Below are 57,505 nucleotides of genomic sequence, written 5' to 3' on the forward strand. Positions count from 1 at the left end.
CGCTCACCATGACCAGGACCTTGGCTGGCGGCAGACTCATGATGGGATGGCTGTGGGCTCGGGGCTCGGCACGGGTCGGCTCCCGGCCATGATGCGGACCAGCAGTCGCTGGAGCAGCAGGTCGGGATCGAGCCGACTGCCGACCAGGGCCCGATTGCATTCCTCCAGGTATTTCATCGCCCGCACCAGCTCGACGCTTGAGTAGTTTTGCGCGTCTTGGAGGGCCTTGTGCAGGACGAACGGGTGGATGGCGAGGGGGTTGAGGCGGCGGTCGGTGGGCAGGACTTCGGCGGGGAGTTTTTGGAGGCGGGCTTTGAAGGCGGCGTATTCGAGGCGCGGATGTATCCAACCGCGTTCGGCGAGGTCACGGGCCAGCAGCATGGCGCGGATCTTGGTGATGAGGCCGTACAGGAGGCCGATGCCGCTGCGGTCGGACTCGCCGGCGGCTGAGCGGCGTTCTTCTTCGAGGCATCGGAGGGCACGCGGCAGGTCACGGGCGCCGACGGCGTCGGCCAGTGCGAACGCCTGGGCGGTCGGGTTTCGGACGGTGATGGTTTCGACGTCGGCCGCGGTGATGCGGTTGCGCGGGGCGACGTAGAGGCAGAGTTTTTCGAGTTCGCTCTGCAGCAAGGGCAGGGAGGGCCCGACCTTGCTGACGAACGCGGCGAGGGCTTCCTCCTCGATCTCGTATCCGGCGCTGCCCAGACGGTTCCGGATCCAGAGGGCGGCCCGCTCTGGCCAGTCCCGGTCTTCCGGTGTCCAACCGGTGTGGATTTCGACCTGTCCGATCTGATCGAGCACCTTGAAGAAGCTGCGGCGGCGGTCCACCTTGCCGGCGCTGATGAGCAGGCGCACGCCGCGCCAGTCGAACTGTTGGAGTTCGCGTGCCCAGGCGTTGAGGACCTCGGTGACGGCCACGGTGTCCCCCGGGCGTTCGGTGCCCAGGAAGGAGCAGTTGCGCAGCCAGACGACCTTGGTGGAGCCGGGCAGGGGGAGGGTTTGAAGGGCCTCCCGGGTTCGCTCGATCACCGAGACTGCCTCGGCCGCGGTTGCCACCGCGCCGTCCAGGATTTCGTCGCCCAGCTGGCGGCCTCCGCCCCAGGCCTCGAAGATTTGACGGGCCCGTTCCTTCACGGTGACGGAATCGTCGCCGCAGACGAGAACGACGGGCGAGGTCGGCGTGGCGGAGGCACGCATGGGGAGCGGTCCGGAACCGGTGAGGTTATTCCAGTTCCTCCTGGTCGTTGATGCGCTGGAGGTGCTCGCTCATGTCCTCCATTTCATCGAAGAGCTCGCGCGTGACGTACATCGGGGCTTTCAAGGCGACGGCCAGGGCCAGGCAATCGCTCGGGCGGGCGTCCAGCTCCACGAGTTTGCGGCCCAGCTCGTTTTCCTGCTGGAGGATCAGGCGTGCGTAGAAGGTCTGGTTCTTGAGTTCGGTGATGACGATGCGCTCGACGGTGATGCCGAACCCCTTGAAGATGCTGAGCATGAGGTGATGCGTGAGGGGTCGTTCGGGCACGCGTTGGTGGATGAAGTCACTGATGGTCTTTCCCATCCACGGGTCCACATTGATGATAAAGACCTTGTCTTCGTTCCCGATGAACAGGGCGCAACCACTCTGATTGGGCCAAAGCCCGCGGATCTGCACTGGCACGACCCCGTGCTTCATGGGGTCAACCTAGGCCCTTTGCGCTGAAAAAACAAGCCCGCCAGCCCGCTGGTTGGGCGGCTGATCGCCCGGCGTGGGGACCTTGCGCGGAGGTGGCCCGATGCGCCGGTGGGACGGGGTGAGGGAAGGTGGGAGGCCCGGGCAGAGGGGGCGCAAGGGTCGCGGTTCGAGCCTGCACGGGGGGGGTGTGCCGGTTGCATGCAGCCGGGGGAAGATTCTCTCCTTGTCCGCTTTCGCAGGGTGCGATTGAATACCGGGCCGGCGGTGCGAATCCGGAATGGCCTGTGGGCCTGCCGCCGGAATTGTTTCATGTGACGGATGAGTGACCCGGGCACAGTCGAAGCCGATTTGAAGTCGCGCCGGCGTCGCCGGCCTTCTGCGCCGTCGGTGACGGGCACGGACCGGCTGCCTCCGCACTCGCTGGAGGCCGAGCGGGGCGTGCTGGGGTGCATCTTGTTGTCGCCCAATCCGTGCATGGGTGAGAGCCTCGAGCTGCTGAAGGCGCAGCCGGAGGTGTTTTACGATCCGCGGCATCAGATCATTTACCGGACGCTGATCGAGATGTTCGAGCAGCGTGAGCCGATCGACGTCATCACGCTGCAGCAGCGGTTGAAGGATGCCCCGCCGTGGGACGACGGCCGGCAGGGTGGACCGGTCAACCGGCTGGAGATGGCCGGCGGGCTGGCCTATCTGGCGTCGCTGCCGGATGCCGTTCCCTCGGCCGCCAACCTGGCCTATTACGCGAACATTGTTTACGAGAAGTACCTGCTGCGCCGGCTGATCCAGACCTGCACGGGTGTGATTGGTCGCGTCTTCGAGTACGAGGGGAACGTCGAGGAGCTGCTGGACGAGGTGGAGCGCGACATCCTGCGGATCAGCGAGGAGCGGGTGGAAGGTGGCACGGTGCCGATCCGCGAGCTGGTGCGGGATGCGATCGGCAAGATCGAGAAGCTCTACACCCAGAAGGGCATGCTCAGCGGGTTGCCCACCGGGTTTCCCGATCTGGACCGGCTGACGACGGGTTTGCACGGCGGGGAGATGATCGTGATTGCGGCCCGGCCGAGCGTGGGCAAGACCTCGCTGGCCATGAACATTGCCGAGCACGTGGCCATTGACCTGCGGCTGCCGGTGGCGGTGTTCAGCCTGGAGATGACGGCCGAGTCGCTGGTGATGCGGTTGCTTTGTTCGCGGGCGCGGGTCAATTTGCGGAATCTGCGCGAGGGGTTCCTGGCCGAACGGGATTTTCCCAGGCTGACCACCGCGGCGGGCAAGCTGGCGGGTGCACCCCTTTACATTGACGACACCTCGGGGCTTTCGATCCTGCAGTTGCGGGCCAAGGCGCGGCGCCTGGCGCAGCAGCATGGAATCCGGTTGTTCGTCATTGATTACCTTCAGCTGCTGCATTCCACCTCGCGGCGGGCCGAGAACCGGCAGCAGGAGATCGCCGACATCTCCAACGGCGTGAAGGCGTTGGCCAAGGAGCTGAACGTGCCGGTGATCGTGCTGAGCCAGCTGAACCGGGACGTGGAGAAGCGCGGCGCCGGCGAGGCCCCGCGATTGTCCGACCTGCGCGAGTCCGGCGCCATCGAACAGGATGCCGACGTGGTGGGTCTTTTGTACCGGGACACCAAGGGTCGTGAGGAGGACGATCCGGCCCGCGATTTCGATCAGGAATCCATCCCTGTCAAACTGTACATCGCCAAACAGCGGAACGGTCCCACCGGGGAGATTGACCTGGTGTTTCTGCGTCCCTACACGCGGTTCGAGAGCGTGGCCAAGGTGGAGGCCGAGGATCTGCCGCCCGCGCCCTGACCATGCACGCCCTGCTGCGCATTCTTCTGCTGGCCTGTCTGATCGGTTGGACCGTTCCGGTGCACGGGCAACTGGCCCCGTTCGGCCAGCAGGAGCTCCAGGTGGTGCGGGTGGATGTGCGTCATGTGGGTCCGCCGGCCGTCAGCGATGCCATGCTCCGGGCTCACATCCGGGTCAAACCCGGCGACGTCTACCGGCCGGCGGCCGTGGACGAGGACATCCGGAGCCTCTACGCCACCGGCCAGTTCTACAACATCCGCGTGCTGGCGGATCGCACCGAGGAGGGGCTGGTGCTGACCTACGTGGTGCAGGGGAATCCGCGCCTGACGGAGATCCGGTTTCGGGGCAACACCAAGTTCAGCGATGCGCGGTTGCGCAAACGGATCAGCTCGCAGGCGGGCCAGCCCTTGATCGAGCGCAAGCTCTTCACCGACAGCCAGGAGATTCAGAAGCTTTATCAGAGCAAGGGTTATCCCAACACGCGGGTGCAGTACGTGGTCAACATTGACGAGGCGGCGGGACGCGCCTCCGTCACCTTCGAGATCCAGGAAAGTCCGAAGATCAAAATCGAGCAGGTCGAGTTTGTCGGTGCCCGTGCCTTTCCGGAGCGGGTGAGTTTCTGGGGCCGGCTGTTCCGGCCGACGCGGAAGGGCCTGGCCCAGGTGATCAAGACGCGACGGCACTGGATGTTCTCCTGGCTGACCGGCAGCGGCTATTACAAGGACGAGGAACTCGACGAGGACCGGGAACGGCTGGCCGAGTTTTACCGGCAGCACGGCTACATTGATTTCGAGATCCGGGACGTGAAGCTGGAATACCCCCGGCCGGACCGCATGATCGTGCGGTTCGAGATCTTCGAGGGACAGCCGTACAAGGTGGGCAGCGTGCGGTTCGTGGGCACGACGTTGCTGCCGACCAACGCGGTGGCGCCGGACTTCAAACCGGATCCGAAGCCGCCCTCGGACACGGAGGCGCGCCGGCTCTGGTATGATACGCGCGCCCTGCACCGGGCCTTCACCATGAAACCCGGTGAGGTTTTCACCCCGGCCGGGATGTCCAACAACCTGGTGGCGATCGAGAACTTCTACGGTGCGCAGGGCTACATTGACGTCAACGCCAGCTCGCCCAACCTGCGGGTCCGCCGGATCCCCAACACCGAGAGCAACACCATGGACCTCGAGTACATCATCAACGAGGGCCAGAAGGTGTTCATCGAGAAGATTGACATCCGCGGCAACACCAAGACCAAGGACCGCGTGATCCGGCGCGAACTGGCGGTGGCACCGGGCGAACCGTTCGACATGGTGGCGGTGAAACTCAGCGAGGCGCGCCTGAAGGGTTTGCAATACTTCGAGAAGGTGGAATTGAAGCCCGAACCCACCGACATTCCCACCCGCCGGAACCTCCTGGTGGCGGTGGAGGAGAAAAACACCGGCAACATCACCCTGGGCGCCGGATTCAGTTCCGTGGACGCGCTGGTGGGCTTTGTGGAGTTTACGCAGGGGAACTTCGACCTGTTTCATCCGCCCACCTTTTCGGGAGGCGGCCAGAAGTTTCGCCTGCGCCTCCAGGTGGGCACCGAGCGCCAGGATTACATCATGAGTTTCGTCGAACCGTGGTTGTTCGGGCGGAAACTCAGTTTCAGCGTGGACCTGTACCACCGGGACCTGGCCTACCAGAGCTTCGGCGGTCTGTACGATGAAACCCGCACGGGCATCAGCCTCGGGCTGCGCCGAACCCTCTGGAGCGACTTTTTCATCGGCGGGATCAACTACACGTTGGAAAACGTGGGGATCGATCTGGATCCCGGGCTTCACCCGACACGCTGGGTGCGGGAGCCGTTGCCGGGGCGGGGCGACCTGATCCGGTTGGATCCGGCCAACGCGCCTTCGGCCCTCTTTGCCGAGGAGGGCAACGCCCTGGTGTCGCGCATCGGGTTGTCACTGGCCTATGACACGCGCAACAACACGCTGCTGCCGAGTCGCGGCCAGCGCATCGAATTGTACGCGGACGCGGCCGGGCCCTGGCCCGGTGAAAAGGAGTACTGGCGGACCGAACTGCGCACCGCCTGGTATTACCCCGGCTTTTTTGAAGGGCACATCATCGAAATCCTGGGCCGGGTGGGCGTGGCCGACGCCTGGGGGGACACCGAGGTGGTTCCGTTCTACGACCGGTTCTACCTGGGCGGACTCTATTCGTTGCGCGGGTTCAAGTATCGCGAGGTGGCGCCGCGCGAGCCCGGCTTCTCGGAGCCCATTGGCGGCAACACCTACTGGTTCGGCTCCATCGAGTACAGCATTCCGGTGATTCAGCGGCTGCGGTTCGCGATGTTTTACGACGTGGGCAACGTGATGGCCGACGCGTTCGATTTCAACTTTTCGAACCGGAGCGACAACTGGGGCTTCGGCATCCGGCTGGACCTGCCCATTGGTCCCTTGCGCCTCGATTACGGCATCCCCATCAACTACGACAAGCGGTACAGCAGCGGCCGGCCCCGCTTCCAGTTTGGCGTCGGTTACACCCGCGAGTTTTAACCCTGGCGCGCTTGTGCAATGAAAGTTTCCGATCGTTTCTCCGCTCGGTTCCTTCTGACCGGTCAACCGGGCCGTTGGCGGGTTTGTCCCGGGTCGTGGGCCCTGGCGGGGCTGCTGGCATGGGTCGGGCTGGGCTCCGCAGCGGTGAGGGAGGCGGCCGGGCCGGTACAGGGTCAGGGGCTGCCGGCGTGGTTCGAGCCAAACGTCGGACAGGCCGATTCCCGCTACCGGTATGTGTCGCAGACGCGCGGCGCGGTGCACGGACTGGCTCCCGACTGTGTGACGGTGTGGCTGGCTTCTCCGGGTGCGGTTGCGGTTCGGCAGCCGACTCGGGGTGAGGTTCCGGCGGCCGGGGACCTGTCCGGCCGGACCCATGGAAGAGCTTTGCATTTCCGGTGGCTGGACGCTGACCCGCATGCGCGGGCCGTGTCGGTGGAACCCCTGGCTGGGCGGGTGCACTATTTGCTGGGATCGGATCCGGGGCGGTGGCGCCGGCGGGTGCCGATCAGCCGGGCCATCCGGTTCGAGCAGGTTTATCCCGGTGTGGATGTGGTGCACCGGGCCACGGATCGGTTGTTGGAGATGGAGTATCACCTGGCACCCGGCGCCGACCCGGGGCGGATCCGGTTCATCGTCGAGGGGGCCGACGGGGTGCGTCTGGGTGGGGACGGCGATTTGGTGATGGTGGTGGGTGCGACCGAGTTTCGGCTCAGTCGGCCACGGGCGTATCAGGAGAGCGGATCCGGGAGGATGGAGGTTCCTTGCGCGTTCGAGCTGGCGGAGGGCGGGGTCCCGCTGGTGCGGTTTCGGCTCGGACCGTATGACACGGGCCGGTCGTTGGTGATTGATCCGGTGTTCCGGCATTCGGGTTACTGGGGTGGCGGCGGCGACGAGATCATCTGGGCCGTGGGGACGGATGCCGAGGGAAACGGTTATTTGGCGGGAGAAACGACGTCCTCGACCTGGTGGGTGAGCGCCGGAGGCTTCCAAACCCAATACGGCGGAGGCACCGCGGTGGGCGGAGACGTGTTCGTGGCCAAGGTCAGTGCGGACGGCTCGAGCCTGATCTGGTTGACCTATCTGGGCGGGGCTGCGCACGAGGCGGCTCTGGCCATGGCGGTGGATGCGGCGGGGGCGGTGCATCTCACCGGTTTCACGGCCTCCACCAATTTCCCCACCCGCAACCCGCTGCAGGCGGCCCCTGCGGGAGAGCCGGACCCGACCCTGGGTGCGCCGCCGCTCGACGCGTTCGTGGCCAAGCTCACGCCGGACGGGGCCGACCTTGAGTACAGCACGTTCTTCGGGGGCAGCGGCACGGACGAGGGCATCGGCCTGGCGGTGGACGGTGCCGGAAGGGTGTTGGTAACAGGGCTGACCGATTCGACCAACCTGCCGCTGGCGCGGCCGCTGCAGAGTGTACCGGGAGGGGGGCGGGATGCGTTCGTGGCGCGCCTTTCGGCCGACGGCACGTCCTTGCTGTTCAGCTCCTATCTGGGCGGGACGAATGCGGATCACGGCACCGGCGTGGCGGTGGATGGGCTCGGTCGTTGGTGGGTGACCGGTGTGACGCAGTCCACGAATTTCCCCACGGTTCATCCCATCCAACCGCGGATCAACGATCCCAGCGGACTGGCCACGAACGTGAACACCCTGCCGGATGCATTCGTTTGCCGGTTTTCGGCCTCGGACGAGTTGACATTCGCCACGTTCCTGGGCGGCACGTTCACGGACGCGGCTGCGCGCATTGCCGCTGACGCAGAGGGCAACGCTTACGTGGTGGGAACCACTGAATCCCCCGATTTCCCCGCAACCACCACCAACCTGTGGGGCGCGGTCTGGACAAACCGGGGACTGGCCGACTGGTTTGTGACGAAGATCCCGGCCGAAGGCTCCGCCGGCTGGGTGTACTCGGTGGCATTCGGGGGGACGGCGCGTGACGAGGCTTGGGACGTGGCCGTGGACCGCGAGGGCCGCGTGCACATCGTGGGTGTGGTCGGTTCCACCAATTTCCCGGTCCGGAACGTCCCCGAGGGCGGCCGCGACACCGTGGCCGGCGGTTGGGACGCCGCGTTGGTGGGGTTGGACCCCGCCGGGCAGGGGCTCGAGTACGCCTTTTATCATGGCGGGGCCGGCAACGATTACGGTTACGCCGTTGCAGCCGACCCGGCGGGCCACCTGTGGGTGGGCGGGCGCACGCTTTCCACGAACTTGTGGGTGTCCGGGGCTTTGCAACCGGCCTTTGCCGGGGGTGGCGGTGACGGCTTTTACGCGCGGCTTCTGCAGCCGCCGCGGCTGGGGGTCCGTCTGATGTCTGCCGACACGCTGGAACTGAGCTGGCCTGCCCCGTCGCCGGAGTGGGAGCTTCTGCGGCTGACGAACCTGGCGGGGGGAGGGTTCGAGCTTCTGGGAACCGCTCCCGCGCCGACGGGCGGGCTGCATCGGGTCCGGCTCCCGTTGACTTCGGCTCCTGCGTTTTATCGGCTTCGTCTCCGCTGAACCGCGTCGGGCCGGTGGGAACGATGAACCGCGGTGCGGCTGCTTCCGGCCCCGGCGGTGGAGGACGGGAGGTTGGCATTCGGATGGGAAGCGCGCTACGTTTCGGCGTGAGCTTGGGTCAAGGGTCGCGGTGCAGCCGCACGGATCGGACGGGCACGGGCGGCCGGGGGATGCCGACGACGGTCATGCATCCGGACGAGTTCAAGGCCCGGACCGTGCGCGGGCGGGCACGCAGGCGTTGGTGGACGTGTGTGATCCTGGGGATGCTTGCGGTGGCCTGGCCGGGGTTTTGCGATCCGGCGGGAACGGCCCGGGCCCAACGGCCGTTGCCCAAACTGCGGCTCGATCCCGAGCCGTTGCCGCGCGAGCTCAAGGAACGCACCAGCCTGGCGCCGGTGGTCAGGCGGGCCGCGCCCAGCGTGGTGACCGTGTACACCACGCGCACGCTTCGCGAGGAGGACTGGGTCCATCCCTTTCTGGACGATCCATGGTTCCGGCGCTTTTTCGGTGACCGCTTTCGACGCAACCGGGGACCGCGCGAATACCAGGCCCGTGGTCTGGGTTCGGGAGTGATCGTTTCCGAGGACGGGTACATCCTCACCAACTTTCACGTGGTGGAGAGGGCCGACGAGATCCGGGTGCGCCTGGCCGACGGGAGCACGGAGTATGAGGCCGAGGTGATCGGGGCGGATCCGCACACGGACGTGGCCGTGCTGAAGATCCCGGCACGCGATCTGCCCGCGATGGTGATTGCGGACAGCGACCAGTTGGAAGTGGGCGATCTGGTGCTGGCGCTGGGCAATCCGTTTGGCGTGGGCCAGACGGTGACCTTGGGGATTGTGAGCGCCGTGGGCCGTGGCGAGCTGGGTCTGGCGGATTACGAAGATTTCATCCAGACGGACGCGCCCATCAACGTGGGCAATTCCGGGGGTGCACTGGTGGATGTGCAGGGCCGGTTGGTGGGGATCAACACGGCGATCGTCACGGGCGGCGGCGGCAGTGTGGGTGTGGGCTTTGCCGTGCCCATCAACATGGCCCGGCTGGTGATGGAACGGCTGCTGACCGAGGGCCGGTTCCGCCGCGGGTACCTGGGGGTGTATCTGCGGCGCCTGACACCCGACCTGAGTCGGGAGCTCGACCTGCCGGAGTCGGGTGGAGCGCTGGTGGGCGGGGTCGAAACCGGCACGCCGGCCGAGTCGGCCGGCCTGCGGGAGGGCGATCTCATCCTGGAATTCAACGGCCGTGGCGTGCGGGATGCGCGGCATCTTCGCTTGATGGTTTCACAGTCGCGACCCGGTACCGAGGCAACCTTGAAAGTCTGGCGCAATGGTCAGACGCGGACCGTTCGGCTGACCCTGGGTGAAATGCCCGAACCGGAGTTGGCGGAGGAAGGTCCTGCGCCACCGGCCACCGACCCGTGGGAAGATTTCGAGTTTGCTACGTTGAGCGAGCAGGAGCGACGCGACCGTGGCATCCCCGACTACATCCGCGGCGTGATCGTGGAGCGGGTCCCGGTCGGGTCACCGGCCGCCCGGGCCGGGTTGCGTCCGGGTGACGTGCTGCTCCAGGTCAACGGCCGGCGGGTGGGCACACCGGACGACGCGCGGGAGGCGCTGCGGGGGGCGGCCGGTTCGGATGTGCGATTGCGAATCTGGCGCCGGGAAGCCGACCAAAGCGGGACGCGCGTGGTGGTCGTACCCCGGGAGGGGCCCGGGCGTTGAGTTTTCCCTTGCCACGGCGGGGATCCGATCGGGACGCTGACCGCATGAGTCAACGGGGTCTGGTTGTGATCACGGGCGCCACCCGCGGACTGGGTCGGGCGATGGTGGCGGAGTTTGTCGGGCGCGGCTGGACCGTGGCCGGGTGCGGCCGCAGCGCGGCTGCGGTAGAGGAGCTGGGCCGGAGATTCGGGTCGCCGCACCGGTTTGCCTGTGTGGACGTACGGGACGACGTGGCTGTGCGCCACTGGGCGCAAGGCACGCTGGATGCCCTGGGTGCGCCCGACCTGTTGCTCAACAACGCCGCGGTGATCAACCGGCTGGCGCCGTTGTGGGAGCTCTCCGCCGGGGAGTTCGACCTTGTGATTGACGTCAACATCAAGGGCGTCACCAACGTGATCCGTCACTTCGTTCCGGCCATGATCCGCCGGGGCCGGGGTGTGATCGTGAACTTCAGCTCCGGATGGGGTCGCAGTGTGGATGCCCAGGTCGCACCCTATTGTGCCACCAAATGGGCGATCGAAGGGCTCACGAAGGCGCTGGCGGAGGAACTGCCGCGTGGACTGGCCGCTGTGGCGTTGAATCCCGGGGTCATCCACACCGACATGCTCGCCTCCTGTTTCGGGGCCGCGGCGGCGGATTATCCGAGCCCGGAGCAGTGGGCCCGCAGCGCGGTGCCGTTCCTGTTGAAGCTGGGGCCGGGACACAATGGTCAATCCCTGACCGCACCGGGTGGCTGAGCCCGTGCGGCAGGGCGTTGCCTCGGCCGGCCATCCCTTGTTCCTCCGCCGGCCGGTTGGGTCGTGTTCTTGCCAACGGGTCAAACCTTGGCAAGTTGAGCGGGCACGATGAGTTCACTTTCGCCGGACGACATTCGGAACGCGTTGCGCAGCGTCAAATACCCGGGCTACAGCCGGGACATCGTCTCTTTCGGCCTGGTGCGGGACATCCGGGTCGAGGGCGATCGCGTGCACGTGGTGTTGCATCTTCAATCGCCCAATGTGGAGGCGGGCCGGAAGATCCGGGAAGACAGCCAGGCGTTGCTGGAGTCGTTACCCGGGGTGCGGGAGGCGGTGGTGGAACTGATCCAGCCCGGGGCGGGAACGGTTGCAGGGGGGCCGGATCCCTGGGCTCATCAGAGCCGGGTGCCCGGCATTCGCCGGGTGCTGGCGGTGGCCAGCGGCAAGGGAGGCGTGGGCAAGTCCACCGTGGCGGCCAACCTGGCCTGCGCGCTGCAGAAGCTCGGTGCGCGGGTGGGGCTGCTGGACTGCGACATTTACGGGCCCACGATTCCGCTGATGATGGGTGTGCACGAACGCCCCGCGGTGACCGAGCGGGAGACCCTCCTGCCTCCGGTGGGCCACGGCGTGAAACTGATGAGCATCGGATTCCTGCTGGACGACGACCAGCCGGTCATTTGGCGGGGGCCGATGATCCAGAAAGCGATCCAACAGTTCCTGACCCATGTGGAATGGGGCGAGCTGGACTACCTTTTGGTTGACCTGCCCCCCGGCACGGGTGACGCGCAATTGTCCCTTTGCCAGACGGTTCCGCTGGATGGGGGAGTGATCGTGACCACGCCGCAGGCGGCCTCGGTGGGCGTGGTGCGCAAGGGCATCGCCATGTTTCAGAAGGTGCACGTACCGATCGTGGGGATCATCGAGAACATGAGCTATTTCGTCGGGCCGGATGGCAGGAGGATCGAGATCTTCGGGCACGGGGGCGGTCGCGCGGAGGCCGAACGCCAACGGCTGCCTTTCCTCGGGGAGATCCCCCTGTATCCGGAGATTCGCGAGGGCGGCGACTGCGGTGTGCCGGTGGTGGTGGGGCAACCCGGGCATCCGGCGGCCCGCGCCTTTCTTCAGATTGCCGAGAGCGTGCGATCCTCGGTTCCTTGAACCGGCGCCATGGACAGCGGGGGCGACTGTCCCGGCACGGGCCGGGTTTCGCGTTGTGATCGTCTCCGGCGTGTCGCATGGTGAAGGGCATGCGGGTTCTCCTGCTGGGTGGTGGCGGCAATCTGTCTTCGGCCTGCGCAGTCGAACTGCAGCGGCGGGGTCACGAGGTCATGCTGCTGACCCGGGGTCGGTCGCCCTTGCCGCCCGGGTTCGTGACGCTGACGGCCGATCGCCGGGATGCCGGGGGGATGCGGCGTGAGTTGGCGGGTCGGTATCCGGAGGTGGTGATCAACTTCATCGGCTACGAGGTGCCGGAGATCGAACTGGACCACGGGCTGTTTGCGGGCCGGGTGCACCAGTACATCTTCATCAGCTCGGCCACGGTGTATGCCAAGCCGCCGCCGCGGCTGCCGATCCGCGAGGATGATCCGCTGGGCAATCCCCACTGGGACTATGCACGGAAGAAACTGGCCTGCGAGCGGTGGTTGATGGAACGTTGGCTTGGGGAGCGGTTTCCGGTCACCATCGTTCGGCCGTCCCACACATATTCCGAACGTTGGATTCCCAATCCCGTGTCCAGCGCGGGGTACGCCTTTGCGGCGCGGCTGGAGCGGGGTGCACCGGTCTGGGTGCCGGACAGCGGGGACCAACCCTGGACGCTGACCTGGGCCGGCGATTTTGCGAGCGGTCTGGCCGGTTTGGTCGGGCATGAGGCTGCGCTTGGCGAGGCGTTTCACATCACCAGTGACGAGGCGCTGAGCTGGAGAGAGATTTACCGCCGGATCGGAGAGGCTGTGGGAGTGGAGCCCGTGGTGGATCCGGTTCCCACCGAGTTCATCTGCCGGGTTTGTCCGGAAATGACCGGGCCGTTGAAGGGTGACAAGGCGCACCCGGCGGTGTTTGACAACTCGAAGCTCCGGCGGCTCGTGCCGGATTTCCGGTGTCGCGTTTCGTTTCGCGAGGGCATCCGGCGGTCGGTTGCGTGGTTGCGGGCGCATCCGGAGGCGCAACGGTTGGACACCTCGCCGGTGGACCGGGTGATGGAGGCGGTGCTGACGGCGTGGCGGGGCAGTGGCGGTCAGGCTGTTTGACCTGGCAAGGTCCGGGCAGCACGGGATGTCTGGAAACGGCCCCGGTGCCGGCCGCTCCGGTGGACTCCGCACTGGCTGGTCTTTGCCGGCCGGCGTAGTCTGGGAGACGATCCGGTCAGTTGAGGTGAACGGTGGGTTGATGGACGGAATCCGAGTCAGCGCCGGCGGGCCGAGTCACGAGGCTGCCGCGGCTGTGGGCAGGCTGCAGCGGTGGTGGCCGTTGCTGCGGCCCACGTGGCCGTACTTGATCGGCGGCCTGCTGGCCGGCATGGGCTTCGCCGCGTTGAGCGGGGTGGGCCTGCCGGTGATGCTCAAGACGGTCCTGCCCATCTTCTTCGGCCGGGAGCAGGAGGCCTCGCCGTGGGTGGTTCGAACCGCCCGCAGTCTGTTTGGCAGGGAGTATGAGGAACGTCTGTTGATGTTGGCGTGTCTGGGCATGCCGGTGGTGTTTTTGTTGCGCGGGCTCTGCGCGTTTTTGAACCGGTACTGGATCAATCGCGCCGGGTTCGTGTTTCTGGAGAATCTGCGCCGGGCCGTTTTTGAAAAACTGCAGACGCTGCCGCTGGCGTTTTATCAGCGGCACCGCACGGGGGATCTGACCAGTCGCCTGGTGCACGATGCCGAGCAGTTGCGGTCGCTCATCCTGCTGCTCAGCAACGATGCGATCAAGCAGCCGCTGGTGCTGGTGGCGGCGCTGGGGTACCTGGTCTGGATCTCCGCCACCGAGAGAAGCGCGCTGTTTACGCTGGTGGCGATGGTGACCATTCCGCTGTGCGTGATCCCGCTGCGGGTGGTGACCCGGCGGTTGCTGCGGCGGGCTCGAGCGGTGGCGCGTCAGAGCGGGGAACTGGCGGCGGTGGTGACCGAGGCCCTGCAATCGCCGCTGGAGATTCAGGCCTACAACCTGCAGGAACTGCAGTGCCGCCGGTTTGCCCGGCGACTGCGCGAGATCCTGCGATTGTCGCTCAAGACGGTGAAGTACGAGGCGATGTTGGGGCCGTCCATTGAATTCATAGCCACGTGCGGTTTGATGGTGGCCTTGTATCTGGGCGTGCGGAGCGGCATCGACTTTGCGACGTTCAGCTCGCTGGCGCTGGCGCTGTACCTTTCCTACGAGCCGGTGAAAAAGCTCAGCGGTTTGCATGCGGCGCTCAAGTCGCGCCAGGCGTCCTTGGAACGGTTGGAAGAGATCCTGGTGGCGGAGGACACCCTGCCCAATCCGTCCTGCCCGCGGCCGCTCCCGCCGGTGGAGACGCCGCTGCGGTTCGAACAGGTGAGGTTCCGGTATCCGAATCGCAGCGACGCGGACGCGGTGCCCGCGTTGAACGGCATCAGTGTGTGCATCGAGCCCGGAGAGACGGTCGCGTTGGTGGGCCCGAGCGGCGCCGGCAAGAGCACGTTTGCCCTCTTGATCCCGCGGTTTTTCGATCCCACCGAGGGCCGGGTCACCTGCGGGGGGGTGGATCTCCGGGAACTGGACAAGCATGCGTGGCGGTGCCGGATCGCCTTCGTGCCCCAGATGCCGATGCTGTTCAACACAACCATCGCTGAGAACATCCGTCTTGGCCGGCCCGACGCCGACGATGAGGCGGTCCGCGAAGCGGCCCGGCGGGCCGGTGCGGATGAATTCATCCGGGCGTTGCCGCAGGGGTACGCGACCCTGGTGGGCGAGCATGGCACGGCGCTGTCCGGCGGACAGCGTCAGCGGATCGCGATTGCCCGGGCGTTTTTGAAAGACGCGCCCATCCTCATCCTGGACGAGGCGACCAGTGCGCTGGATTCGGAGAGCGAAGCGCGTGTGCAGGAGGCATTGCGTGAGCTCGTTGAGGGCCGCACCACGATCCTGATTGCGCACCGGTTCAGTTCCATCAGCCTGGCGCGCCGGGTGCTGGTGTTCGAAGAGGGCCGCATCACGGGGGACGGTCCGCCTGCGGTGTTGGCCCGGACGCATCCGACCTACCGGCGATTGTGGGAGCTGCAACGGCCCGTGGGCACCGTGGGATGAGGGGCAGTCCGGACGTGACTTTCCGTCTCCTTGCGGGCCTCGACCGGGGGCCGGTCGGGCGCTGCGCGACCCTGTTCGGAGGCTGCCGGGGTCCCTGTTGACCGCCCTGCGGCCTCGCTTTTAGGGTGGGACACGTTGCTGCATGAACGAGACTGCACAGCAGCCGGACGATGCCGGTCTGATCCGGGTGAAGTTTCTGGCCAAGGCATCTCGCGAACACAATCGCGATTCGTGGCTGGGCCGGTTCCCGGGTGGCATTCCGCGCTGGGGGCGGTGCGAGTTCCTGTTCGATCCCGATGTCCGTTCGTACGACTGGCTGGTCGTGTACGATGATCTGCCGTCGGAGCGCGGTCGGGACGTGGAGCTGTTGGCCTGTCCGCGCTCCCAGACCCTGTTGATCACGGCCGAGCCGAGCTCGATCAAGGTGTACGGACCGCATTATGTCCGGCAGTTTGGCTGGGTGTTGACCAGTCAGGAACCGTGGGCCCTGCGGCATCCGCGGGCCATCCGGTGTCAGCCGGGGTTGGTTTGGTACTACGGGGCGACGGGTCACGGGGACGCCGTGATCAGCGAGCGGGGCCGATACGACTCCATCGTGCGGAACGTGCCGCTCACCAAGACCCGCCTGATCTCGGTCGTCTGCTCCACCAAACGCCAGCGCCACACGCATCATCATCAGCGGGTGCGGTTCGTTGAGCAGTTGAAGGCGGTGTTACCGGAACTCGACGTGTTCGGGCACGGGTGGAACTACCTGCCGGACAAGGCGGATGCGCTGGATCCGTACCGGTTTCATCTGGCCATCGAGAATCACGTGGCCCCTCATCACATCACCGAGAAGCTGGCCGACGCGTTTCTGGGGGTCTGCCTTCCGTTCTACCACGGGTGTCCCAACTACGCGGATTACTTTCCGGAGGAGAGCGTCATCCCGATTGACATTTTCGATTTCGAGGGTTCCCGGCAGACGATTGAGCGGGCGATTCGCGATCGCGAAGACGAGAAGCGGCGCGACGCGATCCTGGAGAGCCGGCGCCGGTACCTGGAGCGGTACTGGTTGTTTGCCCAGGTGGCGCGGATCATCGAGGAACGGCACCCCGCGTCCACGGACAGGACCGACACCCGGGAGGAGTACATCGCCGGTAGGCGTCGGGTTCGCAGCTCCTCCCTGGCCGCGATGATGTCCGAGCTTTATCGGAAAGGCGTGACCCGTGTGATGTCGTTGTTGGGACCTCGAAGGTGACGTTTTGGATGCTCGGCGGGACGGGAGCACGGCCTGTCCGCCACGCGCGGGGGCGGTTTCCCTGGCGGGCGTGCGGCATGGGTTTTTTGTTGGAAGCCTGGCCCTGCGATCCCGCGGCTGGATTGAGCATCGGGGTTGCCTCGGTGACCTGGTTGGCCGGGGGGTTGGCCCGGACGCATCAGGCAGATGGTCCAGCGTCATAGTGCGGGCCTGTCCGGCGGCGGGCAGGGCGCGGGCTGCTGGTGAGGCCGGTGCATGCATGCCGGGCCGATCCAATGGTTGCGGAGCCAGGCCCAGACTTCGTCGGCGGTGAGGTCGCGCAGGTGAGGGCGTTGGAGCCAGGCGACGGTGGGTCCGTGGGGAAGCATCCGCTGCGGATCGGAGTCGCGGCAGTAAAGGACGAGTGTGGGCGCGCCGACGGCGGCCGTGAGGTGGACGGGTCCGGTGTCGTTGCCGACGACGGCGAGGGCGCGCCGGGCGACCTCGGCCAGTTGACCGAAATCGGTTTGGCCGGTGAGGTCGCGGACCCGGGGCTCGTCGCGTCGGATGCGTTGGGTGGCGTCACGATCGGCTGCCGTGCCCACCAAGAGCACGTCGAGGCCTGTCTCGAGGAGCCGCCGGGCGAGGGCGGCGTAGTTTTCGGCCGGCCAGCGTTTTTGGGGCCGGTGCGGGCTGCAGCCCGGGACGAGGACCACGTAGCGCGGGGGCAGGTCGAGGTGGTCCACCGGACCGGTGAGCCAGTGGAGGGGGGCCCGACCGGCGCGCGGGACGCCGGCGGCTTCGAGCTGGCGCAGCAGCCGTTCGTGCGCCGGCAGTGGGGAGCCGCGGAAGTCGGGCCGGGGATGGGAACAGCCGCGGACCGGTCCGGACCATTCAGGTTTGGGCCGGCCGATGAGGCGGAAGTAGAAGGCGGTGCGGTCGTTGCCCTGCAGATCGTACACGCGACTGAAACGGCCCGCACGGAGCTGCCGCCGCCACCGAAGGATGTGTGCCCACTGCCACCAGCGTGGTACGGGGTCTTCCCAGACTACGTCGAACCACGGCATTTGCCGGGTCCAGGGGGCGTAGGGTTTACGGGTCAACAAGGTGATTCGGGCGTCCCGGTGATGGGTGCGGATGGCGTGAAACGCGTCGAACGCCAGCACCAGGTCGCCGAAGGCGCCGAGTTTGATGACCAGGATGTTCACCTTGCAAGCGGGCGCGTGCTTCATGGAATCGGATCGAGTGCCATCTTCGGTTCGCGGTCACCGAAGTCCGGGAGTACCGTACCAGACGCCCGTCGTTCTGCCAGCAAGAACGGGCTTTCGGGAAGCACCGAAGGCAGGACGGCGCGGGGGTTATCGTCGGCGCTTTCTTGAGACGAATCGAAACTTCGGAACTGTTACACCTTTACTGCCAGGGGGATCAAGCCACTGGAACCTCGGCCCATTCATGGGACCATGAGGCGGTATCTTTCCACGTGGCTTGACGTGGAAAGCCGTCGCAAATAATCGTGTTTGCCGATTGTTACATTTAGCGTGTCTAAACCGTCCTGCCTTTTACCACGCCTGCAGAAACGCGGGTGGAGGAGGCCATCATGGCGAGGCGATGTCGCGGGGCGCTGCTGACAGGGGGTTGGCGATAGTAGGGGGATGTGGATTGGCGGGCTGGAGTGCCATGCGCTCACTGGCCAGGAGTGCGGGCTTGCGCTGCCTGGCCCTGAGCGAGCGGCGGGACGCGATGGCGTGGGGATCGCGTTACGCGGTCGGGTACCACGAATGTCCCCACCCGAACACCCGGGAGCCGGAATTCGTTCGTTTCCTGTTGGCGCGTGCCAGGGAGTGGGAAGGAGCCATGCTGCTTCCTTCTGGCGATCTGTGGGTCAGGGCGCTCAGCCGACACAGAGACGAATTGGCCAAGGCTTACCATGTCGCGGTGGCGCCCTGGGAGGCTGTGAGGTTGTTTTTGGAGAAGGACCGTCTGCAACAAGTCGCGCAGGAAGCGGGCGTGCCCATGCCGGCGGCCGTTGCGGTCAAACCTGGTCAGAGCCGCTGCCCGACCGTGGACTGCCTGAAGTATCCGATTTGGATCAAGCCAGCTGATAGTGCGCGCTTCGTCCGCCGGTACGGACGGAAAGGTTTCTTGGCACCCGACCGGGCCACGTTGGAAGCCCTCTGGGAACGTGTGCGGGATGCCGGCCAAACGCTTCTTTTTCAGGAAGTCGTCCCGGGCGGAGATGACCGGTATGAGATCGTGAGCATGTACGTAACCCGCTCCGGGACCGCCTCGGCGATTACATACCAGCGAAAGGTGCGACAGCATCCCCCGGGATTCGGCGTGATGCGGGTAGGGTACGCGATGCAGGAGAACCCGGAGGCTGAGCAGTTGGCGCGGCGTCTGTTGCACGTTGTGAAGGACTATCGGGGACTGCTCTATTTCGAGTTCAAGCGGGATCCTCGGGACAATCGATTAAAGCTCATCGAGGTAAACGTGCGTGTGGCGCGTTTTGGGATGTTGCCGACGGCCAGTGGGGTGAATTATCCCGAGCTGTATTATCGCGAGCTGGTGGGTGGGGAAATGCCGGGCATGGTTTTGGTGCAGCCGGGGACGTGGTGGATCGAGATCCTACCGGATCTGCTCTACACATTCTTCCACAGGTCGGGCAGGCAGTATCCATGGAGGGAAAAGGTGCGGCCCTACCTCCAACGAAGGAAGGTGTACGGTGACTTTGACTGGCGTGACCCGCTGCCTTTTGTCAGGCAGATTCGGCGCGGCATTCTCCGGCTGCGGGAACGACCGTTGCCGTGTCCGCAGCCGATCCCAGCTTGAGTGTGCCCCGGACGGCTCGGTCACAGGGGGTGACGCTGGTCCAGCCGGGATTCCTGCCGGGCTTTTGTCCTTTGTCGGTTTTCAGTTCGTAGTCTCGCCGACCTCGCGGAGTGTTTCGTGGCAGGCCATTGCTGGGCCCGGGCTGTTTGGGGACCCGTGCGAGCGCCTGCCGCGGCATGTGCCCTGTGGTTCTCTTCCCTTCAGAGTTGCCGGACCGTCGAACGGCGACTCTTCGATGGGCCGCGTGATCGCCGGCGGGCCGAGGAGGGGAGTTGGTGGCTGGGAGCTTTCTGCTCAGGTTTTGACACGGTCATGGGGCGCGTTGTTGGAGCAACTGGGCATGATCAGGACCGCACGGATGCGGTCTCCGTGTTCGGCAAATAGATAACGTAGCCAAAGGCCCGCGAGTTCATTGGGCAGTTCGTCCGACCGTTTTGTGACGAGGCGGCAGAACAGTGTTGGGGTATTGTCATGCCACTCCAGCCTGAGTGTACCTCGGACGGCTTGGGCGGAGGGTGCAAGGAGAGACCACCCCGGATTCCTGCCCGGCTTTTGTTGCTTGCGGAGCTCCAGACCGTACCGCTCAGCGATCTGGCTGTTTTGTAGGTTCGTGGTGATCTGCTGTCTGAGGGAGGGTCCGGGCAGGCAGTGTACGAGGATCAGAGTTTGCATGGCATGACGGTGTTTTTTGGCTGTGGGGTTTGTGCTGCCGCAGTCGTGTGCGCGGGACTGTTGGCGCCGCCCGACCCGGCCATGTACGGGTTTCCGGCCCTCGGGTGGGCGTTGGGTTCCCAGCCATGGTCGGGCGAATCGCGACGGAGCGATCCGGGCGGGCCTGACGCGAGGCCGTGGCGCGGATGCCCCGTCGCGGGCGGCGCATCCCGCCGCGAAACGTGCCGCATTCCAGTTATCGGTCCGGTTGCAGCGGACTTTAGAAGTGGTTGGGATCGGGTTGCGGGCGAGGCTGCCGCGTACCATGCAGAGGATTTGGGGGAGGAGGGGGAGGCCGGGAGGTGGGCCCGATGCGTCAGGTGGCGGGCGGCCGGGCGGGTGTGGGTGCCAGCCAGGTGGCAAGTCCCTGGCGGAAGGTGGGTTGGGTGAGGTTGAACAGTTGCTGAATGGGTTCGGGGTCGCCGATGTTGTCTTCGCCAAGCATGAGGAGTTGGTCACGGTTCAGGGGTGGTGGGCGGCGCAGCACGGTGGGGCAGAAGAATTCCAACAGAGTTGCGGTCAACCTGGCCAGAGGCAGGGGGATGGGCAGGAGGAGACGCCTGCGGTTCAGCACGGCTAGCAGGGTGCGGAGGATGGCCTCGAGGGTGAGCCGTTCGGGGCCGCAGACGTCGAGGATGCGCCGGGGCGTGTTGGGATGGGTGAGTGCGCCGGCCACACAGCGGCCGACGATGCGGACGAAGACGGGTTGGAAGAGGGTGGTGCGACGACCGAGCAGCGGCAGGACGGGCGACCAGCGGCTGATGCGTGCGAACAGGTTGATGAACTGGTCGCCGGGTCCGTAGATGAGGGAGGGGCGCAGGATGACCCAGGGAAGGCCGCTGTGACGGACGAGTTCCTCAGCCTGCCATTTGGTGCGGTGGTAGCGGGCGGGTGCGTCGGGGCGGGTGCCGATGGCGCTGATGTGGACGAGGCGTTGGACACCGGCGGTGGTGGCGGCCTCGACCACGTGGCGGGTGGCCCGGATGTGCATGTTTTCGAAGGTCTGGTTGCCGAACTCACGGATGATGCCGACGAGGTGGACGACGGCCTGGGTGCCGGCCATGGCGGTGCGGACCGCTTCAGGGTCGAGGATGTCGCCGGGGGCCAGTTCGACGCCCGCGGTTTGGACGAGGGTTTCGGCCACGGCGGATCGGGGTCGGCGCACGAGGGCTCGGACGGTGTGTCCGTGTGCCCGGAGTTGTCGGACCACTTCGCGGCCGACGAATCCGGTGGCGCCCGTGACGAGGACTTTCCAGACGGGTGCCGTTGTCGGGTTCACCGGGTCCAGATTGACGGGTCAGGGGCCGGTTGCCAATCCCGGGATGAGGCGGCGGGGGCGGGGCTGTCGGCGGCCGGTTTTTTACGGGGTGGGCGTGCAGCCTTGAGGAGGGGCGCGATTGTGCGGTTCAGCGGAGGTAATCGAGCAGGGACAGGCGGAGGATGGTGGCGCCGCTCTGGAGGGCGGCCTGGTAGGCGGTCTGGACCTGATTGAGACGGACGAGGGTTTCGGCCAGGTCGGCGTCGGCCTCACGGGAGACGGCCTGGTCGAGCGAGAGGATTCGTTTGTCGGCGAGGTCGGAGACGGTCTGGATGCGGGCGATGAGGGCGGACTGGTTGCCGATGTGGGTGAGGAGGTGTTCCTCGTCGCGGAGGAGGGCGGGGCGGACGGTGTTGGCGATGCCCTGGGTGTCGCCGGTGAGGAGGCGGTTTTGGAGGTCGATGAGGTGGGCGAAGAAATCCGCGCCGGTGCGGCTGTCGGCGACGAGGCCGCGTGGGCCGGTGCCGGTGTTGTTGGCGCCGGGGATGTCAATGGCGAGGTTGACGCCGGTGTCGATGGGCGCGGCGGCGACTTCTGCGTTGCCCTGGTAGGTGACGGCGGTGACGCGGCCGTCTGGGTCGGTGGTGAGGGCGAAGGGTGGTTGATCGGTGCGGGTGCCGGCGAAGAGGTAGGCGCCGCGGTGTTTCTGGTTCAGGATCTGGACGGCCTGTTGGATGAGCTGGGTGACCTCGGTGGCGTAGGTTTGGAGTTCCTGGTCGGAGCGGGTGTCGTCGGCCAGGGTGGCGAGCTCGCCGGCGCGGTCGGAGATTTTTTTGAGTGCCTTGAGGGCGTTGAAGGCGACGTTGGCGCGTTCGTTGAGGTTGTCGAGGTTGGCACGGTACTGGCGGACGGCGGCGGTTTCGGTGTGGAGGCCGAGGATGCGCTGGATGGCGGCGGGGTCGTCCTCGGGGTTTTGGATGCGCTGGCCGGTGGCGGTTTGGGTTTGCAGCCGGTTCTGGCGGGTGCTCAGGAGCTGGAGCTGTTGGATGAGGGTTTCGGGGAAGGTGTTGGACGTGACACGCATGGCTCGGTGAAGGGAGTGGTCGGGTTCAACGTTTCAGGCTGAGCACGGTGTCGAGCAATTCGTCTATGGTGATGATGAAGCGGGCGGAGGCTTCGTAGGCCTTTTGGAAGCGGACCAGGTCGGTCATCTCCTCGTCGAGGGAGACGCCGCTGATGGATTCGCGCTGGCGCTGGAGGAGGTTGAGGACCTGTTGGTGGTCGGCGATCTGGCTGTTGGCTGTGCGGAGTGCGAGGCCGAGGTTGGCGACGGTCTGGCTGTAGCTTTGCGAGAAGGTGCGGTTGTTGAGGGCGGCGATGGGCTGGTCGGCCAGCTCTGCGAGGGCGAGGGCGATGGTGTTGTTGCCGGGGGCGCCCGGTTGGTTGGATGCCTGGACGCGTGCGGGGTCGGCAAGCAGGTCGGGGTGGACGGCGATGGTGCGCGCGTCGGTGCCGGTGAAGAAATCGGTGCCGGTTTGGCCGTCGGGGCTGTAGCCGGTGCGGTGAAGGTTGTTGACCTCGGTGATGAGGGCGGCGGCGAGGGTATCGAGGTCGGTGCGGAGTGCGGCCAGGGCGCCGTCGCGGACTTGTATGGTGCCGGCGAGGGTGCCGGAGCCGGGGTCGAGGGGTGTGGTCGAGCCGGAGGTGCGGAGCAGGAGGCGTCCGTTGCCGGGGTCGTAGGTTTCGATTTGTTCGAGGACGTTGCGGTCGCTGACCAGGGTGACGCCCTGGAGGGAGACCGTGACGGTGCCGTTGGGTGCGAGGGTGGTTTGGACGGGGAGGAGTTTGGCGAGTTCCTCGAGTTTTTGCTGGCGGGTGTCGCGGAGGTCGTTGGCGATCCCGCCGAGGGGCAGCTCGGCGTTGACGATTTGGTCGTTGAGCCGGGCGATGTCGGCGAGGAGCTGGTTGACGCTGGTGACGTCGGTCTGGAGGCTCTGGTTGAGCTGGCTGGTGAGGTCGTCGAGTCGGCCGGCGATCTGGTTGAAGCGGGTGGCCAGGGACTGGGCCTGGTGGACGAGGACCTGGCGTTCGGGCAGGGAGGCTGGCTGGGCGGCGACGGCGCGGAAGGCGTTGAAGAGGCCGGTGAGTTCGGCGGCCAAGCCGGTGACGGTTCCGGCCTGGTCAACGGCGGAGGATTCGTTGAGGCCCTGGGCCTGGCGATCCACCTGTTCGCCGAGGATGGCCTGTCCGGTTTGGAGTGCGGACTGTTGGGCGTTCCAGTAGCCGCCGACGCCGAGTTCGTTGAGGATCTGGCTGTCGAGGATGGCGTTGCGGATCTGGCGGATGGCGATGGCCTCCACGCCGGTGCCCTGGGGCCCGATGAGGGTGGGCAGGGTGGGCGCGGTCTGGAGGGCCACTTTTTGGCGGGCGTAGGCGGGGTTGTTGATGTTGGCCAGGTTTTGGCCCGCGACTTCGACGCCCAGTTGCTGGGTTTGCAGGGCCCGCGTGCCGAGGTTGAGGGATCCGAAGAGACCGAGCATTGTGTCAGCCCACGGCGTTGAAGAGGGTGGAAGGTGACCAGGGCCGGCCGGCGGATACCTGGCCGTTGTCGGCATAGGTCACGGGCGCGGATGGTGGCAGGAAGGCCGCCAGGAGTCGTTGCATGAGTTCCACGGCGCGGTGGAGGAGCAGATGGTTTTGGCGGGCGCGTTGCTGGACCCGGATGAGCAGGTCGTTGTTTTCCTGGACGAGCGCCTCGAGCAGGGGCCGGTAATCGGGCGGTATGCGGGCGAGGAGGTCGGAAAACGGCGCGGATTCGGGCAGGCCGAGTTCGCGTGCCAGTCGGCGCCGGCAGGCTTCGCGTTGATCGCGGGCGTGTTGAAGGGTCCGTGCCTGGGCCTGGATGGCGCCGACGGTTTGGAGGAGATCTTCGGAGCGCCGGTGGAGGACGCTGTCCTGCTGTTGCTCCAGCAGGGCGAGCATTTCGCCGTACTGTTGGAGTTCGTGGCGCAGGGCTTCGATGAGCTGTTGGAGCGGTTCGTTCATGTTTGCCAGAGCGCCTGGGCACCGCGCACCGGGGCTGGAGGTTGGGCCGGTCGCGGGCTGGGATCGCGGCCGGCGGGTGGCGTGGGAGGCAACACGTCGTCCATTCCCGGCGCGGCGGTGCCCGAAGGTGTGGTATGGGGACCCCGCGGTTGCGGGGTGAGTTGGGACTGCAGGGTTGCAGCCAGGCCGAGGGCGCCGCTGCGTGCGATGGCCTCGGCCAGGTGTTCGCAGAAAAGGTCGCGATAGATGGCGGAGGCGGCGGACTCCTCTTCGAGGGTGGAGGGGATGACGGGCTTCTGGGTTTCGCGGAGGATCTGACGCAGCAGCATGGCCTCGAACAGGCGGGCGGCCTCGGCCACCTTTTCTTCCTCGGACAGGCTCTTGCTGTGGGCGAGGTGTTCCAGCGGCGGCGGTGCGGTCGGACCCGTGATGGTGTGGATGGCTTCGAGGTTCATGGCTCAACGGATGACCAGTTCGGCCTGGAGTGCGCCGGCCTGTTTGAGGGCCTGGAAGATGGCCATCATGTCGCGCGGGGTGACGCCGAGGGAGTTGAGTGCGCTGGCGACCTGTTCGACGGTGGGCAGTTCGGGTAGCGGGACCATGCCGGCCTTGTTTTCGGTGACCTCGGTGGTGGTGCTGGGTGTGACGACGGTGGATCCTGTGCCGAGGGGGTTGGGCTGGGAGACCTGGAGGGTGGAGGCGACGTTGATGGTGATGTTGCCGTGCGAGATGGCGCACGGGGAGATGCGGATGCGTGAGGTGGCGACGATGGTGCCGGTGCGTTCGTTGATGATGATGCGGGCCGGGATGTCGGGCTGGACTTCGACGGTCTCGATGTGGGCGATGAAATCCACGGGCCGATCGCGCCAGGTGTCGGGGAGGGTGACCCGGACGGTGGTGGCATCCACCGCCTCGGCCAGGTTGGTGAAGAGGTTGTTGATGGCGGCGGCGATGCGGGAGGCGGTTGTGAAGTCGGGTTCACGGAGCAACAACTCGATGGCGTTGTCCCGGACGATTTCGGTGGGGATTTCCCGTTCGACGAGTGCACCGCCGATAATGGTGGCGACGGTGGGATGGTTTTTGGTGACGGTGGCGCCGCCGGGGCCGCCGGGGCCGCCGGTGAACCCGCCGACGGCGACCGGGCCCTGGGCGACGGCGTAGACCCGGTTGTCCGCGCCGAGCAAGGGGGTTTGGAGGAGGACACCGCCCTGAAGGGATTTGGCATCGCCCATGGAGGCCACCTGCACGTCCAGGCGGGTGCCGGGTTTGGCGAAGGCGGGGATGTCGGCCGTGACCATGACCACGGCGACGTTCTTGGCGGAGAGGGTGGTGGGCGGGACGTTGATCCCGTACCGCTGGAGCATGTTGGCGATGGTTTGTTTGGTGTAGACGGGATCCTTGTCGCCGTCGCCTGCCAGGCCGACGACGAGGCCGAAGCCGACGAGCTGATTGTCGCGGGCGCCGGCGATCATGGCCAGGTCGCGCACGCGCACGCCGGCTGCCGGGGCCGAGAGGGGCAGGAAACCCGGCAGGAGCAGCAGGAGGCTCATGAGGCTGGTGGCACACCAGCGGTTCCAGCGCCTGCGGGCCCAGCGGAGGCCGGGCAGGGACCGTTGGGGCTCGCCGGCCGGTGCCGGGGGCAGGGGATCAGGCTGCGGGATCAGTGTGCTCCAAAGATGTTGGCGCCCCGGGCCGGCGGCCGACCGGGTTGCCGGCGGGGTCGGTGTGGAGCGGGGATGGGAGCCCGGGAGGAGCATGAGGTTTCAGAAGGGGGTGATTTTGTCCCAGAGGCGGCTGAACCAGCCTTTGCGTTGGGTGTCTGTGAGTGTGCCCTTGCCGACGATTTCGATTTTGGCGTCGGCGATGTTGTAGCTGTAGACGGTGTTGTTGGGCAGGACGTCTTCGGGCCGGACGATGCCGCGCAGGACCATGGTCTGGAGCTCGCGGCCGACGACGGTTTCGCGGCGTCCTTCGATGATGAGGTTGCCGTTGGGGAGGACCTCGATGACCTGGACGGCGGCGCGGGCGGTGATTTGTTCGGAATTGGCCACGCTACCGCCGCCGGTGAACTGGTTTTTGCTGCCCCACTTCAGGGCGGGTAATTCGCCCCGCTTGGTGAGCAACGAACTGGCGTTGGGACTGTAGAAGAAGGCGCTCAGGCCGGCGTCCATGGACGACTCGCGGGCGGTGCTGGTTTTGTTGTCCTTGGCGGTGGTGGTGCTTTCCTGCACGAGGACGGTGAGGACGTCGCCGACGGCCAGGGCGCGTTTGTCGGCGAACATGGAGCGGGCGCGCTCGTCCTTCCAAAGGGACTGGGCGGGGAGCGCCGGCGCGGCCAGCGCGAGTGCCAGGGCCGCGGGGAGCAGCGAACGATGGACGGAGTGGGCGGAGAGGAAGGGTTTCATGGTCAGAGCGACACTTGAACGGTTTGGGCGTCCACGACGCGGGCGTGGAGGTCGCGTCGGCTGAGGGGGTTGCGGACGCGGATGATCTGGCCGGGCGCACCTTCTTCGAGGACCTCGACCCTGAGGGTGATGCGGAGGGCGCCGTCTTCCAGAACGGCTTCGGCGGTTTGACCGCGGCGGACGACGGGGCGGGGCCGGAGTGCGCGTGCCAGAACGGGTGCGCCCGCAGGGACGACGTCGCAGAATTCCAGTTCCACCGGGCCGGGATTGTCGAGGTTGGCTGGTTTTTCGCGCAGGGTGATGACGTCGCGGCGTTCGCGGGCCAGTTCCGCCTCGCCCAGCGGCGTGCCGCGTCGGATGGTGGAACGTGCCACCCAGACTTCTTTCCAGAGATGCATTTGAACGGCTGTCTGCCAGGCGCCGATGGGCTTGTCGCCGGCCCGAAGTTCGAAACGGAGGATAGACTGGGGCGCCAGGCCGGTGGCCGGAAAGTTCAACAGAACGAGCGAAAGCGGTTGATTGGGGGCCTTGACCGCGGTCCAGGGCCGCAGCAGTTGCACCTCCAGTTCTCCGGCTTCCGGACCGACCCGCTCCTGGAGGGCTTGAGTGAGCAACTCGGTGAGTTCTTCGCTGCCGATCGTGCGCCATTCCGGTGTGGCAGGGGACGGGGAAGCGGGCGCGGAAGCCTGGGCCTTCTCCGACGGGGGGATCTGCGCGGCGGCGATCGGCCGGGGATCGGGCTCGCCGGCTCGGAGGGAGCCGGCGAACCCGACATCCAGGCAGGCACAGCAAATGAGCGTAACGGTCCAACCGGCGAGGGACCGGGTCTGGCGGATGAGAGTCGGGCGCATCGGAGCAAGGGACATGGTCAACGGCGGATGTTGTTGGCCTGTTGCATCATTTCGTCGGCGGCCTGGACCGCGCGCGAATTCACCTCGTAGGCGCGCTGGGCCAGGATGAGGTTGACCATTTCCTCGACCACCTTGACGTTGGAGAGCTCGAGGTATCCCTGCTCGAGTTCGCCGAAGCCGTTTTCGCCCGGGTTTCCCAGCTCGGGCGGGCCGGAGGCGAGGGTTTCACGGAAGAGATTGCGCCCGAGGCTCTCGAGTCCGGCCGGGTTGTTGAAGCGAACCAACTGCACGCGGAAGGTGGTGTTGCCGTTGGGCCCGCTGTAGGTGACCTCCCCGTTGGGGGAGATGGTGATGTTGGTGGTGCCCGGTGGGACCGCTTGGAAGCCTCCGAGGAGGGTGAAACCCTCGCTGGTGACAATGCGGCCGTCCGAGGCCACCTTGAAGGCACCGGCGCGGGTGTAGGCCCGGGTGCCGTCCGGCAACTGGACCTCGAAGAAGCCATCCCCCTGGATGGCGACGTCGAGTCGTTCGCCGGTCTGGGTGAGTTCACCCGTGGTGAAGATACGGGCGGTGGCCACGGGCCGTGCGCCCTGGCCCACCTGCAGTCCGGTGGGCAAAAGGTTGCCCTGGCCGCTTTCGGAGCCCGGGGCGCGCAGGGTTTGATAGAGGAGTTCCTGGAACTCGACCTTGCTCTTCTTGAACCCCGTGGTGTTGACGTTGGCGAGGTTGTTGGCGATGACGTCGAGGTTCAACTGCTGGGCTTCCATCCCGGCGGCGGCTGAGTACAGGGCACGCAACATGGCGACCTCACGAGGATCGGCGGTTCAGGTTCAGGTTCAACCCGGGTTACCCAGTTCGGCGATGATTCGGCCCATGCGTTCGTCCTGCGTCTGAAGGACGCGTTGATTGGCTTCGAAGAGGCGCAGGCTGGTGAGCAGGCTGGCCATCTCGGTCAGGGGCGAGATGTTGGAGGATTCCCGCGCTCCCTGGATGATCCGGGATCGTGTGGCCGGCTGCGGAAGCAGCGCCGGATCTTCCGGTACGAACCATCCGCCCGGCAGGGCACGCAACCCCTGTGGGTTGGTGAACTCGACCAGGCGCAGTCGAGCGCGCACCTCGGCGCCCTGAAGGACCTGGCCGTCCGGGGTGATGGTGATGGCATCGGCCCGACGCGGGTCCAGTTGGACCGGGCCGTTTTCGCCCATGACGCGGAGTCCCTGGTAATTGACCAGGTACCCTTGGGCGTCGAGGCGGAACTGACCGCGACGTGTGTAGGCGAGGGTGCCGTCGGGCAGTTGCAGCTCAAAAAAACCGGGTCCTTCGATGGCCAGGTCGGTCGGTGACTGTGAAGGGGTGATCTCGCCCTGGGTAAAGTTGGTGGCGACGGAAAGGCGCGGGATGTGGAAAAGGTTGCCGGGGGCCTGCGGTGCGCCGGAGGCGAACCCTGCCGGCACGGAGGACAGGGAGGTCTCCAGGCGCCGCGCGGCCGGGACCGCGCTGAGGGCCAGGTTTTGTGAGATGACCTCCTGGGCCCGCGCCTGGGCATTCATGGCGGCTGCGGCCTGGTAAAGGCTCACATTCATTGCACCCCACGTGCGGAGCAACGCATGTGCCAGGCGTGGTTTCCCTCGGTTTCTGAAGGGTGACAGGGGGTTGTGACGGAAAAAGCTGCCAGGTGGCGGTGCAGAGTTTGCCGGAAAGCCCTGCCGCAGCTTCACCGTGGCCGGATGCGGGAAAATGCCCGCCGCGACGAGCTGCCCGGTGGAAGACCGCGCCTGACGCTGTCAGAGGGTTAGGAGGACTGGGGCTCAGTCGCAACCGAGCGGGTTGATGCTCACAGGGCGGAAGGTGTCAGGTGGGGCAAGGTCGGAGAGGCATCAAAGCCTCAGGACACGCACCGGCCCGCGCAGGCCCTCGGCAGCCAGCTGCTTGGCTTGGCGGGAATGGGGCGTGATCCAATCTTCCAGGTTGACTGCTTCGCCGTTCAGGACGACGCGGCTTTTTCCGTCGCGCCAGATGCCACCCATGCCGTGTCCGAGGTAGACGTCGAGGAAGGCGGGCACCCGGCGCGCCCAATCCATGCCGTGTTTGCGAAGCTGGTCGTGGATCGGCCCGGTGTCGAGCGCCAGCTTGAGAAACTGGAGAAAGATGCTTTTGCCGCTGGCTTGAGGGCCCACCAGGACGGTGAGATCCCCGAACTCAACCTCGGCGGTGCGAATCTGGCCGATGTGATGCAGTGCCAGGGATTTCAACGTGTTCATCACGCTGCGCCCAGCCTGATGCTTGAGCAGGAGGATCGTCAACCGTGTTGTGGAGGTTCCACCCTGGATGAACGTGGGCAGAGATCCTCCCTGGTTGCATCCTCGCGTGGGCTGTTTGCAGGGAAGGATCCCGGTGCGTTTGCAAGTGATTCAGGTGGAAGAACCGTTCGGCGCCGCCCCGGCGGGGTTCCGGGATCGGAGCATTTGAGCACACAAACGCTGATAATCCTCAGGAGTGTCGAGATCGAGGCAGGGAGAGGGGTCGGGCGCGGGCCATTCTAACAGTTCGTTCGCATGGGCTTGGAGCAGTCCGCGCAGCCCCACGCCGTCGTGAGAATTCAGGACCTCTGATTTCAATGCGGCATCGAAGACCAGCGGATGTCCGCGCCGGCCCTCCCAGACGGGCACGGTGATGCGGGCATGGCGCTTTTGATGCGCCTCGAGCAGGGCGCGGATCAGCGGGGCGTGCAGCCCGGGCAGATCGGCCGGACTGACGAGGAACGTCCGCACGTCGGGTGGTGCGGCGCGCAGGCCGGATCGAACCGACTGGAGCATCTCGCTTTCCGGGTCGGGGTTGACTGCCCAACAGACCGGCAACCCGTCCAGGGTGGCGCGCAGCGGTTGACTCTGGTCGCCGGTCACGACGATGAGGCTTTCGACACCGGCCTGGTGAAAGGCTTCCGTCACGGCGCGCAGGACGGTGGTCCGGCCCCAGGGGAGCATCAGCTTGGGCATGCCCATCCGGCGGGAACGCCCCGCAGCCAGGAGGATGGCGCATCTCATGAAGACTCAGCCGGTGGCGTCCCAGCGAATGGGCATCTGGCGGATGCGTCTGCCGGTGGCGCGGGCGACGGCGTTGGCGATGGCGGGCGCCACCGCGACGATGGGTGTCTCTCCTGCGCCGGCCGGGGGCAGGTCGGGCCGGTTCAGGAGATGGACCTCGATCTCGGGCAGGTCCGACAAACGCGGCACACGGTAACGGCTGAGCGCGGCGTTGGCGGGGCGTCCGTTGGCAAAACGGACCTCCTCCCACAGGGCGGGGCCCAGTCCCATGAGGATGCAACCCTCCACCTGTGCGCGCAGGTTGTCGGGGTTGACGACGGCACCGCATTCGAAGACCTGGCAGATGCGGCGCACTTCGATGCGGCCGGCCGCGGTGTCCACGGCGACCTCCACGCAGGCGGCGACGTAGGAACCTTTCTCGGTGCCGCAGGCCAGCCCCCGGCCCACACCGGGCGAGGTGGAGGGTCGGCGTTCGTTCCAGCCAAAGCGCCGGGCTGCTTCTTCGAGGACGGTGCGGAGCCGGCCCGGTGGCAGGTGGCGCAGCCGAAACTCGAGGGGATCGGCCCCGGCGAGGGCTGCCAATTCGTCCATGGCGGATTCGCGTGCGAAGTGATTGGCCGTGGCAGCCAGGGCCCGGTAGGAACCCTGCCGCAACGGGCTTCGCGCGGGGATGTAGCGGCAGTGGGTGTGCGGGATGTCGTAGGGTGTGTCCAGGGCGGCGCGGCCGGAATTGAGATTGAGAAAGTGCCAGCAAACGATCCGGCCCGAGGTGTCCAGGGCCGCCTCCACGTCAATGACGGCGGCCGGGCGGAAGTAGGCCCAGGTGAATTCTTCTTCGCGGGTCCAGTGGACGAGCACGGGACGGCCGGCGGCGCGGGCCAGGCGCGCGGCTTCCATCCCGGCTTCGGCGGTGTGTTTGCCGCCAAAGCCGCCGCCGAAATCGGGCACCACCACGCGGACGTTGGACTCCGGCAGGTCGAGTGCACGGGCCAGTTCACGGCGACAACCGAAGGGATTCTGGGTGCCCAATGCGACGGTCACGCGGTCACCTTCCCATTCGGCGAGTGCGGCCCGGGTTTCCATGGGCACGTGCTGGACGTAGGCGACGTGATAGGTGGTACGGAGGCGTTGGGCTGCGGTTTCCCAGATTTGCCGGAACGGATTGCCCGGCGGGGATTCTTCCAGCTGCCCGCGAAGGTGCCGGTCCAAGGTGCGGCTGGAGGGAGCGTTGGCGGGTTCGGTCCACCGTGCGGTTTCTGCCAGGGCGGCGAGTGCACGGCGGGCCTCGGCCGAGGTGGGGGCGGCGACTCCGACGAACTCGCCCTCCCGGACGGCAATCACACCGGGGACGGCGCGTTCGGCGGCCTGCAGGTCCACGGATTCAAGTTGGGCACCCCAGGCGGGCGGGCGCAGGACGGCGCCGTACAACATGCCGGGCCGGCGCAGGTCGGAGGGATACCGATGTGCGCCGGTGACGATGTCGGATGCGTTCGGCCGTGCCAGGCTGTGTCCCATGATCTGCCAGTGGGCGGGCTCGGTCAGGGTCACGTTCTCAGGGGCCGGGCTCGACCATGCGGGGTCCCGGGCTGTCAGCCGGGCGGCGTCGGCATAGGTGAAGCGGAGGTCTTGGTGCGGATGACGGACCTGCCCGTTTTCCACGGTCAGGACGGAGGGTTCGATCTCCCATTGCCGGGCCGCCACACGGCAAAGCCATTCGCGTGCGGCGGCGGCGGCGCGGCGCACCTGCGGCAGGGTGGAAGGTGTGGTCCGGCTTCCGGCGGTGATGCCGTCGTCCGGAGTCTCGTGCGTATCGGCCAGCAGGGCGCGCACGGTGTGGGGCGGCACGCGGAGTTCCTCGGCTGCGGCCTGGAGGATCTCGGCCCGTGCGCCCTGGCCGCACTCCACCTTGCCGCAAAACACCGTGATGGAACCGTCTTCGCCAAGGTGAAGTCGTGCACCGAGCGGGAGTTGATCACCCCGGGAGCCGCGGCTTCGGGCCTGGGCGTGCACACCGGATTCGGTGACCACCCAGAGGACTCCGGCACCCAACCATTGGAGGAACTGCCGCCGGGTGCATCCTGTGGGTGCAGAGTGGAGGCCATCCGCAGGAGCAGCGGTTGGACCGGACGCAGGGGTCGGAAATGAAGAGGGACGTTCCATGGTTGTCAACGTTGCCAGAGCCGGGCTGCGCGATGGACGGCACGAAGGATGCGGGGATAGCCGCAGCACCGACAGAGGTTGGCATTGAGCCATTGGCGAATTTCGGCGTCGGTGGGCCGGGGTCGCCGTTCCAGCAGGGCAACCGTGGAAAGGATCATGCCCGGGGTGCAATAACCGCACTGGAAGGCCTGTTCGTCCAGGAACGCTTGTTGGACGGGGTGGAGTTGCCCGTTGCGGGCCAGCCCCTCGATGGTGAGGATGGAACGGCCGGCGGCCTTTTCGATCGGGAAGGTGCATGCGTGTTCGCGGTTGCCATCCACGAGCACGGTGCAGGCGCCGCACTGGCCTTCGCCGCAGCCGTACTTGGTGCCGGTGAGTTCGAGGTCTTCGCGGAGGACCTCCAGGAGCGGTCGGTCTGGTTCGGAGCGGACCGTGTGGCGTTGGCCGTTGATGGTGAGTTCAAACTGGCGTTTCATGGAAGCATCCCGGCGAGCCGGGGACCGGTTGGCATCGGGCGATCGGACCGGGAACGCGATCCGGCCACGGGCGGTCCGAACCCTGCCCCGGCTGAAAGTTTAGGAGACCCGGCGCGCTGCGGCAAACGGATTCGCCGGGACCATTTCGTCCCGGGTCTGGCTCCGGGAAACAACCTCCGAGCTGGCGGGGACGGGTCGGGGGTCGAACGTGCCCCGGGCTTGCGGCTTGGCAAAGGGCGGTCGGACCGCCCCGGCAGCGGGCAAGGCTCCGACCTTGTCCGGGCCGGGCAAGCTCCGGGAGGCGCAGATCAGGACGGATTTCCGCGGCGAGAAAACGAGGCCACTTTATTTGACACGGGCAGGTTTCTGACCCAAGTACGGGTGGGCAAACGGGCGGTCCGGGCTTTTTCCGCGGTTTGTCCGGGAGGAGGCGGGGAGGGCCGGTGCGGGTGGAAGAACGCACCGGCCCTCTGTTTTGCGGCGGGAGCGGCCGAGCGCGGGTGTGGCGGCGTTCCTTGGCTGCGCCGCCGTTTCCGGGCGGGATGTTTGGCGTGTGTACCCAGCGGCTCGGCCGCCGATTGCGGCGCGCCACGAGCAGAGTGCCGCGGCGCGGTGTGAGGTGCGAGGGGCCGGAGGTCCGCGGAGGTCCGGTAGCCGGGTGGCGGGGCTGGGGACGCGTCATTGACCTGCGTGTGTGGTTTTGCGAGGCTGGGTGGGTCTGTTTTGGGGGTGCCGATGAACATCGGGTTGTTGACCCACGAGATGGCGGTATTGGGATTGGGCGTGTTGCTGCTGCTGGCGGATCTTTGGTTGCCGGCGCGGCACCGGCGTGCGTTGGGTTGGGCAGCGGCGGCGGGGTTGGGGGCCCTGCTGGTGCTGAGCTGTGCGGGGTTTTTCGGTCTGGACGCCACGGGGACGGCTTTTGGCGGGATGTTTGTGCAGGACGGGCTGGCCCTGTTTTTCAAACGGTTGTTTCTGCTGACGGGTGCGTTGGTCTTGTTGATGGCGGTGGAGTATGCGGACCGGTTCCGGGGCGGTGTGTCGGAGTACTTTGTATTGGTGCTGGTCGCGCTTGTGGGGATGATGTTGGCGGCCTCGGCGCGGGACCTGGTGTTGTTGTTTGTGTCCGTGGAGCTGATGACGGTGACGTTCTATGTGTTGACGGCGTACGAACGGACGCGGCGGGCATCGGTGGAGGCGGGGGTGAAGTATCTGATTCTGGGGGCGCTGTCGTCGGCTTTTTTGGTGTTGGGGATTGCCTTGTTGTGGGGCACCACCGGCCGGTTGCAGTTCCCGGAGCTGGCGATGGTGTCGGCCCGGTACAGCGAGCATCCGCTGTTTCTGGCGGGGGCGGCGCTGGTCTTCTCGGGTCTGGGTTTCAAGCTGGCGGCGGTGCCGTTCCAGGTATGGGCGCCCGACGTGTATGAGGGATCGCCCACGCCGACGACGGCCCTGTTGGCAGCGGGGTCGAAGGCCGCCGGGATGGTCCTGCTGTTGCGCCTTTTTTTCACGGGGCTGCCGGGTCTTTGGGAGCGGGCGGAGGTGATGACGCTTCTGATGGCTGTGGCGGGCGCCACGATTTTGTACGGTAACCTTTGTGCGCTGGCCCAGCGGAACGTGAAACGGTTGTTGGGTTATTCGAGCATTGCGCATGCGGGGTATTTGCTGCTGGGGGTGTGCGCGTTGAGCGGGGCCGGGCAATCGGCCGTGCTGTATTATCTGGTGGCGTATGCCCTGACAGTGGTGGGGGCTTTCACCGTGGTGGCACTGGTGCTGCGGCATACGGGTGGCGACGATGTCTCGGGCCTGGCCGGTCTGCACCAGCGTTCGCCGTTTCTGGCCGCGACGGTGGCCCTGGCCATGATCTCCCTGGCGGGCGTGCCGCCGTTGGCCGGATTCTTCGGGAAGTTTTTGTTGATCCGCTCGGTGCTCGAACAGACGGCGTTGCACCCTGGTTACGGTGTGCTGGCGGGGGTGGCGCTGGTGGGCGTGGTGATTTCGATTTACTACTATTTCCGCGTGGTGCGAACGATCTATTGGGAGGCCGCGCCGGAGACGGCCCAGCCGGTGGTCCTGCCCCAACCGCTGCGGTTCTCGGCGGCGCTGTGTCTGGTGGGCATGCTTTACCTGGGATTGTTCCCCGGGCGGGTGCTGACCTGGGCGGAACATGCGGCACGGGCCCTGGCGTTCTGAGGGGTGTCGGGCAGTCGGCCTCGCCGGTGCCGGACGTGTGCGGGGTGGTGCTCTGGCGGACTTCACTTGGCGGCGCCCCGGGGGGTTTTCCATGATTGGCGTGTGCTCGGGTTGAACCACGCGGGCCGGACATTCGGCGCGGTGCGGCGACTTCGTCACGAGCCGCCCCGGCGGCAGGAGTCGAGCTTGGGCAGCGTGCTCTTTCCGGGTCGGCGCGTTCCGGGTGCAACGAGGGGCGTGGGGTTCACGACGCTCAGGTTGTTGGCGCTGGCCGCGGCTTTTCCGCCAGCCCCGGCGGCGGATGATCCCGGGCCGAGTGGCTCCTCTGTGTTCGGACCTCCCGGGGGCGTGGAAGTTGTGGAGATCGGCGGGACGGTCTTGTGGGCGGATGCGGGGGCTCATCGGCTCATTGTGTGGGACGGAGGGCGGGTGCGGCTTTGGGAGACCGACTGGGGCGGAGCAAGATGGAAACCGGGGACAGGCGTTCGAGGTCGAGGGGTGGCACTGGTGGAGGGGCGGGGCGACTGGACGCGTGTGGGGCCCTTGGACTGGGTGGTGGACAATGACGGTGTACATGCGGCGACGGTGAAATCCGGCCGTGTGTTTCTGCCGGCGGGCCGGCATCCGTTCCGATTGGAATGGTTCAACGCGGCGGATGCCCTGGAGTTGGAGCTGGAATGGCAAGGTCCCGGGGGCCGGTCCGGGGCGATCCCTGCGGATCGCTTCTGGCATCGAGCTGCGGGTGTCTCGGGCTCGTGGCGTCCGGGTCTGCGATACGCGGTGTTTGCCGCGGCGGGGGAACGCCTTCCGATGTTTTCGGGCAACGCGACCCTGTTGGCCACCGGGGTCTGCGCGGGGGTTACGCTCGAGATGTTGCCCCACCGGGAGCAGGTGGCGGTGGTGTTCGAGGGATTCCTGGAGGTGCCGGCGGCGGGCGTGTGGGAGTTTCGGCTGCTCTCCGACGACGGGAGCCGGCTGCGGGTGGGCGAACGGGCGTTGGAGTGGGAGGTGGTGGGGCAGGGTTTGTTGCCGACGCCGCGGCGGGTCTGGCCGGGCGAACCACTGGAGGCCGGTGCGCAACCGTTTTGGGCGGTGGTGGAAGGTCGGGTGCGATGGGCGGCGCGGTCCGATGGTGTCCAAGTGATGGAGCTGGAGGCGGGTTCGGGCCGGATCCGGGTGGAGGTGGCGTCGGAGGGTGCTGAGGAACCGGAGGCTTGGAAGGGGCGATGGATGCAGGTGACCGGGGTGTGTCTGCCGGTCCGGGGTGCGGAGGGACCGCCGGTGGCGGGTCGGCTGCTGGTCGGGGACGCTGCGTCGTGTGAGGTGCGGGAAGAGGCCGGGGTTCAAGCGGAAGCGGGGCAGCCGTTGGTGTTGGAGACTGCGGCCGAGGTGCACGGGCTGAGGCGGGAAGAGGCGGCCCGGGGACATCGCGTGCGGTTGAGAGGCACGGTGACCTGTGTGTTGCCCGAGCACCAGGCGGTGGTCATTCAGGATCCGACGCGCGGGTTGTACGTGGTGGACCGCTCCGGGCGGGGGGAAGGGCTGCCGCGGCTGGGCGACTGGGTGGAGGTGGAGGGCAGGACCGATCCGGGTTTGTTTGCGCCGATGGTGTATGCGGATCGGGTGGAAGTGCGCGGGACGGGTCCGTGGCCGGAGCCGGTGGCGGCGGATTGGGAACCGTTGGCCAGCGGCAGCCTGGATGCGCAATGGGTGGAGTTGCGGGGATGGGTGACCGCGGTGCGGAGCAATGGTGTCTCCCTGCTGATGCGGGAAGGGCTGCTGGAGGTGGAGTTGCGGCTGCGGAACGGCGTGGTCCCGCCCCCGGTGGCGTGGGAAGACGCGCTGGTGCGGATGCGGGGATGTTTGTTTGCCTCCTGGGATTATCAGACCCACCAGGTGCGGGCGGGCACGGTCCGGTTGTACGCCGCGGAGGTGTGGGTGGAACAACCGCCGCCGCGGGATCCGTTCGATGTGCCGCTGAAGGGTGTCGCGGCCCTGCGGTTGTTCGATCCGGGTGCGGGCCTGTTCCAGAGGGTGCGGGTGCGCGGGCGACTGAGCCTGCAGGACGGGCGCGAGCTGTTCCTGAGCGACGGGGGATCCGGTGTGCGTGCGTGGCTGAGGGAAGACCCGGGTCCTTTGGCCCCGGGTCTGGAGGTGGAGTTGTCGGGCTTCCCGGATGTGGCAGGTCCCGGAGCGCCGGTGTTGCGGCATGCATCGGTGCGTGTGTTGGGGCGGGGCACGTTGCCCGAACCGGAGAGCCTGCCGGAAGGCGAGTGGGAACCGGCGGTTTGGGATGCGCGGCGGGTTCGACTGGAGGGTGTCTGGGTGGAGAGCCGCCGGTTGGAACGCGGCTGGCTGCTGGTGTTGCAGCGGGGATGGCGCACACTGCCGGTGCGGTGGGTTCGGGAGGATGCACCACCGGAAGTGGCACCGGGGAGTCGCGTGGCGGTGACGGGTGTGTTGGCGGTGACACCGGCCGGGGTTCCGGGTTGGGGCCGGCCGGGAGGGTTCGAACTTCGGATGGGAGCGGCCGACGGATGGCTCTTACTGGCGCGCCCGCCTTTTTGGACGCTGGAACGGTTGCTGGTGGCGGTGGGGGTTCTCGCCGGAGTGTTGCTGCTGGCCACGCTGTGGATCACGCAACTGCATCGCCAGGTGGAGCGCCGCGGTGCGGCGCTGGAACGCGAGATCCGTGCGCGCCAACGACTGGAGCAGCAGCAGGCATTGGAACAGGAGCGGGCCCGGGTGGCGCGTGATCTGCACGACGAGTTGGGCTCGGACCTGACGGAGATCTCGATGTTGCTGGCACGGGCGCAGTCGCCGCAGGCGACACCGGAGCGTGCCAGGGAGTATCTGACCCAGGCGGCGCAGAAGGCGCGGCAGATGGTCACGGCGCTGGACGAGATCGTCTGGGCGATGAACCCGCGACACGACTCCCTGGGGTCGCTGATCAGTTACCTGTGTGTGCATGCGGACCGGTTCCTGGGCTTGGCGGGGATTGCCTGGCGGTTGGAAGAGGGGCAGGCCCCGGCGGATCTGCCGGTGGACTCGCCGCGGCGGCATCATCTTTTTCTGGCTTTCAAGGAGGCGCTCACCAACGTGGTGCGACATGCGGGGGCGACCGAGGTACGCTTTCGGCTCGACGTGGAGGGGGACCGGCTCATTCTGACGGTTCGCGACAACGGGCGCGGGTTGCCGGCGGATCGGACGGCACCGGGAAGGGATGGGCTGGTCAATCTGCGCGCGCGTTGCGAAAAGTTGGGCGGCCGGTTGGAGGTGGAAAGTGCGGCCGGGGAAGGCACCACCTTGCGGTTCTGTCTGCCACTGGGCCAGCGGTCATGACCAAGGTAGCGATCGTGGAGGACAACCGGGTGATCCGGGAAAGCCTGGCGGAGTTCGTGGAAGCGGATCCCGAGTTCCGGGTGGTCTGTACCTGCGCCACCGCGGAGGAGGCCCTGCGGTTGCTTCCGCGGCACGGGCCGGACATCGTGCTGATGGACATTCAACTGCCCCAGCAGTCGGGCATCGAGTGCACGGCCCGGCTCAAGCAACTGCTGCCGGAGGTGCAGATCATCATGGTGACCGTGTACGAGGACACCGACCGGATTTTCAAGGCGCTGCGGGCGGGTGCGTGCGGGTATTTGTTGAAACGGTGCACGCCGGAGGAACTGCGGGCGGCGATCCGGGAGGTTTGCCAGGGCGGCGCCCCCATGTCGCGCGAGATCGCGCGCAAGGTGATCGCGTCCTTTCAGGAGCCGGTGACGGCGGCGGCGCAGGTGGCGGAATTGTCGCCGCGGGAGCGGGAGATTCTCGAACTGGTTGCGGCCGGCCATCCGAACAAGGAAATCGCGGCGCGCCTGGGGCTGACCGACGGGACGGTGCGGTGGCACCTGCGGCACGTGTATCACAAGCTGCACGTGCGTTCGCGGATGGAGGCGGCTTTGAAGTTTCGATCGGCCACGGGCGGCTGACCGGCAACCGCCCCGCCGGACGGGATGGCCCGATCCCCGCCCCTGCCGGGGGCGCGGGCGCCCGGCCCGGGGATGACCCCTGGAGCTTGCACCGGCGAAGACGGCGGGGGAGACTTCGTGCCCATGGAGTGGCCTGCGGACTACCACATGCACACGCCGTTGTGCCGGCATGCTCGGGGGGAACCGGTGGAGTATGCCCTGCGGGCCCGGGAGCTGGGCCTGCGCGAGATCGGATTCACCGACCATGCCCCGATGCCGCGCGACGATTTCGACGACTGGCGGATGCACGCCTCCGAGTTGGACGGGTACGTTGCCCGGGTGGAAACGGCGCGGCGCGCCGTGCCGGAGGTGAAGATCCGGCTCGGACTGGAGGTGGATTACCTGCCGGGCCTGGAGCCCTGGATCCGGGACCTCGCGGCGCGGCATGCATGGGATTATCTCATCGGCTCGGTGCATTATGTGGGCGAGGATTGGGCGATTGATCATCCCCAGCAGGTCTCGCGCTGGGATCGGAGTGAGCCGGGCGCGGTCTGGCGGGCCTACTTGGAACGGTTGCGCGCCGCGGCGGCCAGCGGGCTGTTCGACGTGCTCGGGCACGTGGATCTGCCGAAGAAATTCGGGCACCGTCCGCCGCCGGATCTGGTGCCGGCGTGGCGGGAGGTCTTCGAGGCGGCGCGATGCGCGGGCTGCGCCATCGAAATCAACACGGCGGGTCTGCGCAAACCGTGCGCTGAGATTTACCCCGCGCCGAACCTGCTCCGGTTGGCTTGCGAAACGGGCGTGGAACTGACGTTCGGATCGGACGCCCATGCGCCCGAGGAAGTGGGGGCGGGCTGGGACGAGGCGATCCGCTGGGCGCGGGCGGCGGGTTACCGGGAGTGGGTGCGGTTTGACCGGCGGCAAAAGAGCCGGGTGTCCCTGCCCGAGGTCAGCGCGCCCGCGACCGAGTGGCCATGGAAAGGGTGAAGCGTAAGAGCGGATCAGGCGGATGCGCCTGCCGGGGCGCCGCCGGTGTTCAAGGCCGATGCGATGGTGCCGAGCAGCTTGTCGTGGTCAATGGGTTTTTGGAAGAAGGCCACGGCACCGATCTGCCTGGCCTTGTCCTGATGTTTGGCGGGATCGTCGGCGGAAATGATGATCACCGGCTTGTGCCAGTCCTGATAAAGCCGCTCCAACCACTGGACCAGGGTGAACCCGCTCCATTCCGGTCCCTCGACCGGGGAGCTGGGGAGGTGGATGTCCACGATGAGCAGGTCGGGATTCTGCGTGCGGACGAGCCGCAGCGCGGTTTCGGCATCGGTGGCGCTGAGCGGTTCGAATCCGCCCGCCTCGAGTTTGATGCCCAGGGCCTTTACCACGACCGGGTCGTCGTCCAGGATGAGGATTTTTTTCCTGTTCATGCTGTGAACCTCAGTACGCCGTCCGCCCACCCGTCCTATAAACCAAGCCGGAGGGGTCTGCAACGGGCAATTCCCGGCGGGCCGGGGGATCCGGCGGGGTGCAGTGCGGCGGGGCCTGTGGGAAGGGGGAGCGCATGGCAGCGGTAGAAGCGGGACCGGAACCGGACCGGGCCACCCGTGTGCGTCGGTTGTTCGACGCCATTGCGAGGCGTTATGACCGGATCAACGACCTGCAGTCGGCGGGCCTGCACCGGTTGTGGAAACGGCGGGTGGTGAAGTTGGCCGGGGTGGGTCCGGGTGACCGTGTGCTGGATGTTTGTTGCGGGACCGGCGACGTGGCGATGCGACTGGCACGGGCCGGGGCGGAGGTGACGGCGGTGGATTTCAGCGAGGCCATGCTGGCGGTGGCCCGGCAACGGGCGCGCCGTTGGCGGGGTGTGGCCGGTCGGGTGCGGTTCCTGCAGGCCGATGCGATGCGATTGCCGTTTGCCGACGATGCATTCGACGCGGTGACCATTGCTTACGGACTGCGGAACCTGGCCGACTGGCGCGCCGGACTGCGGGAGTTGATCCGCGTGACGCGTCCGGGCGGGCGGGTCGTGATCCTGGATTTCGGGAAACCGGGGTGCGGATGGTGGCGTCGTCTGTACTTTGGTTACCTGCGATGGATCGTCCCGTTGTGGGGGAGCTGGGTGGCGGGCGACCGCTCCGCCTATGCCTACATTCTGGAGTCGTTGGAGGCTTATCCCGCCCAGCCTGGCGTGGCTCGGGCGTTGCACGAGCTGGGGTGCGAGCCGGTCGAGGTGATCAACCTGCTGGGCGGGGCGATGAGCCTGCACCGGGGCATCAAACGGCGTTGATCAGCTCCGGGGCGGGACGGCCTGGTCGGACGCCGGCACAGGCAGCACGTCGGCCAGCCCGCGGCGGGCCATCCGTTCGAGGGTCTCGATCCAGAGCGGGTGTTCGTTGAGACAGGGGATCTGCGCGTATTCGCGTCCGCCGGCCTCCAGAAAGGTTTCGCGCCCGCGCATCCCGATCTCCTCGAGTGTCTCCAAGCAATCCGAGACGAACGCGGGACAGATGACCAGCAGTCGTTGGATTCCGGACCGCGCCAGGCGGGCAATCTCCTCGTCCGTGTAGGGCCGCAGCCACGGGTCACGGCCCAGGCGGGATTGAAAGGCCACCGACCAACGCTGAGGCGGGATGCCGGCCTCCCGGGCGAAGGCTTCGGCGGTGCGGAAGCACTGGTGGCGGTAACAGGTGGCGTGGGCGGGGCTGGGGATCCGGCAACAATCCGGTACGGAGAGGCAATGCCGGCCGGTGGGATCGCTCTTGCGGATCTGGCGCTCGGGCACACCGTGGAAACTGAACAGCAGGTGGTCGTAACCCTTTTCCAGCCAGGGCCGCGCGCTCTCGACGAGTGCGCGGATGTAATCGGGGTCCTGGTAATACGGCGGTTCGACGGTCAGGCGGATCCGGGGCGCCTGCCGGGCAACGACCTCTTTCACCCGCTCCACCGCGGTTTCGTAGCTGGACATGGCGTAGTGCGGGAACAGCGGGATCAGGTGAAGGCGGTCCACGCCCTCACGTGCCAGCCGCCGGACAGTGTCCGGGATGGACGGGTTTTGATACCGCATGGCCAGTTCCACCGGCAGGCCGAGTCGTTCCTGCAGTTTCCGTTGAACGTTCCGGCTGATGACGATGAGCGGCGACCCTTCCGGGGTCCAGATGGACCGGTAGGCGTGCGCGGACTGTTTGGGCCGGTTGATCAGGATCATGCCCACGATCCAGCGCCGCAACAGCCACGGTACGTCCATGACGCGCGGGTCCATGAGGAATTCATCCAGGTAACGACGCACGTCGCGCACCGAGGGCGAGTCGGGCGAGCCGAGGTTGACGAGTAAAACGGCCGGTTTCATGCGCGCAAAGATGCCTGATGGAAACTGGCGATGCGTTCGGCTGCGCGGAGTCCCGAGAGGATCGAGTCGCCGAGGGAGATGCCGTCGCGGTAATGGCCGCCGAAGAAGAGTCCCGGGCAGGCCTGTTCCAGTTCGTCCATCCGCCGGCGATGATTGCCGTAGCCGAGGTTGTACTGCGGGATGGCGCGCGGCCAGTGGTAATGGTGGCGGAACACCGGCTCGCCGCGCACGCCCAGCAGCACGCGGAGGTCCTCGCATGTGATGCGGTAGAGTTCGTCGGCCGGCAGACCGGCCAGCTCCGGCTGGCGCTCCCCGCCGATGTAACTGGTCAGGGTGACGTGCCCGGCCGGCGCCCGGTTGGGAAAGAGCGACGATGAGAAGATGGTGCCCAGGATGCGGAACCCCTCGATCCGCGGGATGAGCATGCCGAACCCCTCGCACGGATGGGCGACGTCCTGGCGGCGGAAACCCAGCACGACGCTGGCCACCGGCGGATAACGGATCTCCCCCAGAAACCGCAGGGAGTGCCCTCCGTCGGTCTCCAGGCTGATCTCCGCCAGTTTGAACGCCGGGGCGGCCAGCAGGACGGCCGAATGTTCCCGAATCTGTTCGCCGTGGGGCGTGCGCACGGTCAGCTGCCATCCGGAACCGGACCGGCGGATGCGGGTGACCGCGGCGCGCAATTGCACGGCCGTGCCCAGCCGGTCTCGAAGCGTGTCCGGGAGGACCTGGAGCCCCTCGTCGAAGGAGAACTTGGGCGCACGATCCTTGGCCACTTCACCGCGCCGTTTGCGGGCCCGGGCGCCGAAGATCTGGCCGCGGATGAGCGAGCCGTATTCGCGCTCCAGGGCGGCCAGTTTGGGAAAGGCCTGCTGCACGGACAGTCGTTCCGGATCACCCGCGTAGATGCCGGCCACCAACGCGTCAATGGCGCGCTCCAAAAATTCCTGGTTCAGCCGCCGCCGGACGAAATCGGCGATGCTTTCCTCCTGATCATCCCGTTTGGCGGGGACGAAGGGCTCGCGCAACACGGCCCACTTGGCCCGCCAGCTGAACAAGGACGTGGTGAAGAACCCCAGTGGCGAAGCGGGCATGGGCACCGGCCGCCCGTCCCGCACCAGGTAACGGGCCTGCGCGCGGGGATCCGGATCCAACCGGCGCGAACTCAAGCCCGCATCGCGCACCAGCTGGGTGATGCGCGGTGAGGTCTCGAGGATCGTGTTGGGGCCGAACTCGGCCAGAAAACCATTGACGCGCACGGAGCGGATGGCCCCGCCGACACGGTCGGTGGCCTCATAGACCACGACCGGCACGCCGCAGCGGTGCAGGGCAAACGCAGCGGTCAAACCGGTGATCCCACCGCCGACCACCGCCACCGCCGGATGCATTCGGGTTTCTGACTGTGCCGTACTCATCAGGTCGCAAATGCGCGGCCCCAGAGTAGTTCAAGAGGGCGGACCCGCCAAACCCGATCGTCCAGCCGGTGGCCGGTTGTGCTGGCGCTTCGGGGCCCGCCCCTGCCGTTCGGGGGCCGGAGACCGGCAGCTTCCGGGGCCTTTTTGGCTGGCGATCCATCCGGCTCGGGCGTATCAGCGAGCGAAGGTTCACACCGTTCCGCCATGAACAAGCAGGTGAGTTTTCCCGTCCGGGTTGTCCGGGTGCATGTGCCCGAGTCTGCTGGCCGCGTGCCTCCGGCTGGCCGGCGTCCATCCTGCGTGGGCCCTGGGACCGTCGTGCACCCTCCCACTCCAGACCGAATGGCGCGTCCGGCTCGGGGACCCGCCCGAGCTGCCCTGTGTGCTGGCGTATGATGAACCGGTGCTCGGACCGGCCTCGGGCCGGGAAGGCAAGGCGGACCGGCGCGTGGTGCGTTTGAAACCGGGGATCCTGCCCACGGCCAGCCGGTTTCTCGGAGATCGTACCCCTCCCCATCGGACGCCGGAGCGCGGGCTCGACTGCGAGATCCCCCTGCACATTGCGGGGCTACGACGACTCGACCTGGCAGGTGGTGCGACTCCCGCACGACTGGGCCGTTGCAGGTCCGTTCGATGCTTCAGGTCGGCGAGTGGGCCGCGAGATGGGGCGCCTGCCGAGTCCCGGCGTGGGATGGTACCGGAGGCGGTTCGAACTTCCGGCGGCCGAGGCAGGTCACCGCGTGTCCCCGGAAGTGGAAGGCGCCATGGCCTGTGCAGCGGTCTGGTTGAACGGTCATCTGGTGGGCGGCTGGCCGTATGGCTACGCCTCCTGGCGTGTGGAGCTCACGCCCGGGGGTCCGCTGGGGGCGGCCTTTTACCCGCGCGCGGCCGGGCGCCAGCTGGAGATCCTGCGGCAGATGGGTTGCAACGCCATCCGCACAGCCCACGAACCGCCCACTCCGGGTCTGCTGGAGCTGACCGACCGGATGGGGTTTCTCGTATTGGACGAGATTTTCGACTGCTGGGAGCGGCGCAAAACTCCGAACGATCTCTACCGGATCTTCCCCGAGTGGCACGAGGCGGACTTGCGCGCGTTTGTGCGGCGGGATCGGAACCATCCCTCGGTGATCCTCTGGAGCATCGGCAACGAGGTGGGGGAACCATACACGGGCGAGCCGGCGCGGCGATGGCGCGGCGGCTGTACCGGATCGTGAAGGAGGAGGAGCCGACCCGTCTGGTGACCTGCGCCATGAACCGGGCCAAACCCGACATGCCCCTGCCTGCCGTGTTGAACGTCATCGGCCTCAATTACCAGGGCGAGGGCATTCGGGACACCGAACCGTACGCGGACTCGAGAGGGATCCGCACTCCACCGCTCTATGGCGCGTTCCATCGCACGTTCCCGGACAGGCTTGTTCTCAGCACCGAAACGGCGGCGACGGTAAGCACCCGTGGGACCTATCTCTTGCCGGTCACGCCGCATGCCAGTGCGCCGGTGCGGGAGGGAGCGGGGGCGACCGTGCGCGCGGTTACGTGAGTGCCCATGAGCTGTACACCGCCGATTTTGGCGCCTCGTCGGACAAGGTGTTTGCCACGCTGGCGCGGCATCCGTTTGTGGCCGGACAATTCGTCTGGAGCGGGTTCGACTATCTTGACGAACCCACGCCCTGCGATGCGTCGCGCAGTTCCTACTTCGGGATCGTGGATCTGGCGGGGTTTCCGAAGGATCGCTATTACCTCTACCAATCGCCATGGCGGCCCGGTTTGCCGATGGTGCATCTGCTGCCGCACTGGACCTGGCCGGGGCGGGTGGGCGAGGTGACCCCGGTGCACGTGTTCACCACCGGCGATGAGGTGGAGTTGTTCCTGAACGGGCGTTCCCCGGGCTGCCTACGCAAAGGACCGGGCGAGGTGCAACTCCGCTGGGACGATGTGGTGTATGAGCCCGGCACGTTGCGGTCGGTGACTTGCCGCGACGGCCGGGTTTGGGCCACCGCCGAGGTCCGCACCGCGGGTGCACCGCGCGACTGGAGCTGCGGCCCGACCGCACAAGGATTCATGCGGACGGGCAGGACCTGTGCTTTGTGACGGTACGGTTGACCGATGCGCGTGGGACCTGTGTGCCGCGCACGCCGCTGCGCGTCCATTTCGAAATGGCGGGGCCGGCGGAGATTGTCGCGACCGACAACGGGGACCCGACCGATTTCGAGCCGTTTCCCTCGCCCAGCCGGCGTGTGTTCAACGGGCTGTGCCTGGTGGTGATCCGCGGGCGGGCCGGCGAGCCGGGCCGGATCCGATTGACCGCCCGGGCGGAGGGACTGCCGGAGGCGGAGTTGTGGATCCGCTCGCTTACCACCCGACGGGCACAAAACTGACCCGCACGGGAAGGACGCGTGCGCGGCCGGCCCGGGTGACGGATGGGTCAAACGACACACCCGCGGGCGGTCCGCAAACCCGACCGGCACCGCCCACGGGTGGTCGTACCGCGCTCGATCTCCCGTTCCTCGTTCTGGCGAAAGAGCAGCCCGATCGTCACGGATTGCCCAACAGCCGGAAGAAGACACTGCCCGGCTCCGTGCCGACCGGGACCGTCACCGGGCTGGTGGTTCCTCCCGGGTAATCCATCCAGTTGGTGCTCAGGCCGACCGAGAGGCTGTTGGTCTGGTACTGGAGCCTGAAGTTGCCGCTCCAGCTGAACTGGATGCCCCCGGCCGTGCGCGTGAATTGGAGCGTGGGCGGCGCGGTGACGGCCTGGACTTCGATGCTTCCGTCTTCGGCCAGCCGGTTGATCCAGGTCGCTCCGCCACCGGTGATGGTGAAGTTCTGGCCGTTGACCACCGCCTTGTTGAAGATCGGGAAGCGGTCACCCACGGCCAGGGTGGGGCCGAGGTTCACCACGTGGATGGTTCCCTGCCCGAGGTTTTGAGGCGTGCCTGCGACCTCGATGATGTCGTGCGGCGGCAGCGGACCGGCGGCCGCCTTGTTGATCTCGATGACGATGTCGCCGCTGATCAACAGGTCCTGACCGATCACCAGCGTGCCGATGGCGCCCGGGGCCGGGCCGGGCAACAGTTGCGTGCCCGCCTCGGCCTGGACGAAACCGAGGATGGGGCCCGTGCCACCCAGCGCGCCGCCGTACACGTAGGTGGCGGCACCCCAGTTCTCGCCGTTCACCACGAGGGTGCCGTTGCTGACCGTGGTGGTGCCATAGTAACTGTTGCTGGCCGTGAGGGTCACCACGCCCGGGCCGAGTTGCAGGAGCGAGCCGGAACCCGAGATCACACCGGGCACGACCAGCTCGCCCTGCCGGTTGAAGACCAGCATGCCGTTGTTGACGACGTTGCCGGTGCCGATGGAGCCGCTGGTGCCACCAGCGCCCACCTGCAACGTGCCGAAGTCAATGGTGGTGCCACCCGGGTAATCGTTCTCCCCGGTGAGGATCAACCGGCCCGGGCCGGCGTGCCAGACGGCCCCGCGATTGGCCGCGGCCACGTCGGGGGAAACCACGCTGCGAATGTTGCCCGGGAAGGTCACGTCGTCGGGACGGTTGAACACGAGCAGACGCCGCGTGTCGTTGTACTCCCAACTGTTGGTGAAGATCACGTCCCCGACGATGGAACCGGCGCCCTCGGTGAATCCGTCGCCCAGCACGATGGCGCCCCCGCCGATCCACGTCCCGCCGGTGTACGTGTTGTTGCCGAGGAACATGACCCCGCCGTCGTTGAAGTTGTTGACGTCTTTGAACACCACGCCGCTGCCGGTGATGTTGTTGGTGTAAACGAAGACGGGGACCTCGGGCCAGATGCCGTCCTGCCGCACCAGCCGCAACATGCCGTGGTTGGTGACGGCCGAGCTGAGCAACTGGCCGGCATTGCCGCGACTGGGCTGGAAGATGGCGCCGGGTTCGATGAGGGTCCAGCCGGTGTAGGTGTTGGCCCCGATGGCCATCAACCAGCCGCGCCGCACGATCAGGTTGCCGGAGCCGGTCAGGATCCCGTTGCCCGAGAGTGACCACTGGCCCGTACTGTCGAAGATGAGCGTGCCATTGTTTTCCACCGGCGCCGTGGAGGCCAGTTTGCCGGTGGGACCGCCGTTGCCCACCTGCAAGGTGGCCCGGTTGGTCGTGCCGCCGGTGTACGTGTTGTCCGCCTCCAGGATCAGCGTGCCCGGCCCCTCGTGCACGAGCGAACCGGTGCCGCTGATCACGCCGGGGATCACCAGCGTGCCGTCGCGTCGGACGACGAGGCTGCCGTTGTTTTGCACCGGGCCGGTGCCCAGGCTGCCGGTGGTGCCGCCGTCGCCGACTTGCAATGTACCTTGGAGAGAGGTGCCGCCGGTGTAGGTGTTGTCGCCCGTCAACACCCATTTGCCCGGGCCGATCTTGGCGAGGGCCGTCGGCCCACCACTGTCGCCCAGTGGGGCGGCCAGGAGATTGTCGGCCTCGTTGGTCCCGCCGAGGGTCAGCACACGCTGGCCCGAGCCGCTGAGGGCGACGGCACCGGAGTTGATCAGGCGCAGGGCGCCGGTGCCGGAGGCGTCCAGCGAGCCGCCGCCGGTGCCCAGGGTGAACAAGCGGTCCACCGTGGCACCGGGTCCGGTGTAGAGCAACGTCCCGCCGTTCAGGACGAGGTTGGCAGCGTCGGCCGGCGAGGCGCCGATGTCGCTGGGCGCGCCCCCGTTGGCGAGGGCACCCACCTGCAGCACGCCGCCGGCGATGAGGGTGGGGCCGGTGTAGGTGTTGGCGCCGCCGGCCAGCGTCAGCGTGCCCGAACCGCTCTTGGTCAGGCCGCCCGCGCCGCCGATGTTGTTGGCGCCGCCGGAGGTGATGGTGTAGGGCTTGGCGGCGTTGTTGACCAGGACCTGGAAGGGCTCGACCGGGGCATTGACCGTGATGTCGGTCGTGCCGGTGGCGGCATCACTGAACAACACCCAGCCGCCGTTGGCGAAGAGGGTGGGGGTGCCGCCGTAGGTCCAGTTGTTCGGAGTCACAAGATCCCAGGACCCGTTGTTCCCGCCGGTCCAGACATAGGCCAGGTCCGTGACATGGAGGTACAGTGTGTTGCCCTGGATGCTCAGGTTGCCCACGGCTCCCTGGACGAGTCCGAGAGCGACGTTGGGGGCGGAACCCGAGGTCCAAGTGAGGAGGGGATAGCTTTGGTTGACGTTGAACGAGCCGCCGATCACTTCGATGACCACGGTGCCGGCTGAGCCGAGATTGCCAGCCGCCAGCGGTGCCGTGGTGGTGCTGGTCACGTTGTCGAAGGCCAGTGTGCAACCGCTCTGGGACCCGAGTACGAGGTTGGCCGGCGACACCGGTGCGGTTCCTGCACGGATGACCAGCGCGGCGCCGTCCGCCACGGTGATGTCGCCCGAGCCGCTTTTGCCGCCCTGGAAGACCAGACGTCCCCCATGGACCACGGTGGGCCCGCTGTACGAGGCCGTGCCGCCGAGGGTCACCGTGCCGGCGCCGAATTTTTCCAGCGAACCGCCGCTGCTGGTCAGCGGCGTCTTCAAAACGACCTCCTGACCGCCGCTGTCGAATTTGTAAAGCTGACCGGCTGCGGTGCTGAACCGGGGGGAGTAATCGAAGGTGTTGGCGGCGCTCCACCGCAAGGTGCCGCCTTCGAACGAGAGGGTGCTGCCCTGGCCGAGCGGACCCGAAACCCCGGGGTTCTCCGGCCCGTTGACCACCAGCGTGCCGCCGACCAGCCGGACGGTCCCGCTGAACGTCCCGGCACCGGAGAGCATGAGGGTGCCACTGCTGACCTGCAACGTGCCCGCGCCGTTGATCGCGTAAGGAAAACTGGCCACACCTTCGGGGGCATCGTAATCGAGCGTGCCGGCGTTGATGGCCAGGGTGGGCGTGCCGGTGAGTCCGTCCAGAAGATTTGCGCTTTTCAGGACGACGGTTCCCTCGTCAATGGTCAGCGGACCCTGGATGGGGCTGTCGAACCTGGCCACGTTCACGCGCGTCCAGATCAGCCGGCCGCTGCCCTGTTTGGTGATGATGGTCGGGGAGTTGTTGTCGGCGCGGAGGTGATGGTTGACCACCCAGTCGCCACTGCCACCGAACAGCAGCGTGTGTGCGCCGCCGCCACCGTAGCGGATGCGGACCTCGGCGTTGATGGTGGCCGGGTGGGCAGAGTTGTTGATCAGGGTGTGGGTTTGGCCGCTCTGCCCGCCCCAGATCACATCAATCAGGTTCGTGCCCGGCAGGCCGAAGGTGAAAGGGCCGGCCCCGGCATCGATGGTGATGTTGTTCATCCGAATGGCGAACTGCGTGCCCACCGCTCCGTAAAACGTGACGGCGTTGACCTGATTGGAGGTCAGATAGATGTCCCGGCCGAGCTGCGCGAAGGCGCCCTGGATGTTGCCGGTGACAAAGGTGAGAAACAGGTTGCTGCTGGTGCGGCCGTCCCAGACCATGATGTCGTTGGGCTGCGGCAGGCCGGGTGGATCCCAGTTGTTTTCCAGGTCGAGTCGCACGCCGTCGCCGTTGCCGGTCCAGTAGAGTGTGGTTTGGCCATGGGCGGCGGGTGCCACACACATGAACGTGAGGGCCAGAAGGAGGGGGTATCGGATCCAGGTCATGGTTGGTTTCATGTCTGCTCGGGAGGTTTGGGGTTCGATACTTGGCGAGGTTGTGTGTCGGCCGGGGAACATTGTGCACGCCAAGCGTGACCCGCGACCGGACCGGACAGACCGGTCAGGCCGGGTCCCGGCGGGGCGACAACGGGTGCTGACGGCACCTTGATCAACCGCCGCGCAGAAGCCGGGCAGCGGCGCAGCCCGCGGGACGGTGTGCACACCCGCTCTTGTGCCGCCGCGGTCGCGCATCATACAGACGCGGAGTCAGCAGGGTTTGGTTGCCGCAGACCCGCGGCCGTGGGCCGGATCCCGGGCCGGCAGATTCACACTCCACCCGGAGGGGAACAGCCGGCCCGGGCATCGGTAGCGGGTCCATTTGGCTTTCTGCATCTGGGAATTTGCCGGTCTTGACCGGATCTCACACCGGACCCAGGCTTCCGCGGCGGTTCGAGCCGGTCGCCAACGCCGAAACCGGACCGACGCCGGCCGGTGTTGCGGTGAGATTCCGGCCACGGCCGGCAAATCAGGTGGGATGGGAAATGCCTATGGACCGGCAGCCGGACCTGGACGAGATCCTGGACGAGGTGGCACGCGGCAACGTGGATGCTTTTCGGTGGATTGTGCGCCGGTACGAACTGCCCCTGCGGAGTTACCTTTGCAGTCAGGTGTACGACCTGGACGTGGTGGATGATCTGGCGCAGGAGGTCTTCATTGCGGCCTTTCGCAGTCTGTCGAGTTTTCGGCGCGGGGAGGACTTCGGCCGCTGGTTGCGCGGGATCGCGCGGCTGAAACTGCACATGTATTTCCGGGCCACGGTGCGGCGACAGAACGCGATGGAACGTTTTCGAGAAGAGGTCAGTCGCTTGCTGGAGGAGGAATTGGACCAGGAGTCTGCGAATCATCAGGCGGCGGCCATCGAGGCCTTGCTGCGCTGCATCAACCGGTTGCCGGACCGACTGCGCCGGGTGGTGCGTGCGGGGTTGGACGGCACCAAACCGGCCCTCTTGGCGCAGGCCCTTTCGACCACGGTGGGTGCGGTTTACAATCTTCACTATCGGGCCAATCAGTTGTTGAGAGACTGTGTGAAGAGGGAACTGGCCGATGGACGCTGATTTGCGGGACCTTTTGATGGCCTGGGGAGGCGGTCCGTTGGAGGACGCACGGTACGAGGCGCTCCTGGCCCGGTTGCGCAGCGACGCGGCTTTTCGCCGCGAATGCGCCCGCCAGATTCACATGCTGGGGATGCTGAAGGTGGTCCAGGCCCCCTCGCCGCGCTGGTTGCGGTTGGAAGAGGAACTCCGATCCGATCTCCTGCAGGAGGAGGCCTGTGCATCCGCCGCCCCGGGGGTGGAACAGCGCGTGATGGAAGCCCTGGAACGGACGGCGACTCCCGGCCGCGGGAAGGGGCTTGAATGGATGGCGGCGCTGGCCGCCGTTGGCGTGGTGCTGGCGGCGGTGGGAGCCTGGATGATCTGGCGGCAGACTTCTGCCGCCGTGGTGCCGTTGCACCTGCGGGAGACGCTCGGCGTGGTGGTTCAGACGGAGCGGGTGATTTGGGATCCTTCCACCGAGTTTCGTCCCCGGCAGGATGACCTGTTGGAACCGGGCTGGTTGCGGTTGCGGTCGGGGCGCATCTCGCTGGCCTTGTTCAACGGAGTCCGCCTTCATGTGGTGGGGCCGGCGGCGATCCAGCTCCGGTCGCTTTCGCACGTGTACTGCGAATCGGGCCGGCTCGCGGTGCACGTGCCGCCCCAGTCGGAGATCACCGATTTCACGATTGCCTCGCCCGGGGCGGCCATCCGGGATTTGGGGACCGAATTCGGTTTCAACGTCTCCCCGGACGGCTCGGCCGAGGTGATGGTCTTTCGAGGGGCGGCCGAGGCGTCGGTCCTGGCCCCCAACGGGACGACGCTGCGGAGCGAGGTGGTGGAGGAACGTGCACCGGTGCGGGTGGTGCCCGGGCGGGGTGTGATCGAGCCGGCTGCCCTGCCGCCGGAGCGGTTCGTGCAACCGCCGCGAGTGGAAGCGCGGCCCCTCCGGCTGAGCGCCGACTACGCCCGGGCCGTGCAACAAGCCGCGCCCTGGAGTTACTGGCGGTTCGACCAGGTCACGGCCGGTCGGGTCGCCAACGCGATGGAGGGCGGACCTCCCCTGCGCGTGTTCGGAACGGTGGCATTTCGCGAAGTGGGGCCGGGCAACCGGGCGGCGTTCCTCGATCCGCGGGTGAACGAGCCCTATCTGCAGACCGAGACGTTGTGGGCGGGCCCGACCGGGGAGTATGCCCTGGAGTTTCTCTTTTCTTCCGAGCAGTACAAGAACAGTGCGCTGGTGGGGTTGCTCACGCCGGAGGACCATCACCTGGCCCTGGTCGAGCTGACGGCGCGTGATCCGGAACACCTCGTCCACAAGCCGGGCACGTTGCGATACGTGCAGCGCGTACCCCCGGCCACGTACGGCGGGGTGAACCTGTTTTCCACCCGGGTCTTCTTCCCCTACCGCTGGCATCACATCGTGGCCCAGTACCGCGCCGGCCGGATGGAAATGTACATTGACGGCGTGCTGGCCGCTGCGGCCCCGGCGGATGCTCCTCAGCAAAGCTTTCCCTGTCACGTCCTGCTGGGCTGGTTACGGCATCGCCCCAATCCGCCGGAGGACGTTCGTTCGCTGGCCGGATACCTGGACGAGGTGGCCGTTTACGGCAGGGCCCTGGACCCGGCCACGATCGCCACCCACGCCGCATTGGCGGGCTGCGGTGGGGAGTAAATGGTTCACAGGCCGAGTCAGGTGTGAGGTGGGGGCGGCCCGGGCGGATCCAACGCCCGTGGAGTCCGCGGGAGCGCGCCCGCTATACCCCGCCGTGCGGCCCGCAGGATGGAGGCGGTCAAGGCCGGGACCGGCGCTGCACCTGGCGCCGCGGCCGGTTTTCTTCACGAATCGGGCGTCCCTCCACCGTCTGGCGCGCGGCCACCGGGCCGGGCGGCGCCGGCACGCGATCGCCGGGATCGGGTTTTGGCCGCCGCCGGCTCCGGCGCTTTCGCGCGGGTGGTTTGCGTGCGGAGCCGGCGTCGTTCCCACCGGCGCCATTGTCGTTCGCGGCGCTGCGATTCTTCCCGGAGCAGGGTCTCGGCGGACCAACCATGCGCCTGGGCCAGTTCCACCAGGGCCCATAGTTGCGAGGCCAGGCGACGGGGTGTCCAACGTGCAGGCCGTCCGGGACCGGGTGCGGCCTCGCCGGCGGTTGCCGTTTCGGAAACCAGCCCGGCCTTCTTCGCCTTCTTGATGAGTTCGGTGGCCCGCATGAGGGCGGGTAAATGACGGGGTATCCCGTCGAAGACCGAGCCTTGCGGACGACCGCGCTGCTGTTTCTCCTGTCGTTTCAGCTCGTCCCAACGGGCCAGGACCTCTTCGGCATCCTTCACCGCGGCTTCTCCGAAGACGTGGGGATGGCGATGAATGAGTTTTTCGGTGATGCGACGCGCGACAGTGTCGAAATCGAACGCCCCGCGCTCCCGGGCCAACTGGGCGTGGAACACCACCTGGAGCAGCACGTCGCCCAGTTCTTCCAGCAGGGCCTCATCGTTACCGGCTTCGATGGCGTCCAACAGCTCGTAAACCTCCTCCACGGCGTACATCCGGAGGGTCCGGTGCGTTTGCTTGCGATCCCAGGGGCATCCCCCCGGGCCGCGCAACCGGGCCATGACCTCCAACAGTTCCTCGATGGCCGACCGTGTTTTGGATCGCATGACCCGGCTCAGGTAACGGGCTGCGGAAGGCGAAGCAAGCCTTTCAGATCCGCGTCGGTGCGCCGGCCCGGGGAACCGGGCCGCCTCAGGAGTGTGGGACGCCTCGAAACGGGCGCTTGCGATCCTCCGGAGATGTGCGATGGGTAGACGGTGGCCCGCTGAAGCGGTCTGCTCGGAGACATCTGGACGGGAGGCAAAAACCATGATCTCACCGATGCGTTGCATTTGCCGGGCGGCGCTGCCGCTGGTCTTCTTCGCCCTTACGGTCGCTGCACAGACGGATCCTGCCGTGGTGCGGACGGTGGTGACGGTGACCGCGCCGGATCCTGAAGCAGTCGAAGGCCGGGACAACCCCGGTCTGTTCGTTTTGCATCGCCGGGGGAACCTGGATGTGGCGGTCCCGGTGTTCCTCCGCATCGGGGGTACCGCCAGCAACGGGGTGGACTACGCGGAACTACCTTTGGAGGTGGTGATTCCGGCCGGAGTGGAAGAGGTGCGCCTGGAGGTGAAAGCCCTGCCCGACGATTTGGAAGAAGGCACCGAAACGGTGGTGCTGCAGGTGGTGGAACCCCCTTGCATCGCCATTTGGCCTCCTCCACCGACGTGTTATGCGGTGGGCCGCCCTTCGGAAGCCGCGGTTCGCATCTATGACACCGACATGAAGCTTCCACCCAAGGTGGCGATTGTGGAGCCGGAACCCGGCACGGTCTATCGTGCGCCGGCGGATGTACGGATCCTGGTGGTGACCCGCGATGCCGACGGCTACGTGCCGCGGGTGGAGTTCCTGGCCGATGGCGAGCGGATCGGCGTGCGCGAGGTGTATTTCATTGTCCCGCCTCCGCCCGGCCAGTCCCAGCGGTTCGAATGGGTCTGGACCAATGCGCCTGTCGGGCCGCACGTCTTAACCGCGATCGCGACCGACGATTCGGGGCTGACGAGCACGTCCGCCCCGGTGGAAATCCGCGTGCGTGCCGTGCCTTCGCTTCCGCGTGTATGGATTGAAACACCCGACCCGCGGGCCACCGAACCGCTGCCGACCACACCGGGGTTCGATCCGGCTCGATTCGTCCTGCGGCGCGAAGGCGGCGAGTTGGGAGAATCCCTGACGGTGCGGTACCGCGTGGGCGGCACGGCTTCCAACGGCGTGGACTACGTGGAGTTGCCGGGTACGGCCACCTTCCCGCCCGGCGCACGCGAGGTGGAACTGGTCGTCCAGCCGCTGGCAGATGACCTTCCTGAGGACACCGAGTCGGTCATCGTACAGCTGGTCCAGCCGGACTGCGCGACCGAGGCCGGTCCGGCGCCGGGCTGCTACGTCGTGTCGCATCCGGTCCGGGCCATTGCCTGGATTCGGGACGCCACGCGGACGAATCGGTTGCCCTACATCGCATTGGTCAGCCCGCCGCAGGGGGCCGTGTACCAGGAACCGGTGGATGTCCGGTTGGTGGCGTTGGCCTGGGATCCGGACGGTTGGGTGGTTGCGGTGGATTTCTATGCAGATGACGAATGGCTGGGGACGGTGACCAACCGCCTGGCGGTCCTGACGGAGGCCGATACCGAACTGACCCCGGCAGGCCCGGTCGTGCCGGCGCACATCCCGGCCCTGCCCTTCGTATGGATCTGGACCAACGCGCCGGCCGGTGAACACGTCCTCCACGCCGTGGCCACCGACAATCTGGGCGGTCAAACCCGAAGCCGGCCGGTGCGCATCCGCGTTCTGGAAGCTTCCGACGTCGCCGTGGTGCGGATCCTGGCCACCGATCCCATCGCTCGCGAGGGCACGACGAACACCGCCCGATTCCACATCATTCGCTCGCGCCCTGCCAACGCTCCGCTGACGGTCTTTTACCGGGTGGGTGGCACCGCCACTCCGGGTGAAGACTACAGGGAATTGCCCGGGCAGGCGCAGATTCCCGCCGGCCAGAGGGCCGTACCGGTGGAGGTGGTTGCGACCGGAGACAACATCCCGGAGGGCATCGAGACGGTCGTCGTGCGGTTGATCGAACCGCCGGTGGGTCCGACCACCTACCGGGTGGGTCGCCCCTCCCGGGCCGCTGCCGTGATCCTGGATGCACAGGTTGAACCGCCCCTCAACAGTCGGCTGGCCGACGGCACTGTGCTCCTGCCTTTGCCGCACATTCCCGGCGTGCCGTGGCGGCTCGAATGGTCCACCAACCTGGTGGATTGGGAAGGGATGGGCAGCGCCACGCTCGACGGCGAAGAGACATTCCCTGTCTTGGATCCCGAGGCGTCCGAGGTGCCGGTGCGTTTCTACCGGCTCGTGCCGGAGTACGGGCCCGTGGATGTGGAGACCGATGCGGCATCGGGCCCCTAACCTGCCGCGGCGCCACTTCCCATCGAACGGGTGCCGGCCGGGGCCCTCGCTACACGGGCACCCAAAGGCCCGACCCTTGACCCGGTCGGAGAGGTAAACGCCGTTTCAACCCGGATGGCGATGGCTTCAAAGGCCGTCCCGGCGGAGGCGCTTTCGGGGCTGAGTCATCCGGCGACCGTGACCCTGGGCGCGATGTTGTTTCTGAGTGCGGGCCTGCAGAAGACCGGCGCCGTGGCGGTGCTGGGCCGTTGGCTGGTGCGACGGGGTCGGAACCGGACGCTGTTGTTGCTGGGCTTGATGCCGGGGGTGGGGGTGAGCTCGGCTTTTATCAACAACACGGCGACCGTGACGGTGTTCCTGCCGATGGTCCCGAGTGCGGCAGCGGCCCGGAAGGTCTCGGCTTCCAAGCTTTTGATTCCGCTGTCCCATGCGTCGCAATTCGGTGGCGTTTGCACCTTGATCGGGACCTCCACGAACCCTGTGGTGCACGGCATTTCCCAGCAGGCGGGCCTGGGGGGATTCGAACTGTTCGAGTTCGCCGCGCTGGGAGGGGTGATGTTTGCGGCGGGCACGGTGTATCTGTGGGTGGTGAGTCCGTGGTTGTTGCCGGATCGGCGCGGGGCGGAGCTGACCCAGAACGATCAGCTCGGCCCGTACATCACGGAGGTACCTGTGACGGCGGACTCGCCTCTGCTGGGCGGGACGGTGTTCGAGGCCCGG

Annotated in this window: 43 protein-coding genes and 1 pseudogene (2 of these 44 cut by a window edge); 20 read left to right on the forward strand and 24 right to left on the reverse strand. The window is 66.9% G+C overall.

What is annotated here, in order from left to right; translation table 11 throughout:
- The 3 genes in view from ACPDIX_RS13175 to ACPDIX_RS13185 are tightly spaced (at most 25 nt apart) and all read right to left on the reverse strand, a layout consistent with a single transcriptional unit that may run on beyond the window.
- Positions 1–40, reverse strand: partial view of an STAS domain-containing protein gene (locus ACPDIX_RS13175; RefSeq protein ID WP_423432267.1) — the 5' end (the start) only. It extends 512 nt beyond the left edge of the window; the window shows 40 of its 552 coding nt (coding positions 1–40); it begins with the start codon at positions 38–40; the stop codon falls past the left edge of the window.
- The gene (gene holA, locus ACPDIX_RS13180) at positions 37–1,197 is read right to left on the reverse strand and encodes a DNA polymerase III subunit delta (RefSeq protein WP_423432268.1); all 1,161 of its coding nucleotides are present in this window, start codon (positions 1,195–1,197) and stop codon (positions 37–39) included. The genes ACPDIX_RS13175 and holA overlap by 4 nt, the downstream gene beginning before the upstream one ends.
- A 25-nt stretch (positions 1,198–1,222) precedes the next feature.
- Positions 1,223–1,672 (reverse strand): bifunctional nuclease family protein, encoded by a 450-nt coding sequence (locus ACPDIX_RS13185; RefSeq protein ID WP_423432269.1) that lies wholly within the window; start codon positions 1,670–1,672, stop codon positions 1,223–1,225.
- A 318-nt stretch (positions 1,673–1,990) separates the two neighbouring features.
- On the opposite strand from ACPDIX_RS13185, the gene dnaB reads away from it, so the two are divergent.
- The 9 genes from dnaB (at position 1,991) to ACPDIX_RS13230 (ending at position 16,463) form a co-directional block, all read left to right on the forward strand.
- Positions 1,991–3,484, forward strand: coding sequence for a replicative DNA helicase (gene dnaB, locus ACPDIX_RS13190; protein WP_423432270.1), 1,494 nt, complete (start codon positions 1,991–1,993; stop codon positions 3,482–3,484).
- A 2-nt stretch (positions 3,485–3,486) separates the two neighbouring features.
- On the forward strand, positions 3,487–6,018 hold the full coding sequence (gene bamA / locus ACPDIX_RS13195) for an outer membrane protein assembly factor BamA (protein WP_423432271.1): 2,532 nt from the start codon (positions 3,487–3,489) through the stop codon (positions 6,016–6,018).
- Between the two features lie 18 nt (positions 6,019–6,036).
- The gene (locus ACPDIX_RS13200; protein WP_423432272.1) at positions 6,037–8,514 is read left to right on the forward strand and encodes an SBBP repeat-containing protein; all 2,478 of its coding nucleotides are present in this window, start codon (positions 6,037–6,039) and stop codon (positions 8,512–8,514) included.
- Between the two features lie 170 nt (positions 8,515–8,684).
- Positions 8,685–10,235, forward strand: coding sequence for a Do family serine endopeptidase (locus tag ACPDIX_RS13205; RefSeq protein WP_423432273.1), 1,551 nt, complete (start codon positions 8,685–8,687; stop codon positions 10,233–10,235).
- A 44-nt stretch (positions 10,236–10,279) separates the two neighbouring features.
- Positions 10,280–10,972 (forward strand): SDR family oxidoreductase, encoded by a 693-nt coding sequence (locus ACPDIX_RS13210; protein ID WP_423432274.1) that lies wholly within the window; start codon positions 10,280–10,282, stop codon positions 10,970–10,972.
- 108 nt (positions 10,973–11,080) lie between these two features.
- The gene (locus tag ACPDIX_RS13215) at positions 11,081–12,130 is read left to right on the forward strand and encodes an Mrp/NBP35 family ATP-binding protein (RefSeq protein WP_423432275.1); all 1,050 of its coding nucleotides are present in this window, start codon (positions 11,081–11,083) and stop codon (positions 12,128–12,130) included.
- 89 nt (positions 12,131–12,219) lie between these two features.
- Complete coding sequence (locus ACPDIX_RS13220; protein WP_423432276.1) at positions 12,220–13,221, forward strand: NAD-dependent epimerase/dehydratase family protein; 1,002 nt, start codon at positions 12,220–12,222, stop codon at positions 13,219–13,221.
- Between the two features lie 139 nt (positions 13,222–13,360).
- On the forward strand, positions 13,361–15,226 hold the full coding sequence (locus ACPDIX_RS13225; protein ID WP_423432277.1) for an ABC transporter ATP-binding protein: 1,866 nt from the start codon (positions 13,361–13,363) through the stop codon (positions 15,224–15,226).
- Between the two features lie 142 nt (positions 15,227–15,368).
- A complete protein-coding gene (locus ACPDIX_RS13230) occupies positions 15,369–16,463 on the forward strand; it encodes a glycosyltransferase family 10 domain-containing protein (protein ID WP_423432278.1) in 1,095 nt (364 codons plus the stop codon).
- 197 nt (positions 16,464–16,660) lie between these two features.
- On the opposite strand, the gene ACPDIX_RS13235 is transcribed toward ACPDIX_RS13230, so the two are convergent.
- Entirely contained in the window at positions 16,661–17,674 is a 1,014-nt protein-coding gene (locus ACPDIX_RS13235) for a glycosyltransferase family 9 protein (RefSeq protein ID WP_423432279.1), read from the reverse strand.
- A 445-nt stretch (positions 17,675–18,119) separates the two neighbouring features.
- Between ACPDIX_RS13235 and ACPDIX_RS13240 the strand changes: the two genes are divergently transcribed.
- Positions 18,120–19,271, forward strand: a complete 1,152-nt coding sequence (locus ACPDIX_RS13240) for a hypothetical protein (RefSeq protein WP_423432280.1) — start codon at positions 18,120–18,122, stop codon at positions 19,269–19,271.
- Positions 19,272–19,565: 294 nt separating this feature from the next.
- Here ACPDIX_RS13240 and ACPDIX_RS13245 read toward each other — a convergent pair whose 3' ends face one another.
- The 15 genes from ACPDIX_RS13245 to ACPDIX_RS13315 all read right to left on the reverse strand — a co-directional run bounded on the left by ACPDIX_RS13245 (position 19,566) and on the right by ACPDIX_RS13315 (position 33,221).
- On the reverse strand, positions 19,566–19,943 hold the full coding sequence (locus ACPDIX_RS13245; protein WP_423432281.1) for a hypothetical protein: 378 nt from the start codon (positions 19,941–19,943) through the stop codon (positions 19,566–19,568).
- Between the two features lie 355 nt (positions 19,944–20,298).
- Complete coding sequence (locus ACPDIX_RS13250) at positions 20,299–21,261, reverse strand: complex I NDUFA9 subunit family protein (RefSeq protein ID WP_423432282.1); 963 nt, start codon at positions 21,259–21,261, stop codon at positions 20,299–20,301.
- Positions 21,262–21,388: 127 nt separating this feature from the next.
- Positions 21,389–22,324, reverse strand: coding sequence for a flagellar hook-associated protein FlgL (gene flgL, locus ACPDIX_RS13255; RefSeq protein WP_423432283.1), 936 nt, complete (start codon positions 22,322–22,324; stop codon positions 21,389–21,391).
- Positions 22,325–22,349: 25 nt separating this feature from the next.
- Complete coding sequence (gene flgK, locus ACPDIX_RS13260) at positions 22,350–23,780, reverse strand: flagellar hook-associated protein FlgK (protein WP_423432284.1); 1,431 nt, start codon at positions 23,778–23,780, stop codon at positions 22,350–22,352.
- Between the two features lie 4 nt (positions 23,781–23,784).
- Positions 23,785–24,285 (reverse strand): flagellar protein FlgN, encoded by a 501-nt coding sequence (locus tag ACPDIX_RS13265; protein WP_423432285.1) that lies wholly within the window; start codon positions 24,283–24,285, stop codon positions 23,785–23,787.
- Positions 24,282–24,740 (reverse strand): rod-binding protein, encoded by a 459-nt coding sequence (locus tag ACPDIX_RS13270; protein ID WP_423432286.1) that lies wholly within the window; start codon positions 24,738–24,740, stop codon positions 24,282–24,284. The genes ACPDIX_RS13265 and ACPDIX_RS13270 overlap by 4 nt, the downstream gene beginning before the upstream one ends.
- 3 nt (positions 24,741–24,743) lie before the next feature.
- A complete protein-coding gene (locus tag ACPDIX_RS13275) occupies positions 24,744–25,835 on the reverse strand; it encodes a flagellar basal body P-ring protein FlgI (protein ID WP_423432287.1) in 1,092 nt (363 codons plus the stop codon).
- Between the two features lie 213 nt (positions 25,836–26,048).
- Positions 26,049–26,690: a flagellar basal body L-ring protein FlgH gene (locus tag ACPDIX_RS13280; RefSeq protein WP_423432288.1), complete on the reverse strand. Its 642-nt coding sequence runs from the start codon at positions 26,688–26,690 to the stop codon at positions 26,049–26,051.
- Between the two features lie 2 nt (positions 26,691–26,692).
- Positions 26,693–27,556 carry a flagellar basal body P-ring formation chaperone FlgA gene (flgA, locus tag ACPDIX_RS13285; RefSeq protein WP_423432289.1) on the reverse strand — a complete coding sequence of 288 codons (864 nt, stop codon included), beginning with the start codon at positions 27,554–27,556 and terminating at the stop codon, positions 26,693–26,695.
- Between the two features lie 2 nt (positions 27,557–27,558).
- Positions 27,559–28,341, reverse strand: coding sequence for a flagellar basal-body rod protein FlgG (gene flgG / locus ACPDIX_RS13290; protein WP_423432290.1), 783 nt, complete (start codon positions 28,339–28,341; stop codon positions 27,559–27,561).
- A gap of 36 nt (positions 28,342–28,377) precedes the next feature.
- Positions 28,378–29,124 (reverse strand): flagellar hook-basal body protein, encoded by a 747-nt coding sequence (locus tag ACPDIX_RS13295; RefSeq protein WP_423432291.1) that lies wholly within the window; start codon positions 29,122–29,124, stop codon positions 28,378–28,380.
- 294 nt (positions 29,125–29,418) lie between these two features.
- Complete coding sequence (locus ACPDIX_RS13300) at positions 29,419–29,802, reverse strand: AAA family ATPase (protein ID WP_423432292.1); 384 nt, start codon at positions 29,800–29,802, stop codon at positions 29,419–29,421.
- Positions 29,803–29,952: 150 nt separating this feature from the next.
- Positions 29,953–30,585: a nucleotidyltransferase family protein gene (locus ACPDIX_RS13305; RefSeq protein WP_423432293.1), complete on the reverse strand. Its 633-nt coding sequence runs from the start codon at positions 30,583–30,585 to the stop codon at positions 29,953–29,955.
- 6 nt (positions 30,586–30,591) lie between these two features.
- Positions 30,592–32,838, reverse strand: coding sequence for a molybdopterin cofactor-binding domain-containing protein (locus tag ACPDIX_RS13310; protein WP_423432294.1), 2,247 nt, complete (start codon positions 32,836–32,838; stop codon positions 30,592–30,594).
- Complete coding sequence (locus ACPDIX_RS13315; RefSeq protein WP_423432295.1) at positions 32,751–33,221, reverse strand: (2Fe-2S)-binding protein; 471 nt, start codon at positions 33,219–33,221, stop codon at positions 32,751–32,753. Before ACPDIX_RS13315 ends, ACPDIX_RS13310 begins: the two co-directional genes overlap by 88 nt.
- A gap of 735 nt (positions 33,222–33,956) precedes the next feature.
- Between ACPDIX_RS13315 and ACPDIX_RS13320 the strand changes: the two genes are divergently transcribed.
- The 4 genes from ACPDIX_RS13320 (at position 33,957) to ACPDIX_RS13335 (ending at position 40,351) form a co-directional block, all read left to right on the forward strand.
- Positions 33,957–35,414: an NADH-quinone oxidoreductase subunit N gene (locus tag ACPDIX_RS13320; RefSeq protein WP_423432296.1), complete on the forward strand. Its 1,458-nt coding sequence runs from the start codon at positions 33,957–33,959 to the stop codon at positions 35,412–35,414.
- A 348-nt stretch (positions 35,415–35,762) separates the two neighbouring features.
- Complete coding sequence (locus tag ACPDIX_RS13325; protein ID WP_423432297.1) at positions 35,763–38,756, forward strand: ATP-binding protein; 2,994 nt, start codon at positions 35,763–35,765, stop codon at positions 38,754–38,756.
- A complete protein-coding gene (locus tag ACPDIX_RS13330; protein ID WP_423432298.1) occupies positions 38,753–39,385 on the forward strand; it encodes a response regulator in 633 nt (210 codons plus the stop codon). Before ACPDIX_RS13325 ends, ACPDIX_RS13330 begins: the two co-directional genes overlap by 4 nt.
- 123 nt (positions 39,386–39,508) lie before the next feature.
- A complete protein-coding gene (locus ACPDIX_RS13335; protein WP_423432299.1) occupies positions 39,509–40,351 on the forward strand; it encodes a histidinol-phosphatase HisJ family protein in 843 nt (280 codons plus the stop codon).
- A gap of 14 nt (positions 40,352–40,365) precedes the next feature.
- Here the strand turns inward: ACPDIX_RS13335 and ACPDIX_RS13340 are convergent, their stop codons facing one another.
- Positions 40,366–40,785, reverse strand: coding sequence for a response regulator (locus ACPDIX_RS13340; RefSeq protein WP_423432300.1), 420 nt, complete (start codon positions 40,783–40,785; stop codon positions 40,366–40,368).
- 134 nt (positions 40,786–40,919) lie between these two features.
- On the opposite strand from ACPDIX_RS13340, the gene ubiE reads away from it, so the two are divergent.
- Positions 40,920–41,645, forward strand: coding sequence for a bifunctional demethylmenaquinone methyltransferase/2-methoxy-6-polyprenyl-1,4-benzoquinol methylase UbiE (gene ubiE / locus ACPDIX_RS13345; protein WP_423432301.1), 726 nt, complete (start codon positions 40,920–40,922; stop codon positions 41,643–41,645).
- On the opposite strand, the gene hemH is transcribed toward ubiE, so the two are convergent.
- Together hemH and hemG are read right to left on the reverse strand one after the other, a co-directional pair.
- A complete protein-coding gene (gene hemH / locus ACPDIX_RS13350; RefSeq protein WP_423432302.1) occupies positions 41,646–42,704 on the reverse strand; it encodes a ferrochelatase in 1,059 nt (352 codons plus the stop codon).
- Positions 42,701–44,092 carry a protoporphyrinogen oxidase gene (gene hemG / locus ACPDIX_RS13355; RefSeq protein WP_423432303.1) on the reverse strand — a complete coding sequence of 464 codons (1,392 nt, stop codon included), beginning with the start codon at positions 44,090–44,092 and terminating at the stop codon, positions 42,701–42,703. Before hemG ends, hemH begins: the two co-directional genes overlap by 4 nt.
- Before the next feature lie 638 nt (positions 44,093–44,730).
- Between hemG and ACPDIX_RS13360 the strand changes: the two are divergent.
- A pseudogene (locus ACPDIX_RS13360) lies at positions 44,731–46,494 on the forward strand (glycoside hydrolase family 2 TIM barrel-domain containing protein); the annotation flags it as partial.
- Between the two features lie 157 nt (positions 46,495–46,651).
- Here the strand turns inward: ACPDIX_RS13360 and ACPDIX_RS13365 are convergent.
- Positions 46,652–50,722 carry an autotransporter-associated beta strand repeat-containing protein gene (locus ACPDIX_RS13365; RefSeq protein ID WP_423432304.1) on the reverse strand — a complete coding sequence of 1,357 codons (4,071 nt, stop codon included), beginning with the start codon at positions 50,720–50,722 and terminating at the stop codon, positions 46,652–46,654.
- Between the two features lie 530 nt (positions 50,723–51,252).
- Between ACPDIX_RS13365 and ACPDIX_RS13370 the strand changes: the two genes are divergently transcribed.
- Both ACPDIX_RS13370 and ACPDIX_RS13375 read left to right on the forward strand, forming a co-directional pair.
- Positions 51,253–51,819: a sigma-70 family RNA polymerase sigma factor gene (locus ACPDIX_RS13370; protein WP_423432305.1), complete on the forward strand. Its 567-nt coding sequence runs from the start codon at positions 51,253–51,255 to the stop codon at positions 51,817–51,819.
- A complete protein-coding gene (locus ACPDIX_RS13375; protein ID WP_423432306.1) occupies positions 51,809–53,470 on the forward strand; it encodes a LamG-like jellyroll fold domain-containing protein in 1,662 nt (553 codons plus the stop codon). The genes ACPDIX_RS13370 and ACPDIX_RS13375 overlap by 11 nt, the downstream gene beginning before the upstream one ends.
- Positions 53,471–53,634: 164 nt before the next feature.
- Here ACPDIX_RS13375 and mazG read toward each other — a convergent pair whose 3' ends face one another.
- On the reverse strand, positions 53,635–54,450 hold the full coding sequence (mazG, locus tag ACPDIX_RS13380; protein WP_423432307.1) for a nucleoside triphosphate pyrophosphohydrolase: 816 nt from the start codon (positions 54,448–54,450) through the stop codon (positions 53,635–53,637).
- Positions 54,451–54,664: 214 nt separating this feature from the next.
- Here mazG and ACPDIX_RS13385 point away from each other — a divergent pair, with 214 nt between their 5' ends.
- A complete protein-coding gene (locus tag ACPDIX_RS13385; protein ID WP_423432308.1) occupies positions 54,665–56,785 on the forward strand; it encodes a Calx-beta domain-containing protein in 2,121 nt (706 codons plus the stop codon).
- 114 nt (positions 56,786–56,899) lie between these two features.
- Positions 56,900–57,505: the 5' portion of an SLC13 family permease gene (locus ACPDIX_RS13390; protein WP_423432309.1), read on the forward strand. It continues 117 nt past the right edge of the window; 606 of the gene's 723 nt are visible here — the first part of the coding sequence; the start codon lies at positions 56,900–56,902; the stop codon falls past the right edge of the window.

The organism is Limisphaera sp. 4302-co (assembly GCF_049537155.1).
Classification (GTDB): domain Bacteria; phylum Verrucomicrobiota; class Verrucomicrobiia; order Limisphaerales; family Limisphaeraceae; genus Limisphaera.

Bases quoted from the DNA above. Each gene is read 5' to 3' on its own strand.
- ACPDIX_RS13240 (WP_423432280.1), top strand. From the start codon at position 18,120: ATGCGCTCACTGGCCAGGAGTGCGGGCTTGCGCTGCCTGGCCCTGAGC.
- ACPDIX_RS13230 (WP_423432278.1), top strand. From the start codon at position 15,369: ATGAACGAGACTGCACAGCAGCCGGACGATGCCGGTCTGATCCGGGTG.
- ACPDIX_RS13275 (WP_423432287.1), bottom strand. From the start codon at position 25,835: ATGAGCCTCCTGCTGCTCCTGCCGGGTTTCCTGCCCCTCTCGGCCCCG.
- mazG (WP_423432307.1), bottom strand. From the start codon at position 54,450: ATGCGATCCAAAACACGGTCGGCCATCGAGGAACTGTTGGAGGTCATG.
- ACPDIX_RS13235 (WP_423432279.1), bottom strand. From the start codon at position 17,674: ATGAAGCACGCGCCCGCTTGCAAGGTGAACATCCTGGTCATCAAACTC.
- ACPDIX_RS13220 (WP_423432276.1), top strand. From the start codon at position 12,220: ATGCGGGTTCTCCTGCTGGGTGGTGGCGGCAATCTGTCTTCGGCCTGC.
- ACPDIX_RS13320 (WP_423432296.1), top strand. From the start codon at position 33,957: ATGAACATCGGGTTGTTGACCCACGAGATGGCGGTATTGGGATTGGGC.
- ACPDIX_RS13215 (WP_423432275.1), top strand. From the start codon at position 11,081: ATGAGTTCACTTTCGCCGGACGACATTCGGAACGCGTTGCGCAGCGTC.
- ACPDIX_RS13205 (WP_423432273.1), top strand. From the start codon at position 8,685: ATGCCGACGACGGTCATGCATCCGGACGAGTTCAAGGCCCGGACCGTG.
- bamA (WP_423432271.1), top strand. From the start codon at position 3,487: ATGCACGCCCTGCTGCGCATTCTTCTGCTGGCCTGTCTGATCGGTTGG.
- ACPDIX_RS13335 (WP_423432299.1), top strand. From the start codon at position 39,509: ATGGAGTGGCCTGCGGACTACCACATGCACACGCCGTTGTGCCGGCAT.
- ACPDIX_RS13245 (WP_423432281.1), bottom strand. From the start codon at position 19,943: ATGCAAACTCTGATCCTCGTACACTGCCTGCCCGGACCCTCCCTCAGA.
- ACPDIX_RS13375 (WP_423432306.1), top strand. From the start codon at position 51,809: ATGGACGCTGATTTGCGGGACCTTTTGATGGCCTGGGGAGGCGGTCCG.
- ACPDIX_RS13295 (WP_423432291.1), bottom strand. From the start codon at position 29,124: ATGAATGTGAGCCTTTACCAGGCCGCAGCCGCCATGAATGCCCAGGCG.
- ACPDIX_RS13315 (WP_423432295.1), bottom strand. From the start codon at position 33,221: ATGAAACGCCAGTTTGAACTCACCATCAACGGCCAACGCCACACGGTC.
- ACPDIX_RS13210 (WP_423432274.1), top strand. From the start codon at position 10,280: ATGAGTCAACGGGGTCTGGTTGTGATCACGGGCGCCACCCGCGGACTG.
- flgK (WP_423432284.1), bottom strand. From the start codon at position 23,780: ATGCTCGGTCTCTTCGGATCCCTCAACCTCGGCACGCGGGCCCTGCAA.
- ACPDIX_RS13330 (WP_423432298.1), top strand. From the start codon at position 38,753: ATGACCAAGGTAGCGATCGTGGAGGACAACCGGGTGATCCGGGAAAGC.
- ACPDIX_RS13225 (WP_423432277.1), top strand. From the start codon at position 13,361: ATGGACGGAATCCGAGTCAGCGCCGGCGGGCCGAGTCACGAGGCTGCC.
- hemG (WP_423432303.1), bottom strand. From the start codon at position 44,092: ATGCATCCGGCGGTGGCGGTGGTCGGCGGTGGGATCACCGGTTTGACC.
- flgL (WP_423432283.1), bottom strand. From the start codon at position 22,324: ATGCGTGTCACGTCCAACACCTTCCCCGAAACCCTCATCCAACAGCTC.
- holA (WP_423432268.1), bottom strand. From the start codon at position 1,197: ATGCGTGCCTCCGCCACGCCGACCTCGCCCGTCGTTCTCGTCTGCGGC.
- ACPDIX_RS13340 (WP_423432300.1), bottom strand. From the start codon at position 40,785: ATGAACAGGAAAAAAATCCTCATCCTGGACGACGACCCGGTCGTGGTA.
- ACPDIX_RS13310 (WP_423432294.1), bottom strand. From the start codon at position 32,838: ATGGCTCAATGCCAACCTCTGTCGGTGCTGCGGCTATCCCCGCATCCT.
- ACPDIX_RS13370 (WP_423432305.1), top strand. From the start codon at position 51,253: ATGGACCGGCAGCCGGACCTGGACGAGATCCTGGACGAGGTGGCACGC.
- ACPDIX_RS13200 (WP_423432272.1), top strand. From the start codon at position 6,037: ATGAAAGTTTCCGATCGTTTCTCCGCTCGGTTCCTTCTGACCGGTCAA.
- ACPDIX_RS13280 (WP_423432288.1), bottom strand. From the start codon at position 26,690: ATGAAACCCTTCCTCTCCGCCCACTCCGTCCATCGTTCGCTGCTCCCC.
- dnaB (WP_423432270.1), top strand. From the start codon at position 1,991: ATGAGTGACCCGGGCACAGTCGAAGCCGATTTGAAGTCGCGCCGGCGT.
- flgA (WP_423432289.1), bottom strand. From the start codon at position 27,556: ATGTCCCTTGCTCCGATGCGCCCGACTCTCATCCGCCAGACCCGGTCC.
- flgG (WP_423432290.1), bottom strand. From the start codon at position 28,341: ATGTTGCGTGCCCTGTACTCAGCCGCCGCCGGGATGGAAGCCCAGCAG.
- hemH (WP_423432302.1), bottom strand. From the start codon at position 42,704: ATGAAACCGGCCGTTTTACTCGTCAACCTCGGCTCGCCCGACTCGCCC.
- ACPDIX_RS13365 (WP_423432304.1), bottom strand. From the start codon at position 50,722: ATGAAACCAACCATGACCTGGATCCGATACCCCCTCCTTCTGGCCCTC.
- ACPDIX_RS13305 (WP_423432293.1), bottom strand. From the start codon at position 30,585: ATGAGATGCGCCATCCTCCTGGCTGCGGGGCGTTCCCGCCGGATGGGC.
- ACPDIX_RS13385 (WP_423432308.1), top strand. From the start codon at position 54,665: ATGCGTTGCATTTGCCGGGCGGCGCTGCCGCTGGTCTTCTTCGCCCTT.
- ubiE (WP_423432301.1), top strand. From the start codon at position 40,920: ATGGCAGCGGTAGAAGCGGGACCGGAACCGGACCGGGCCACCCGTGTG.
- ACPDIX_RS13185 (WP_423432269.1), bottom strand. From the start codon at position 1,672: ATGAAGCACGGGGTCGTGCCAGTGCAGATCCGCGGGCTTTGGCCCAAT.
- ACPDIX_RS13300 (WP_423432292.1), bottom strand. From the start codon at position 29,802: ATGAACACGTTGAAATCCCTGGCACTGCATCACATCGGCCAGATTCGC.
- ACPDIX_RS13270 (WP_423432286.1), bottom strand. From the start codon at position 24,740: ATGAACCTCGAAGCCATCCACACCATCACGGGTCCGACCGCACCGCCG.
- ACPDIX_RS13265 (WP_423432285.1), bottom strand. From the start codon at position 24,285: ATGAACGAACCGCTCCAACAGCTCATCGAAGCCCTGCGCCACGAACTC.